The organism is Deefgea rivuli DSM 18356 (assembly GCF_000620145.1).
Classification (GTDB): Bacteria; Pseudomonadota; Gammaproteobacteria; order Burkholderiales; family Chitinibacteraceae; genus Deefgea; species Deefgea rivuli.
This window is the reverse complement of sequence record NZ_KK211081.1, coordinates 115,343-171,574: the sequence shown is the minus strand read 5'-3', so window position 1 is coordinate 171,574 and position 56,232 is coordinate 115,343. Positions and strand designations below refer to the sequence as shown.

Genomic DNA, 56,232 nt, shown 5'->3' with positions numbered 1-56,232 from the left:
CATTATTTTGGTCGGTTTGTTGGTAAAACTCACATCAAAAGGGCCCGCACTATATTGGTCTGATCGGGTTGGAATTCGAAATTGCATTTTCAAAATGCCTAAGTTTCGTTCAATGCGAACTGATACGCCTGCCGTCGCAACGCATTTACTGGCAGATCCTAAATCTTGTTTAACGCCAGTGGGTGATTTTTTGCGTAAATCGAGTTTGGATGAGTTGCCGCAGCTTTGGTGTATTTTGAAAGGTGACATGAGCTTTGTTGGGCCACGTCCAGCTTTATTTAATCAGAATGATTTAATTGCATTGCGTACTGAACAGGGCGTTGAGCAGTTGTTGCCTGGATTAACGGGTTGGGCGCAAATTAATGGCCGTGATGAGTTGCCGATTCCGGTGAAAGTTGGTTTTGATGTTGAATATTTGCAAAAACGTTCTTTTTTATTTGATTTAAAAATTATGTTTTTGACTTTTTTGAAAGTTATTCGCCGTGATGGGATTACACATTAAATTGCATGGGTGGTAATTTTTAATCTAGCTTAGGTTAAAATAGTATTTGCTATAGAGAGATAGGTTAAATTATGTTAGATAAAGCAATTGCTTTGCCACGTACGACAAAAAGCTTGCTCATTTTGGCTTTGGATTTTATTTTGTTGCCGCTGGCTTTATGGGCTGCAATTGCTTTGCGTTTAGATGATTGGAGCTATCCTGTTCACTTTTCCTGGTGGGTTTTTTTATTGCCATCATTTATTGCAACGCCCATTTTTATCCGTTTTGGCTTGTATCGTGCAGTGATTCGCTATATCGAAGACAAGGCTGTTTTAACGATTGCAACTGCAGTGAGTTTAGCGCTTTTGGGATTTATTGCTGCGATTCAGTTGTTTCAAATTAGCGGGATTCCTCGCGGTTCTTTAGTTATTTTTTGGTTACTGGCAATGGCGATTATTATCGCTAGCCGTTTTGGTGCGCGCTCTATTTTGCGTAAATTAGCACCGCTTTCAAAAATCAGGAAAACCGTATTGATTTATGGTGCTGGCAGTGCAGGGCGGCAATTGGCGGTGGCACTTCGCACGGGGCAAGAATACGAACCTGTTGGCTATGTAGATGATTCTGCTCAGCAGCAAGGTTTACAGATTGGTGGATTGAAAGTTATTAGTAACAGCCAAATGTTGCAATGGATTGAATTAAAAAAAGTAGATCAAGTTCTTTTGGCCATTCCTTCTGCGCCACGCTCGCGGCAAATTGATATTGTGAATCAGCTAGAACCTTTGGCGGTTGAAGTACGGATTTTGCCGGGAATGGCGGAATTAGTGAGTGGTGAAGTACGTTTGGCCGATGCACGTGAAGTGGGGGTGGACGAGTTATTGGGCCGCGAGCCTGTGCCGCCAAATCAAGAACTATTGGCGCGAAATATTAAGGGCAAGTCAGTGATGGTGACGGGCGCTGGCGGTTCGATTGGCTCTGAGTTATGTCGGCAAATTGTTAAAAATCAACCTACGCATTTAGTCTTGTATGAATTATCCGAATTTGCGCTTTATTCAATTGAGCAAGAATTAAGCCAATTTATTCGTGAACATGCGCTGAGTATTGAGCTGCATCCTGTATTGGGCTCGGTGCAAAATGGTTTGCGCTTATCGGCAATTATGCAGCGCTATGGCGTGCAAACGGTGTATCACGCGGCTGCTTATAAGCATGTTCCTTTGGTTGAATACAATATTACCGAAGGGATTTTAAATAATGCCTTTGGTACTCGCGCCGCTGCTGCTGCTGCGATTGATGCGGGCGTTGAATTTTTTGTATTAATTTCAACCGATAAGGCCGTACGTCCGACCAATATTATGGGTGCAAGCAAGCGCATGGCGGAGTTGGCCTTGCAGGCGTATGCGCTTGACCCAAGTGTAAAAACACGTTTTAGCATGGTTAGGTTCGGTAATGTTTTGGGGTCAAGTGGTTCAGTCGTACCTTTGTTCCGTAAGCAAATTGCTGAGGGTGGCCCAGTTAAAGTGACTCACCCAGAAATCAATCGTTTTTTCATGACAATTCCAGAAGCGTCGCAATTGGTGATTCAGGCTGGTGCGATGGGCGGTAATGGCGAAGTATTCGTGCTGGATATGGGTCAACCAGTACGGATTGTTGATCTCGCGCGCCGAATGATCCATCTCAGTGGCTACACCTTACGCGATGACACCAATCCGAATGGTGATATTGCGATTGTGTATTCGGGTTTACGCCCGGGTGAGAAGCTGTATGAAGAGCTGCTGATTGGCGACAATGTCAGTGGCACTGAACATCCGCGCATTATGAAGGCCAATGAGCAGTGCTTAACGTTGGATGAGTTGGAGCAAATGATTGCCGACTTGAGCATTGCCTGTGTCAACAATGATTCAAAATATGTAATCGAAGTTTTGCAGCGCTGTGTGGCTGGATTTAAACCAGATCACGATGTGCGTGATCACTTACATGATTTTTCATAGGTATATTGCTCTAGCCATTATTAAATAATGGCTAGATGGTAATACTCTATACCAGTACCACATCAAACTGTTCCTGCGTATACGCCGTTTCTACCTGTAGATAAATCGGTTTTTTGATGAAATCGGCCAGCTGCGCCAAGTTGGCAGATTCTTCGTCGAGGAACATATCGATGACCGATTGGGCGGCTAAGATTCGATATTCTTTGGCATTAAATTGCCGCGCTTCCCGCAAAATTTCTCGTAGAATTTCATAGCAAATTGTTTGTGCCGTTTTGATTTCACCGCGTCCTTGGCAGGTTGGGCAAGGCTCGCACAGCACATGGGCGAGTGATTCGCGCGTACGTTTGCGCGTGATTTCGACCAAACCGAGGCTGGTGAAATTTGATACTGTGATTTTGGTGCGATCTTTTTCTAGTGCTTTCTTAAGTTCGTTCAATACAGCTGTTTTGTGTTCTTCATTATCCATATCGATAAAATCGACGATGATAATGCCGCCCAAATTGCGCAGGCGCAGTTGTCGTGCGATGACTTGCGTCGCTTCGAGATTGGTTTTGAAAATCGTATCGTCAAAAGAGCGCGTACCGACAAAGCCGCCAGTGTTCACATCGACGGTCGTCATCGCTTCGGTTTGGTCGATGATGAGATAGCCACCAAATTTCAGATTCACGCGGCGACTCATGGCACGTTCGATTTCTGCTTCAACACCGTGCAATTCAAACAGCGGACGCTCACCCGAATACAGCTGAATTCTTGGTAATACGTCCGATACAAATCGCCCCGCAAATTCAGTCATCTTGGCAAAGTTTTCGCGGCTATCGACCCAAACGCTGTCGGTTTCGGTGGTGACCATGTCGCGTAGTGCGCGTAACTGCAGTGATAAATCTTGAAAGAGTAACGATTTGGCGGGTAGGGTGATGGAGCTTTTTTTGATATCTGCCCAGATCAAACTGAGGTATTCAATATCGGCACGCAATTCATCATCTGATGCATGATCGGCACTGGTGCGGACGATATAGCCGAGGTGTGTTTCTGGCAGTAAAGCTTCCATGCGTTGGCGTAGACGATCACGCTCACTATCGTCGCCGATACGCTGCGAAATGCCGATGTGATTGTCTTGCGGTAAGAACACCAAAAAACGACCTGCGATACTGATTTGCGTTGAAAGTCGTGCGCCTTTGGTGCCGATGGGGTCTTTAATGACTTGCACCATTACCGCTTGGCCTTCGTGCAGCAGGCGTTCAATGCGCTGGACTTCGCTTGGGTTTTGGCGTTGTTCAATCACATCGGCAATATGCAAAAAGGCGGCGCGCTCAAGACCAATCTCGATAAAAGCGCTTTGCATTCCTGGTAAAACTCGCTTCACCATGCCCAAGTAAATATTCCCGACCAAACCACGGTGGGCGGCGCGTTCGATATGAATGTCATGCACAACCCCCTCATCAATGGTGGCAACACGGGTTTCTTGCGGGGTGATATTGACGAGGATTTGTTCTTTCATAGCCACTTTGCAGGTCGAGTTGGGGGTGGAGTAAGTAGCAGTCCAAAAACTTTCCAGCAAGGCACCGAGCCGTAGACATTACAAATCGTACGGCAAGGCGAGGTAACGATGCTGGAGAATTTTTGGCTTAGCATTGAGTGCTCAGCGAGAGTGCCATTGCGGTCAGTTCATTCCAAACGTCGCCCGTACCAATGCCTTTAATCAGGCCATCAATCCGCGCTGCACTGGCAAGTGCTTGCGTAATTTGACGGCGGTTTAAGCGGCTGGCGGCAGGTTCAATCAGGCGTTGCTTATTGCCCCACAGGCGTAAATCTTTGATGAGCTGAGCGCTGGCGATATTGCGAGAGCGGCCTTGCGCAAAGCGAAATAGATTCCGTGTTTCTTCAGTCAGTGCCCAAAGCACCAGCACCGCTGATTCGCCTTCCGCCTTGAGGCCTGCCAGCATATGGCAGAGCCGTTCGGCATCGCCGATCAGTAGCGCTTCGCCCAATTGAAACACATCGTAGCGAGCGACATTGGCGACGGCTGCTTCGAGGTCATTTAAGCTGAGTTTGCCTGCAGGGTGTAGCAGTGCTAGTTTTTGAATTTCTTGTAATGCCGCGAGTAAATTACCTTCAACTCGATCGACCAACCATTCCATCGCATCAGGGCTTAAGCTTTGCTGCTGTGTAGCAAGGCGTTTGCTAATCCATTGCGGCAGGGCACTGCGTTCGATGGTTTTCGCTTCAATCACTTCACCCGCTTTGGCGAGTGCGGTCATCCATTTGCTATTGAGCGCTGCTTTATCCAGCTTGGGCAAGGTAATAATCGAGAGTGTATCGCTAGGGAGCTTACCAGCAAAAGCTTCTAGCGCTTTACCCCCTTCGGTTCCCGGCTTGCCATTCGGAATACGTAATTCCAAAATGCGCAGCTCAGCGAATAAGGACAGAGACTGCCCTTGCGAGGTGAGCTGACTCCACTGAAAATGCGCTGCATTCTCGACCGTTAAAACTTCGCGCTCAGAATAGCCTTGCTGGCGCGCGGTATCGCGTAGCGTTTGTACCGCTTCAAGGCTAAGTAAAGTTTCATCGCCATGAATAATGTAGAGTGGTGCGAGTTTACGTTGCACGCTCGCAGCCAGATCTTCAGTACGCATATTAAGGTGCAGTTGCCGGAACTGATGCTGCACGTTGCCGTGCAGCTGCGTTTACGCGGCGAATGATTTGCTGTGAAGAGTCGCGCTGCATTTCGCTAATCAGTTTGCCTTCTTCATTTTCATTGGCGAGCAACACGTTTTCATCCCATTGTAAGGTGCGGCTTAAAGAAATAGTTGAGTCTTCCAGTAGGGTTTCACCATGCGCGGTGGCATTAAAATGAACGCGGTAGAAGACGCGATATTGCACCACTTGGCCAGCGCTATTCACGCTGAGAATTTGTTTGTCCGAGCCTTCGCGGATGATATTAATTTGCGCTTCGCCTGCTTTGTCGACTAGCTGCACACCTGGCTGTAATACCAGCGCTTTACGTAATTCTTGTGCTGCAGCGCCACCGCCGGTAACTTGGACTGTTTTGAATATCAGTTGTGAGTTAGCCCCTTGCCCGCGCAAGTGAAAGCCGCACGCCATCAGGCTAAGGCAGAGCCCAAGAAGGAATAAGGTTTTCAAACGTAATGGCATGGCGGTTCCAATCAAATTAAAAAAGATGCCAAGGGTATTGCCTTGGCATCATTGCTACATATTGCTTAGACGACAATACTCACCAATTTTCCTGGAACAACGATAATCTTCTTCGGTGTGCCTTCAACATGCTTTTTGACGCTTTCATCGGCGAGTGCCGCCGCTTCGATGCTTTCTTTGCTCGCGTCTTTGGCAACATAGATCTCACCACGTACTTTGCCGTTCACTTGCACCATCAGCTTGATTTCGTCTTGCGTCAATGCATCCGTCGCTGGTTCTGGCCAGGCAGCGTGCGCCACTTCACCGGCGTAGCCTAGTTGCAGCCACAAGGTGTGCGCGATATGCGGCGCGGCAGGGTAAATGGCGCGCAGTAAAATCCCAAAGCATTCACGCATCACGGCTGCGTTGCTACCGTTATAGGCATCGAGTGCATTGAGCATTTTCATCACGCCGGACACGATGGTGTTGTATTGCAGACGTTCGTAGTCGTTATTGATTTGCTTGAGCGTGCTGTGGATTTCAAAACGCAGTGCTTTGTCTTCTTTGTTCAACTCAATGCCATTTAGGGTATCGCTAGCTGACTTAATTGCATCCGCGTGTTTAACGCTATACCCCCATAGACGGCGTAGGTAACGATACGCACCTTCAACGCCAGAGTCGCTCCATGCTGCGCTTTGCTCGGGTGGGCCAGCAAACATCGTGAACAAACGCGCCGTATCGGCACCGAATTTCTCGATAATGTCTTTCGGTTCAACGACGTTATTTTTTGACTTCGACATTTTTTCGATGCCGCCCATCACAACGGGCAGGCCATCTTCTTTGTAAATCGCTGAAATCGGACGGCCTTTTTCGTCGTGCTGTACTTCAACTTCATTGGGGTAGAACCAGCGTCGTTTTGCTTGAGCACTTTCGCCAGCTGCGGGATCACGGTAATAGCAATCACGCAGTAACATGCCTTGCGTAAATAAGTTTTTGAATGGCTCGTCGAAATTGATTAAACCTTCATCGCGCATCGCCTTGGTCCAGAAGCGGGCGTACAGCAAATGCAGTACCGCGTGCTCAATGCCGCCGATGTACTGATCCATGCCAGAATTCATCCAGTATTTCGTGCCGTCTGCGACCATTGCTTCCGTGTTTTTCGGGTCGCAATAGCGCATGAAATACCAGCTTGAATCGACGAAGGTATCCATCGTGTCGGTTTCGCGTTGCGCAGCAGCGCCACATTTCGGGCAGTCAACATTGAGGAAATCGGCGCGATTTTTCAGCGGATTGCCCGAACCATCGGGAATGCAGTCCGTTGGCAATACAACAGGCAGTTGATCGTAAGGTACTGGCACATCGCCGCAGCATGGGCAATGGATGATAGGAATCGGCGTGCCCCAATAGCGTTGGCGGCTAATACCCCAGTCGCGCAAACGCCAGGTGGTTTTTTTCTCGCCAGCCTCGATAGCGGCCAAATCAGCGGCTACTGCATCAACGGCGGCTTTGAAGCTCAGACCGTCGTATTTGCCGGAGTTGATCGTCACGCCGCGTGATTTGTCGCCGTAGGCTTCAAGCCATGCGTCTGTGCTGAACGTGACGCCTTCAATGGCGATGACTTGTTTGATGGGGAGATTGTATTTTTGTGCGAAGCCAAAGTCGCGCTCGTCGTGCGCTGGCACGGCCATCACTGCGCCGTCGCCGTAGCCCATCAGCACGTAATTGCCAATCCAGACTTCAACTTGTTCGCCAGTGAGCGGGTGAGTGACGAACAGACCCGTGGCTTTGCCGAGTTTTTCTTGGCTAGCGATTTCGGCCTCGGAAACGCCGCCTTGTTTGCATTCTTCAATAAAGGGTAGTAATTCAGGATTTAATTGAGCTGCACGTGTTGCAAGTGGATGCTCAGCAGCCACTGCACAGAATGTCACGCCCATAATCGTGTCGGCGCGCGTAGTGAAAACATACAGTTTGCCGTCTTGCACTAGGCCGCCGCCATCTTTGATGTCGTGCGTGATGTTGTGTGAGAAGGCAAAACGCACGCCTTCTGATTTACCAATCCAATTGCGCTGCATTGCGCGCACCATATCAGGCCAACCGGTCAGCTGCTCGATGTCGCCGAGGAGTTCTTCGGCGTATTGTGTGATGCCAAAGTAGTAGCCAGGAATTTCGCGCTTTTCAACCAAAGCGCCCGAGCGCCAGCCGCGCCCGTCAACGACTTGTTCATTCGCCAACACAGTTTGATCAACTGGATCCCAGTTCACAACTTGGGTTTTTTTGTAGGCAACGCCTTTTTCTAGCATTTTCAAGAAGAACCATTGGTTCCACTTATAGTATTCAGGATCGCAGGTGGCGATTTCGCGCGACCAGTCAAATGACAAACCCAGCGGTTTCATTTGCGATTTCATATCGGCGATATTGGCGTAAGTCCATTCGGCTGGCGATTTGTTGTAGGCAATCGCTGCATTTTCGGCTGGCAAACCAAATGCATCCCAACCCATAGGCATTAGCACATTAAAACCCTTCATCCGCAGATGGCGCGCCAACATGTCATTGATCGTGTAATTACGCACGTGGCCCATATGCAATTTGCCCGATGGATAAGGCAGCATTGAGCAGGCGTAATACTTCGGACGGCTCTCATCTTCAGTCACTTCAAACGCGCGCGCGTCTTCCCAGTGCTGTTGGGCGGCGGCTTCGACTTCAATCGGTGAGTATTGTTCTTGCATGGTTGGCGGCAGGGTCAAAATATCGAAACGTCGATTATACCTGAGCTACCGCTGAGCGGCAGAATGCACAGCATTTGTCTTTTTTTGACGATGAATTGGCATCGGTAGAATTTATTGCCTATGTTTTCATGACAGCAGTTCAAATGAGATTTTTACAAGGGATGAAAATATGAAGCAACAGCGTGGTTTTACCTTGGTCGAGCTAGCGATTGTGCTAGTGATTATTGGTTTGATTTTAGGGATGGCGTTTAAGGGTAAGGACTTGATTGACGGCGCTAAAGTAAAAAATATGCAGGCGCAATACAATAAGATTGTGGCTGGATTTAATATTTATTACGAGAAATATGGTGCATATCCTGGGGATGGTTGTATAGCTGCTGTAGTCGCGCTTGGGGGCGGTACGACTTGCCCAGCTGGTAATCGCGACGGGATACTAGGAAATGCGTTTGAAACGCAATCAGCAATTAACCTTTTGTTAAATACTAATATCCTCACGAACGCTGATATCCAAAGTGTATTTGGACAACCGTGGGCAATTACACCATCTGCTGACGTGACGTTAGTTGCTACAGGAACTAATTTTATGTCATTAACTAATGCGGCAGGAGTGCCGCAGGCGGCTGCTGATGTTCGCTTTGTTTGTGCTTTGGACCGTTTGATGGACGACGGAGTGAACACTACGGGAATTGTGCGTAGTACTGGCTTGGTTTATACCGCAGCGACAGATTGTTGGGCACAAACTGGGCAGGTGACTGTGGGGGTTCGCGTTTTACCTTAACTTGTAGCGCAAATGAATGCCCCTTGACCGGGGCATTTATTATTGAGGAAAAAATATAATGCGACAGCGCGGCTTTACTTTGGTTGAATTGGCGATTGTGTTGGTCATCATCGGTCTAATCTTGGGGATGGCTTTTAAAGGTAAAGATTTGATCGATGGTGCCAAGGTGAAGAATTTGGCCGCACAGCACAACAAAGTCATCGCAGGGATTAATATTTTTTACGAAAAATATGGCAGTTATCCCGGCGATGGTTGCGCAGCTGGCCAGCCTCTTGCTGGCACGGCAATTTGTCCTGGCGCAAGAAACGGTTTGATTGAAAATGGTAACGAGGCCACTGCATTTTGGGTTGCCTTGATTGATCGAACCAATATTCTAACGAGTGCAGAGCGGCGTAGTATGTTTGGGCAGGACTGGAATATTTGGAATAGCACTGGCGCGGGAAATCCAAGTTTTGTTGGCGCAGGTCGCCCAGTTGCTGGGAGCTGGCTTGATTTGCCGGGTGGTGCACAAGCAGATCCACGTCTGGTTTGTGCGTTGGATCGGCAAATAGATGACGGCGCTTCTGGATCTGGGGTGATACGGGATGCCGATAGTATAACAATCTATACACCAGCAACTGATTGCTGGTCATTGACGGGGCAAGTGAATGTGGTGATGCGTGTTTTGCCGTAAATATTGAATCCAATACTGTTAATTTTAAAGCCGACTTCGTGTCGGCTTTATTTTGTGTGCCTGATATTGCGCAATGTGCTTTGATTTTGCTAAACGGTTTTTTTGTGGGTATATTGATCTAGTAATTATTAAATAATGGCTATGTCAATATACCCATCATGCTTTGAGTGCTTCACGCAGCAAAGACAGCGTCACAGGGCGCTGTTTGCTTAAAGAGAGTGCGTTGATGCTGGCAATTTGTTGATACAGATTGGGCAGGTCGCGCTCGGCGTGGCGCATTAGGTATTCGACGAGTTCTTCGTTGAGTTCGAACCCTAGGCGGCGAGCGTAACGTTGTAGCGCAGCCGCTTTGTCAGAATCCGACAAAGTTTTCAATTGATAGATCAATCCCCAGCCCAAGCGCGTTGTTAAATCGTCGCGCAGTGGCAATAGCATCGGCGGCAAGTGACCGCTGACCAAAATCCGCCCACTACCTTCGCGCAATGTATTGTAATGATCGAACAGCACAATTTGCTGCTCGGCATCGAGGCTGGCGACATTGTCGACAATCAGCGCGGCGTCAGAGGCAAGCTCTTGCGGCAGCATATCGTTTAAAGCATTAATCAGAATGACCTGACCTTGCGCAGCCAAGCGTTCTTGCGCTGCGGCCAGTAGATAGCTTTTGCCTGCGCCTGCTTCGCCCCATAAATACAGCGCCCGCACCGATGTATCGCCGCTGGCCCACAGGCTGAGCTGAAACAGCAATTCGGCATTTTCACCGCGCACAAAATCATCAAAGCTTTTGGGTTGTGGTAGCAGTAGATCCAGTACCAGCTGGTTCATTCAGGTCGGCCTTGTGTCAAACAATAAGTGCTTAGGCAAAAGTTTTCTTGCATTGTTGTCTCGCCTTGTCGTACTTCGTGTACTGCCTGCGGCATCGACGCCTTGCCATAAAACGTGTGCACTCGTACTTAGATTTCTAATTACAAAGATAAACTTCCCCCGCATTCTGGCTTTGGCTCAGCGTACGATGTGTACGGTTTGCGGCTGTGTGCCAAGCGGGAAAACTTTTGTACATAACTGACTACGGAATAAATCGCAATCTTGGTGACGATTGGGGCAGGCGAAGTGCCATTTTTGCTATAAAATGCGGGCATTCGCTGTATGACTACCTATTCTAACGCACTCAGAGTGGGTTTTGACAGTGGCAAGCGCCCGCGAGGGTCGCGCTTGCTGCGGTTTGAAACTGCATTCTGCGCGCTGTTCACCTAAGTACGAGGCCTTATCCCATGTCAAAACAAAGTCTGAGTTACCGCGATGCCGGTGTTGATATCGACGCTGGTGACCAGCTCGTTGAAAACATTAAACCGTTTGCTAAACGCACGATGCGACCTGAAGTTCTTGGCGGCATTGGCGGCTTTGGCGCGCTGGTTGAAATCAGCAAAAAATTTAAAGAGCCAGTTTTGGTATCGGGCACTGATGGTGTCGGCACTAAATTGAAACTCGCTTTTGAATTGAATCGCCACGACACAGTCGGTATCGATTTGGTCGGCATGAGCGTCAACGATATTTTGGTACAAGGCGCTGAGCCACTATTTTTCCTAGATTATTTCGCTTGCGGCAAATTGGATGTGGATAGTGCGACTGAAGTGATTAAAGGCATTGCCGCAGGTTGCGAGCAAGCGGGTTGCGCCTTAACGGGCGGCGAAACCGCTGAAATGCCGGGCATGTATCCCGTTGGCGAGTACGATTTGGCGGGTTTTGCCGTTGGCGTTGTTGAAAAAAGCAAAATCATCGACGGCACGACAATTGCCGCTGGCGACGTGGTTTTGGGCTTGGCTTCTAACGGCGCGCACTCAAATGGTTACTCGCTGATTCGTAAGATTTTGCATCTGGCTGATGCCGATTACGCGGCTGAATTTGATGGCGGCAAGAGCTTGGGCGACGTGGTAATGGCACCAACGCGCATTTATGTAAAACCGCTTTTGAAACTGATGGCTGAAATGACCGTCAAAGGCATGGCGCACATTACTGGCGGCGGTATCACAGAAAACGTGCCACGCGTATTACCAGACAATGTGGTTGCACAAATCGATGCCAGCAGCTGGACGATGCCAAAATTGTTCCAATGGTTGCAAGAGCAAGGCAATGTTGCACCGCAAGAAATGTACAAAACCTTTAACTGTGGCGTGGGTATGGTCGTGATTATGTCGGCTACTGACGCTGCTGCTGCAACGGCCTTGCTCGAAGCGGAAGGTGAAACGGTGTATCAACTCGGTACAGTTCGCGCGCGCGTAGGCGATGAGCACCAAACTCAAGTTGCGTAAAGTGCGAAGCATCCGCTGATAGCGAGTCGCGCGGTACTCGGAATCCTCATGTACAACCGTACACTCCGGTTCCTGTGTTCCGTGCTTCCCGCTCTGATCGGCGCTTGGCACTTTCGCGTCGCGAGAGGGTTCGAGGCGAGGCCTGTACGGTCTCGCTTTTTTTATTGTAGGTTTAGGATGATCAAGGTTTTGAGTAGGTATATGAATGCAAGCATTACTATAAAATGCCTGCATTCATATACGTCACTCTTTTGTTTTTAAAATGAAAAATATTGTAATTTTGATTTCGGGTCGTGGCAGCAATATGCAGGCGATTGTGAACGCGTTTTTGAATGAGAAAGCCGCTGGCGCACAGATTGCGGCGGTGATTTCTAATCGCCCTGATGCAGCGGGTTTAACGTGGGCGGCTGAGCGCGAGATTGCCACGGCGGTGCTCGATCACAAGCAATTTGCGGGTCGTGAAGCGTTTGATGCGGCTTTGGCAGAGTTGATCGATGGCTTTGCGCCGGATTTAGTCGTGCTGGCGGGTTTTATGCGGATTTTGACTGCTGAGTTTGTGAATCATTATGTGAATCGCTTAATCAATGTGCATCCATCGCTGTTGCCGGCTTTTATCGGCGTGAATACGCATCAGCGCGCGATTGATGAAGGCGTGAAGTTGGCGGGTTGCACGGTGCATTTTGTCACGGCGGAACTCGATAGCGGCCCGATTATTGCGCAAGCCGCCGTGCCGGTGATGTTGGACGATACGGCGGACAGTTTGGCGCAGCGGATTTTGGCGCAAGAGCATCAGCTGTATCCGAAAGTGGTGCAATGGTTTGTGGCTGGGCAATTAGCCGTGGTCGGCAAGCAAGTGCGCGTTACTGCGCCAGCTTGTGCAGATGGATTTTTACAAGCGCCGAGTGAACTTGGCTCATCACAAGCACCGAGTGTAAATGTCTTATTATCAGCACCGAGTGCTTAAGTGAAATACTTGCGTTGGTTTATTTGGTTTGCGTTGATTGCATCGATTTTGGTGCATTTGATCGCGTTGCTGGCTGAGCCGATTTATGCGTGGCTGACGCAGCCGGAGTTTGCACAAACCGAATTAAAAAAAACTGACCGCAAATTAGCCGAACAAAGTTTGGATGAAGAAGAGACGCCCGCAGAGCTAGTAAATGTAAAACCGGCTGAAAAACAGGTGGTTTTTTTACAAGCAGTGCAGCCGAAAGTAGTTCGACCTAAAGCTGTACCAAAGAAATTGGCGCTAAAACCCAATACTGAAGCGAGTGCGGTGAAGTCTGTGCAAGAGCGCGTAGCACCTGAGGAAAATGCGCAACTGCAAATCGCGGCAACGCCAGAACCAAGTCGCAGCGTGACCGCTGAAATGGAAGCAGCGGCCGCTTTGAGTCGCATCAGTACCAGTTCTAGTGCGGCGCAGGCTGTGGCAGTTCAAGCGTCGAGTGCATCAGCGGTTAAAGCACGGATTGCGACGCAAATCGATACGGAGGCGAGCAAGCGCTTTCCAAAAGTCGTTGAAATCGGCTATTACTACGCGGTATTTGATGCGCGGATTACGTGGAAAATTGAAAATAATCAGTATGAAATGCAGCTGAAAGCCAGTCCGGCGGGCAAGAAGGTTGATTTTGTCAGTGAAGGTGAGATTAATGCGCGTAATGGTGTGAAGCCTTTGCGTTTCGCCGATCTAAGCCCTGGTGTCGATAAGCCGCCGAAAAATGAAGTGGTGTTTAATTGGGATAGTGACACGGCCATAGTGGGGCCACCCAATGATAAAAAAACGGAAAGCATCGAGCCGGGCGATCAAGATTTATTGTCGGCCGCGTTGCATTTGGCGCTGATGGGCAGCAAGCATCCGACTTATGCCATGTCTTTGTTTAGCGGGAAAAAACGTTATCCCGATGTGGTTTTTGAGCTAAAAGGTGAAGCCACATTGACCTTGGGGCAAGAAAAAGTCGATGCCGTATTAATGCGCGCTAAATGGGGAGATCGACAGGTTGATTTCTGGTTGGCGCCACAATGGAATAATCTACCCATTAAAATGAGCGTGAACTTAGGTAAAGACGGTAGTTATGAAATTACCGCTAAGTCGGTGACATTGGATGGGCGCAAAGTGCTTGAATGGGTTGCTCCACGTGATCAACAACACCGTAGGCCTTAAATGAAATATAAATTGGGAATCGTGTTGTGCCTTATTTCGGGTCTGCTGTTTGCAGCGCCTAAGCAGCCGAAGACGCCCATCGCAGCCTATCCGAAAAAAGTTGAAATTTCATATTATTTGAGCATTTTTACTGCCAAGCTGACGTGGGATTTGGCGCCAGAACATTACTCACTGCGCTTAGCAACACAGCCCTTGGGTAAAAAAATGCTTTGGTTAAGCGAAGGACGGATTGAAAAGCAGATCGTTGTGCCTGAGCGATTTGCTGAGTATCGCAATGGTGTGGAAACGCCAAGAAATGTCGCCCAGTTTGATTGGGCAACGGGGCTGGCGAATGTCGGCGCGCCAGATTCGGCGCAGACTGAGCCGATTGCTTTAGGCGATCAAGATTTATTATCGGCTGCTTTGCAGTTTGCATTGCAGCCAGTACAGGGCAAGAAACTATCGCTATTTAATGGGCGTAAGCGTTATCCCGATGTTGAGTTTGTTTGGCAAGCGCCAAGAAAACTCAAACTGGGAGAACAAGAAATTGATGCAGTGGTCGTGACTGCTTCGTGGGATGATAGGCAAGTTGAATATTGGCTTGCTCCGCGCTGGTATTACGTCCCTGTGCGTATGATTTTTACTTTGGGTAAAGACGGTGTGTTTGATGTATCTGCCAATGAAATCAGTATTGATGGTAAAACCGTTTTAAATCGCCCAAATCCGAATATTGAAACAAGAACTGCAACAAAAACAAGAGAGTAAACATGACCCCTATTCAACTTTCCGCTACTTTGGATGTGCTCAATTCCGCGCTGAGTTTTACTGCACCAGCCGATGCCGTGGTGTCGCGCCATTTTCGCGAGAACAAAAACTTAGGTCCAAAAGATCGCGCTGTCGTGGCTGAAACTGTATTTGGCGTGTTGCGCCATTTGCCACAACTCGATTGGTTGGCGGGCGGCGAAGTGGGTAGTAAATTGCCAAGCACGCGTGATTTGTTGTTGGCGTTTTTTACGCGGATTAAACATTTAAACCTGCGTGAATTGCCAGCCGTGTTTGGTGATAATGATAAAGAACGTGCCGCGGGTATGAAGGGTATGGCGCTGCGTGATGCACCACTTAACGTTCGTGCGGCATTACCCCAGTGGGCGGTAGATGCTTTGCTGGCGGATGGCAAAACTGAAGAAGAAATTCTTGAGTTGGGTCAATCGATGTTGCAAGCCGCACCATTGGATATTCGTGTGAACGGCATTAAAGCCAAGCGTGAAGCAGTGGCAGCTGAATTGAAAGCGGCTGGTGATATTAATACGACGCTGACGCCATTTTCACCGTGGGGTCTACGCGTCGAAGGCAAGCCTGCGATCAATAAATACAAAGCCTTTTTGGAAGGCCGCGTTGAAGTGCAAGACGAAGGTAGCCAATTGCTCGGCCTGTTGTGCGGCGCACGTCGTGGCCAAATGGTCGCCGACTTTTGTGCGGGTGCTGGCGGCAAAACATTATTGCTCGGCGCAATGATGCAAAACTCAGGTCGTTTGTATGCGTTTGATATTTCGGAAAAACGTCTGAGCAATTTGAAACCGCGTCTGGCGCGTTCAGGCCTGTCGAATGTGCATCCGCAATTGATTTCAAGCGAATCAGATCAAAAAATCAAGCGCTTAGCGGGCAAAATGGATGTTGTTTTGGTCGATGCACCATGCTCAGGTATGGGCACATTGCGCCGTAATCCAGATCTGAAAGCACGTCAAACACCGCAAAGCGTGTTGGAATTGAATGCGAAGCAAATCGCGATTTTGAATTCGGCATCGCGGATGGTGAAGCAAGGCGGTCGTTTAGTTTATGCAACGTGTAGTTTCTTGAGCAGTGAAAATGAAGCGATTGTGGATGCGTTTTTAGCAACACACCCTGAGTTTAAATTGCTCGATGCGCGTGAAATCTTGAAAAAAGAGCGTGTTGAAATTGAGTTGACAGGTGAATACCTGCAATTGACGCCACATAAACATCAAACTGATGCTTTCTTTGCTGCCGTGCTGGAGCGTTCGGTGCCTGCTGCTGCCGCTGTGGATGAATCCATCGCCGCAGAATAAGTTACTAGCCGTAGAAATGAAAAGACCCGCTGATGTAGCGGGTCTTTTTTATTGGGTCGTTTTACTTCACAACGCGTAATGTCGGTTTGCCTGTTGGGCGTGGCGGTGGATCTTTCGGTTCCTCGCCATCCGCTTGAGATTCTGGTGAGCTTTCTGGTGCGCCATCGGCATCAGCAAATGTATCTTCATACTCAAAGCCCATGCCTTCGCCATTTTCACGCGAGAAAATTGAAATCACCGCGCCAACTGGAATGACAATGTCGCGCGATACGCCATTAAAGCGAGCGGAAAACGTAATGAAATCATTGGCTAAGCTCAGATTACGACAAGCGCTGTAACTGATATTCAGCACAATTTCATTGTTTTTCACATATTCCATCGGCACTTGCATTTTACCGCGTACAGCAACGACCAAATAAGGCGTAAATCCTTGGTCTGAACACCATTCATGAATGGCGCGTAATAAATAAGGCTTGGTCGATACGGTTTGCATAGAATTCTCCGCGAGGTGTTAGGTGCGAGGGATAAAGTGTGTTGATTGATGCTTTACCCTCGCGCCTCACTTAATTACTTACGCATTGCTTTTTCATTGGCAGTCAGTGAGTCAATGAAGGCTTCACGGCTGAAAAGACGTTCGGCATATTTCATAACTGGCGCAAGACCTTTAGTGACTTCGATGCCGTAGTGTTCAAAGCGCCATAGCAAAGGTGCAATCGCTACATCCAGCATAGAAAACTCTTCACCTAAAATGAATTTTTGTTTGGTAAATAGCGGTGCAATTTGCGTTAGATTGTCGCGAATCGTAATACGCGCGATTTCAAGCGCTTTTTTCGTTGAGCTACTGTCTTCCAGTGTTTTCACGTGGATGAACAATTCACGTTCTAAATTGAACAGCATCAAGCGAGCACGAGCGCGCATCACTGGATCGGCTGGCATCAATTGTGGGTGCGGGAAGCGCTCATCAATGTATTCATTGATGATGTTTGATTCATACAATTGCAATTCGCGTTCAACGAGAACTGGAACTTCATTGTAAGGATTCATGATGGCAAGGTCTTCTGGCTTGCTGTGAATATCCACGTCGAGGATCTCGAAATCCATTCCTTTTTCAAATAGCACAATACGGCAGCGATGGCTAAATGGGCACGACGTGCCAGAATATAATTTCATCATGATGGATATACCTATCGACTTTTTAGAATGAATGGGATTTTACTATTTTTGCAGTGCAATATCTAGCGATAGTCTGATAAGTGTTTGTAGTTAAAAGGAAAAGCGGAAATAAAAAAGGGCGGAGAACCGCCCTTTTTTTGATAGTTGCTGATTAATGAATATCTTTCCAATATTCTTTTTTCAGCAAGTAGGTGAGTGGTACCAAAATGAAGAGTAGGAACAAGACCACGGCATAGCCGATTTGCTCACGTTTCACTTGAGCTGGCTCAGACATATACGTCATGTAATTCACCAAGTCGCCAACGCGTTGATCGAACTCTTTGTTGTCAAAGCCGCCAGCCTCAGTGCCACGCGTCAACAGACCGGGTTTTACCAATTTCAGCGTATGCACTTCATGCTCGCCTTCTTTTTTAGTTTCAAGGATTTGCTCGCCTTGTAACTGCCAAAGTACGTGCGGCATACCGACTTTATCGAACACCAGATTATTCCAGCCAGTCGGGCGGGTGTCATCACGGTAGAACGTACGCAGATAGGTATACATCCAATCGGCACCGCGTGAGCGGGCAATCAAAGACAAGTCCGGCGGTGTAGCACCAAACCAAGCTTTCGCTTCTTTGGCATCCATCGCAACTTTCATTGGGTTGCCCACTTTATCGGTGGTAAACATCAAATTGTCTTTGATTTGCGCTTCGGTTAAACCAATGTCTTGCAAGCGGTTATAACGCATTGCCACCGCACCGTGGCACGATAGACAGTAGTTAACAAAAGTTTGCGCACCGCGTTGTAGGCTTTCGGCGTTACGCAAATCGATTGGCGCTTTGTCTAAATGGATGTTGCCACCAGCTGCATAGCTGCCGACCGCTACGCTGGCTAACAGCGCAAATAACAATGAATTAATCAAATTTTTCATATATTTCTCCCCATTACTTCATCGTTACGCGGTCAGGAACCGGTTTCGTTTTATCGATTTTGGTATACCAAGGCATCAATAAGAAGAATAGGAAGTAAATAATGGACAACACTCGTGATAAGAATGTACCAATATCGGTCGGGGCTTGAGTTCCTAAATAGCCAAGGCCAAAAAAGGAAATAACAAATAAGGTCAGCGCTGTTTTGTAAATTGGCCCACGATAGCGGACTGATTTTACTGGCGAGCGGTCAAGCCAAGGCAATGCACCGATAATTAAGGTTGCTGCACCCATTGCCAATACGCCCCATACTTGCATACCAAAGAAGGATGGTACTGCACGCAAAATGGCGTAGAACGGTGTGAAGTACCAAACTGGCGCAATATGCGCTGGTGTTTTTAGTGCGTCAGCAGGATCAAAGTTCGGATGCTCTAGGAAGTAGCCGCCCATCTCAGGCAAGAAGAACATGATCGATGTAAACACCACCAAGAACACTGAAACACCAAAGATGTCTTTTACGGTGTAGTAAGGGTGGAATGGAATGCCATCGAGTGGAATACCAGTTTTCGGATCTTTCAGCTTTTTGATCTCAATCCCGTCTGGATTGTTTGAGCCGACTTCATGCAATGCCACTAAGTGAGCCACAACCAGTGCCAAGAGCACTAGTGGTACAGCGATCACATGCAAAGCAAAGAAGCGGTTCAAGGTCGCATCAGAAACGACGAAGTCACCACGGATCAGCTCTGATAGATCAGGACCAATCACAGGAATCGATGCAAACAAGTTCACAATAACTTGTGCACCCCAGAATGACATTTGACCCCAAGGCAGTAAGTAGCCCAAGAAAGCTTCAGCCATCAGGCACAAGAAAATCATCGTGCCGAAAATCCAGATTAATTCACGTGGTTTTTGGTATGAACCATAAATCAGGCCACGGAACATATGCAGGTAGACAACGACGAAGAACATCGATGCGCCCGTTGAGTGCATATAACGAATCACCCAGCCGCCAGCCACATCCCGCATGATGTATTCAACGGATGCAAAAGCGACAGAGATGTTTGTGCCCGGAATTAAGTTGCCATCCGGTTTGTAATTCATCGTTAGGAAAATGCCGGTCACAATTTGAATGACCAAGACCATCATGGCTAACGAGCCAAAGAAGTACCAAAAGTTAAAGTTCTTTGGGGCGTAGTATTCAGAAACGTGGGCTTTCCAAGTTGAGGTGAGTGGAAAACGCTCATCAACCCAGCCGAGGACTTTTTCAGGAACTTGTTCTAGTTTGCTCATGTTCGCTCCCTTTATTTATCTTCACCAACCAACAACAAACTGTCGGATAGGTATTTGTGTTCTGGGATAATCAAGTTGGTCGGTGCAGGAACGCCTGCAAACACACGACCCGCTAAATCGAACTTAGAACCATGACATGGGCAGTAGAAACCACCGACCCATTCTGGACCTAAATCAGCAGGTGCCAGATCTGGACGGAAGGTTGGCGAACAGCCCAAATGCGTACAGACGCCCACTGCAATCCAAATCTCCGGTTTAATAGAGCGAGTTGGATTTTTAGCATATTCAGGTTGATGATCGACGCTTGAGGTCGGATCAGCCAGTTTGGGGTCATTTTTGGCCAACAGCGCCAACATTTCTGGCGTACGCTTAACCACCCAAACTGGTTTACCACGCCATTCGATCGTAATTTTTTGGCCTGGTTCTAGCTTACTAATATCCACTTCAACTGAAGCACCGGCGGCTTTCGCACGCTCGGACGGGAAAAAGCTGGCGATAAACGGCGTCGCGATCCCTGCCACTGCAGCGCCACCGGCTGCACTGGTGGCGATTAACAAAAATCGCCGTTTACTATTGTCTACTTGTTGGTCACTCATAACCCAATCCCTGATTGACTGAACGTAATATTCTTCGAAGTATGAAATTCTACCTGAAAGAGCGTCGGAACTTAAAGCTGCTTCATTCGTCTGAAGCCGCAATTTGGAAAAAAGTCAGCGTTTTGTCGAAATTTTCGCGTAGCCAGCGAGTTCTTCGACTAGTTTGTCGCTGACTGCTGAGGTGATTTCCTGCACTTTTTCGTTTTTTCTGCCTGGATGGGTGATTTGGAATACACGCGCAGTTACGCGCCAGCCTTGCTCAGTTTGATTCAAAACATACTGCATCCGTGCTTCAGTGGGCACCGTGGTATTGGCTATCGGCATCATGAATTCGAGGCGTAAATTGCCTTTGCTGCGAATTTGCATGCCTTTGCTGGTGCGGTAAGTAATGATGTCTTCAGTAATGACTTTACTACTGCGCGATTTAATAATGATGCTAGGCGCGGCTTGATTCTCAGTGCTGGTAGCGGATGGCGTTGCGCTAGGCTTATTCGCCGGTGCAGTTGGCGCGCTGCCGCAAGCGCTGAGTGTGCAAGCAATCACGGCAGCAAGGGCTGTGATTGCATTGCGGATAAAGCCGGTTGGTAGATCTTTATTCATACTGGATTATCCAAGTCAAGATGCGTGTGTTGTAAATTAAATTCATTGGCAAGATGCTGTCCTAGCGCTGCAATGCCGTAGCGCTCGGTGGCGTGATGGCCAGCCGCGATAAAACTCACGCCGCTTTCATTGGCCAGGTGAGTCACAAATTCAGAGGCTTCGCCGGTGATAAAGCAATCGACGTCCAAGTTCGCTACTTCATGAAAATAGCTTTGCGCGCCGCCTGTACACCATGCCACATTGCGAATCATTTGCTCTGCTGCTCCAATCGCTAAGGGCTTACGATTGAGTGCAATACCAATGTGTCGCGAAAAAGTATCAAATGACATGGGTACGGGTAATTCACCCAGCCAAACCAAATCTTGTTCACCACAACGTCCACTGGCCATCAGTCCTAGTTTTTTGCCTAGCTGTGCATTGTTGCCCAACTCTTCATGCGCGTCTAAGGGGAGGTGGTAGCCAAATAGATTTAAATCAGCAGCAAGTAGGGCGGCAATACGCTGCTTTTTGGTGCGCACAATGCAAGAATTCTCGTTCTTCCAGAAAAAACCATGGTGAACTAGCAGCGCATCGGCTTTGAGTTCGATGGCCGCTTCAATGAGCGCTAAAGAAGCAGTTACACCGGTGACAATGTGTTGAATCTCGCTGCGCCCTTCGACTTGCAAGCCGTTTGGTGCATAATCCTTAAATCGCGCAGTAGATAAAAGCTGGGCGAGGTAAATTTCTAATTCTTGACGTTGTATTGGCATAAGAGATCTGCAAATGATGAAAAAACTTTGGCTGATTTTCGCACAAACTGCCACGATCGGTTTAGCCATCTGGTTTTTAGTGACGGTATTGAAACCGGAATGGCGTCCTACTGCGCCACCCACCGTGGTAACGGTCGCAAAAGAAGTGCCTGTCGCATCAGCAGTTAGCGCGGAATCTTCTTACCGTGATGCTGCAAAGCGTGCCAAACCCGCAGTGGTGAATATTTTTACCTCACAGGTCGTTAAGCAAAACCGGCCGATGCCTTTGAATGACCCACAATTTCGGCGGTTTTTTGGTGATCGTGGTGGCGACATGGAAGGCGCAGCCAAAACCTCTAGTTTGGGCTCTGGTGTTTTGATTTCAGCCGAAGGCTACATCATCACTAATAATCATGTCGTTGAATCGGCAGATGAAATTCAAGTTGCACTGGCCGATGGTCGTCGTGCAATGGCACGCTTAGTGGGCAGTGATCCAGAAACTGATTTGGCCGTTATTAAAATTGAATTGGAGAATTTACCTGCGATTCAATTTGCTGATTTAGAAAAAATTGCGATTGGTGATGTGGTCTTGGCGATTGGCAATCCTTTTGGCGTGGGTCAAACGGTGACAATGGGGATTATTTCCGCTTTAGGTCGTAGCGAATTGGGTATCAATACGTTTGAAAACTTTATTCAGACGGATGCTGCAATTAATCCGGGTAACTCGGGTGGCGCTTTGGTCGACGCGCGAGGAAATCTACTGGGAATTAATACCGCCATTTACTCGAAAACCGGTGGTTCCTTGGGGATTGGTTTTGCGATTCCAGCGACGACGGTGAAGCAAGTGATGGAAGCCATTATTAAAGATGGTGGCGTCACACGGGGCTGGCTGGGCATTGAAGTGCAGGACATCACGCCTGATCTGGCTGCGTCTTATCGCTTGGCATCGACTAAAGGTGCTTTGATTGCCGGTGTGGTACGTAATGGCCCAGCGGCTAAAGCAGGCATCCGACCTGGTGATATTTTATTGCAGATTGATGGCAAAGAAGTGACCGATTCAGCGCACATGCTGGATTTGATCGCCGCTTTGCCTCCTGAGCGCGCTGCTGCAATGATGGTGATGAGGCAGGGAGAGGTAGTACAAATTGAAGCCATGGTTGGGAAGCGACCGAAGTTTGAAAGGCGATAAAAAAAGGAGCTTCGGCTCCTTTTTTTATTGGTATTGCTACGCAGGCATTTATTATTAATGGCTACATGGTAATACCCTCTATTTTCCTTGGAGGATTGAAATCTCGGCCGCGGCCAGATTTTCTTGCTCACCCAGCAAAACCAGCACATCGCCAACCGCGAGCTGGAAATCAGCGCCGGGTTGTTGTGGTGGCATATTGCGGCGGCGGATGCTGCGAATCTCAACTTGTAGTTTGTCTAAATGAAGCTCGCCTATCGTGTAGCCAATCGCATGGGCGTTTTGCGTCAACTGTAGTGTGTGCAGGCGTGGATGTGGGCGATCATTATCATCGGGGTCTTCATTGAGGCCGCGATAAAATCCGCGAATCAATTGATAGCGCGCCTCGCGGACTTCACGAATCCGGCGGATCACTTTATTGAGCGGCACTCCGAGCAGCATCATCGTGTGTGAGGCTAGCATCAAACTGCCTTCCATAATTTCAGCAACGACTTCGGCGGCACCCGCGTTTTTCAGTAAATCAATATCGCTTTCATCGTAGGTGCGGATAATCACAGGAATTTCTGGGCGAATTTGATGCGCCATTTCCAAGATTTTCATCGCAGAATGCGTGTCGGCGTAGGTCACAATAATGGCGCGCGCGCGCATTAAGCCAGCGGCAATTAAAACTTCGCGTTTCGCTGCATCGCCAAACACGACTGATTCACCGGCGCTGGCGGCCTCGCGGACTTTTTCTGGATCCAGATCGAGCGCAAAAAAGTGTATATCTTCTTGGTTTAAAATCCGCGCCAAAGATTGTCCGCTGCGACCAAAACCGCACAAAATCACATGGCCATTGGCGGCCATGCTGCGTACGGCAATATGGTGCAAATTAGCAGCCAAGCTCATCCATTCTGAGCTGGCTAAACGCAGTACTAATTTGTCGGAGTGCTGGATTAAAAATGGCGTAATCAGCATCGATAAAATCACACCCGCCGTCGTTGCTTGCAGAATATGGCTGGGAACTAGGCCGCCTTGCGCAATTAAGGCCAGTAAAACAAAGGCAAATTCACCGCCCTGGCCGAGCGCAAAACCGGTGCGTAAAGATGTGCCTGGCGTGCTGCCAAATAACTTTGCAAGCCCTGCAATAATGGCAATTTTAAGCGGCCCCAATAGGATTAAACTCGCCAGCACAATACCCCATTGAGAAACCAAAATACTGAAGTTTAAATTCATCCCAACAGTGACAAAAAACAGTCCTAGTAGCAAATCGCGAAAGGGGCGGATATCGTCTTCAACTTGGTAGCGATATTCGGTTTCTGCAATCAACATCCCTGCTAAAAAAGCGCCCAAGGCCATTGATAAACCGGCTTGCTCAGTCAGCCATGCGGTGCCGAGTGTGACTAATAAAATATTAATCATAAACAGCTCGCTGGCGTGCTGTTTGGCGACCAAATTAAACCAAGGCCGCATGATTTTTTGCCCGAATGAAAGCAGCACGGCAAGTACAAATACAATTTTGACTGCGGCTAAAAATAGAGAAAATAGCAGTTGATCGACTTGTAAATTAATCCACGGAATCGTCACGCTGCCATCAGGCAAACTCAGCGCAGGGATAATAATGAGGAAGGGCACCACGGCTAAATCTTGGAACAGCAAAATCCCAATCGCGTTTTGCCCATGCGGTGCATTCAGTTCGCCGCGATCGGATAGCAATTTGGACACCATTGCGGTGGACGACATCGCTGCCGCGCCACCGAGCACCAAGCCTGCTTTCCAATCTAGCCCTGCAAACATCACTGCCACGCCAATAAACACCAGGACTGCGCCGACTTGTGCCGCACCTAGGCCAAATACAATGCGCTTCATCGCATTGAGTTTGGCGAGATTAAATTCCAGCCCCAGTGTAAACATCAAAAACACAATGCCGTATTCGGCTAGATGGCTGGCTTCGTCGCTCGATTGAATAAATCCTAAGGCGTAGGGGCCAATCAACATGCCGACTAATAAATAGCCGAGCATCGCGGGCAATTTCAGCTTTCGGCATAGCACCACCGTGATAACGGCAGCCGCGAGGAGAATGACAAAGGAATGTAAATTAATCGGCATGGTGTGCAATAGGGTTCGTGTCATTTGATTATAGCTGAGCCAGCGCAAAGGCTGACATCTTGATGATGCACGCAGCGCTGTCATCTACTCGCAAGGTCTTTTATACTCGGGTTTGTTTTTGCGCGGGAACAATGCCCTTATGAAAGCGATTGAAGCGGTAATTAAATCGGAATGGTCGGCGAGCGATGTGGCACGCCGAGTGCTGGACATTGAGGCCGCCGCGATTTTGGCGGTATCGCAGCGTTTGGACGCGCAGTTTGGTCATGCTTGCCAGTTGATATTGGCGTGTCGTGGTCGCGTCGTGATTATGGGCATGGGCAAGTCTGGGCATGTGGCGCGTAAAATTGCCGCGACCATGGCCAGCACCGGAACACCTGCTTTTTTCGTGCATCCAGGCGAAGCAGCGCATGGCGATTTGGGGATGATTACGTCGGCTGATCTGGTGTTAGCGCTGTCTAATTCCGGTGAAAGCGATGAAATCGTTGCCTTGTTGCCGAGTTTGAAGCGTTTAGGTGTGCCAATTGTTGCAATGACTGGCAATGCCAAATCGACGTTGGGGCAAGAATCCAGCGTGCATTTGGATGTAGCCGTCGCAGAAGAAGCCTGTCCTTTGAATTTAGCGCCGACAGCCAGCACTACGGTGGCTTTGGCGCTGGGGGATGCGTTGGCGGTGGCTTTGCTAGAAGCACGTGGTTTTCAGGCGGAAGATTTTGCGCTTTCGCATCCCGGTGGCACTTTGGGACGGCGCTTGTTGGTGCATGTGCGTGATTTGATGCATCAGGGCGAACGCTTGCCCGTGGTGCTAGAAGACGTGCCGCTGCGTGATGCTTTATTAGAGATTAGCCGCAAGGGCTTAGGAATGACCGCAGTGGTGAATGCGGCGGGGGATTTGGTCGGTGTCTATACCGATGGCGACTTGCGACGCACTTTGGATCGGGATCTTGATCTGCGCACGACCTTGGTGAGTGCCGTGATGACGCCAAATCCTGCTACTATTGAGGCCTCGCGCCTCGCCGCCGAAGCCGTTCAGGTGATGGAGTCGCGCCGAATTAATGGTTTGCTGGTGCAAGATCAAGGTCGATTGGTTGGCGCTTTGAATATGCACGATCTATTACGGGCTAGAGTGGTTTGACGGGGTATTGCTCGCTATTCATTAATAAATATAGCCTGTATTAATATACCTACATATTGTACAAAACAAGGAAGCTCAATGCTTGAGCAAGCAAAGAAAGTTCGTTTGATGATTTTTGATGTTGACGGCGTCATGACTGATGGCCGTTTGTACTTTAATGATGCCGGCGAAGAGTTAAAAGCGTTTAATTCTTTGGACGGCCATGGCTTAAAAATGCTGCAACAAAGCGGCGTAAAATTAGCAATTATTACCGGCCGCAGCTCGAACTTGGTGCTGCATCGTGCCAAAAACTTGGGCATTGAATACGTTTATCAAGGTGCGCACGATAAGTTGGCATCGTTTGAAGAGCTGCTGCGTGAAGTGGGCGTAACCGCCGATGATTGTGGTTATATGGGCGACGATGTGATCGATTTACCTGTGATGCGCCGTGTGGCGTTTGCGGCTGCGGTGCCTGATTCGCCGGCGCTGGTGCGGCAATATGCGCATTATGTTAGCGGTAGCCAAGGCGGCGCGGGCGCGGTGCGCGAAGTGTGTGAGCTGATTATGCAATCGCAAAATACGCTTGATGCCGCTTTAGCGCCTTACTTGCGCTAGGGGATAGGTTTGCGAAGTTTAACCACTTGGGTTTTGCCCTTGCTGCTTCTGTTGATGGTGGGAAGTTTGATTTGGGTGCTCAGCCGCGTTGCGACTAATTTGGTAGCTCCGAATCGGATTGACCTGAACGCCCCCGATTTAATTGCGCATGAGGCGGTGTTAGTTCGTTTTGATGAAGCAGGCTTAAAACGTTCAAGGATGGTGGCTAGCCAAGTGACGCACGTACCAGCGCAAGATACGATGTTGTTTGAAGTGCCTGTTTTGACGCAAACTCAAATCGGCAGGCCGACTATCGTGGTGCTTGGCACACGCGCTCGCTCGGTGCATAAAGCCTCAGAAACTTGGTTTTATGACGCCACGCAATTGCGCCGTGCGCCGTACGCTGGTAATCCAGAATTAATTATTGATGGTCGTGATATCTGGGTTGATGGCAATGCCGAAATCGCCCGATCTAGCCAGTTTGTGACTGCCAAAATGGGCTTGAGCCACGCTGAAGCGGTCGGCTTTGAAGCCAATAATAAATTAGAAACTTTAGAACTTAAATCAAAAGTGAGGATGACTTATGTCCCGACTGCTCGTCCTGCCGCTGCTCGCGCTGCTCGTTAACACCGCGTCTTTCGCCGAAACGGCGGATCGCGAAAAGCCGATGAATATCGTTGCTGATAATTGTGTTGCCGATCAAAAAACTCAACAATCAACGTGTACTGGTAATGTCGTTGTGACTCAAGGCACGATGGTGATGCGTGCCGATAAAGTCGTTATGCGGCAAGATGCCGAAGGCAAGCAATTTGCCAAAGGCGATGGCCGCCCAGTTCGCTTTAAGCAAAAACTCGATAGCGGTGAAATGCTTGATGCTGAGTCACTACACTTTGACTATGACGAAGCAAAAGGCGAAATGGTCTTGATTGATAAAGCGTGGGTGAAAAAAGGCCAGGACATCGTCATGGGTGACACCATCACATATAACTTGAATACTGAGTATTATCAGGCACAAAGTAAGCCTGGCAGCCGCGTTAACATTACGATTAATCCGAAAAAGAAAGACGCCGCCAAATGAGTGTTTTAAAAGCTCAGCATTTACAAAAAGCCTATAAAAAGCGCACGGTTGTACGCGATGTTTCCATTGAAGTTGCGAGTGGTGAAGTGGTGGGATTGCTAGGCCCCAATGGTGCGGGTAAAACCACTAGCTTTTATATGATCGTTGGTTTGGTGCGGATGGATTCAGGCACGATTGAACTCGATGGTGTGGATGTGAGCCAGCAGCCGATTCACAAGCGTGCGCGTCTTGGCTTGGGTTATTTGCCACAAGAGGCGTCAATTTTCCGCAAAATGACGGTGGCGGAAAACATTCAAGCGGTACTTGAGCTGCATTACAAAACTAAAGCTGAGATTGACGCGCGCTTGGATGAGTTACTGCACGATTTACATATTGCCCATTTGCGTGAAAGTGGCGCAATGAGCCTTTCGGGTGGTGAGCGGCGTCGAGTTGAAATTGCCCGCGCTTTGGCTTCTAATCCACAGTTTATTTTATTGGACGAGCCATTTGCTGGCGTTGACCCGATTGCAGTGATTGATATTCAGCGGATTATCGGCTTTTTAAAAGGCCGTGGCATTGGTGTGCTGATTACCGATCATAATGTACGTGAAACATTAGGCATTTGTGATCGCGCCTATATCATTTCTGAAGGCGCAGTGATCGCCGCTGGTAAACCAACAGATATCGTCAATAATGAAGATGTTCGCCAGGTGTATTTGGGTGAGCATTTTAAAATGTAAGTAGTAAAGCAAAAGTGTTCTTGCATCGTTGTCTCGCCTTGTCGTACTAAAGTACTGTCTGCGGCGTCGACGCCTTGCCATAAAATTTTTGCAGGTGTACTTATTAATTAATTTCCCCGCGTCTTCGTTTTAATTCTGCGCTACAGGCCGTTTTCTTCATGAAGCAAACCTTGCAGCTGCGCATGTCGCAGCAGCTTAATCTGACCCCGCAACTTCAGCAATCGATCAAGCTGTTGCAACTTTCTACGCTTGATTTTCAGCAAGAAATCGAACAGTTCCTTACCGAAAATCCAATGCTTGAGCGTGAAGATGGCGTGATTGATGCGGGTGAGGAGGCGGCTCAACTTGAAACCAGCGATATTGTTGAAGATGGCGATAGTTTGCGCTGGGATGACGTGCGATCAGGTCAATCGTTTGATGCCGATGATGAAAATGATCCCGCACTGCGCGTGCCAAAGATGTACTCCTTACGGGATTATTTGTTAGAGCAAAGTGGTTGGTTGGCTTTGCCAGATCGCGATAGAGCCTTGATTTCATTGTTGATTGATGCCTTGGATGATGATGGTTTGTTAAGCCAAAGTTTGGCTGAAATTTATGCGCAACTGCCGGAAGATTTAATTGCCGAGCTGGAACTAGAGCCTGAAGAATTACAAATTGCTTTGCAGCATTTGCAGCAGCTTGAGCCTTTAGGGGTGGGAGCGCGAGATTTAGCCGAGTCGCTTAGTTTGCAATTACGCGTTTTACCAGATAATCCGGTGCGTAATATTGCCATGCGTTTAGTGAATGAAGGTCTCGATTTATTGGCGCAGCGGGATTACACTCGTCTTAAGCGTCAATTGCAATGCGATGAAATCACATTGCGAGATGCACAAGCTTTAGTACGAGGTTTGACGCCAAGACCTGGCGCGAACTGGTCTGCCGAAACAACACGCTATGTAGTGCCGGATGTGATTGTGACTAAAGTGCGTGGGCAATGGCAGGTGCGCTTGAATTCTGCGGCGCAGCCTAAACTTAGAGTGAATGAGCTGTACGCGAAGTTATTGCAGGGCGATTCTGGCGCTGCGCTGAGCGGTAAATTACAAGAAGCGCGCTGGCTCATTAAAAGTGTCGAACAGCGTGGCAGTACTATTTTGCGGGTCGCTGAAGCGATTGTGGTGCGGCAAAAAGCATTTTTTGAGTATGGCGAAGTGGCGATGCGGCCTTTGGTGTTGCGCGATATTGCAGATGAATTAGAGCTGCATGAATCAACGATTTCACGCGTGACAACACAAAAATATATGCTGACGCCACGCGGTGTGTTTGAATATAAGTACTTCTTTGGTAGTCATGTTGAAAGTGAAAGCGGTGGTGAAAATTCAGCAACATCGATTAAAGCTTTGATCAAACAACTGGTGCAGCAAGAAAATCAGCACAAACCTTTATCGGATAGTGCTATAACTGAAGAACTCGCACGGCAAGGTGTGGTGGTTGCGCGGCGCACCGTTGCTAAGTACAGGGAGGCACTCATGATTCCTCCCGTTAATCAGCGCAAGTGTTTATGAAAACACAGCAACAGAAGTCGATTTACAAAAGTTTTCCAGCAAGGCGCGACGCCGAAGACAGTACAAATCGTACGGCGAGGTGGAGCAACACAGCTGGGGGATTTTTGCTTTAGTACCTTTATACCAAAGCATAAGAACCGAAGGAGTAGTATATGAATCTCAACATTAGTGGTCATCATCTCGAAGTTACCCCAGCGATTCGTGAATATGTTTCAAGTAAAATTGAACGTACAACCCGTCATTTTGACAATGTCATTGATGTCGCAGTGATTTTGTCGGTCGATAAGCTGGAACACAAGGCCGAAGCCACGATTCATGTCGTTGGCAAAGATCTTCATGTTGAGTCGGTTGAGGCGGATATGTACGCCGCCATCGATAGCTTGGTTGATAAACTTGATCGCCAGATCATCAAATATAAAGAAAAGCAGTCTGGTCATCGTAATGAAGCGATCAAGCACCAAGCGGTGATCGAAGAATAATCCGTTGCGCAAGTAACACAACGGGAACGCCGCGAGTCGTTCCCGTTTTTGTTTATCGGAGCGCGGGTTACAATGGCGACTCCTTTAAGGACATAAGTTTGAACATGAGCCTGATTAGCAAAATTCTCCCCACCGCCAATGTATTCCTTGATTTGGACGTGGGCAGTAAAAAACGCGTTTTTGAACATGTTGGTATTTTGTTCGAAAATAGCCACGGTATTGCCCGTAGCGTTATTTTTGATAGCTTGTTTGCGCGTGAGAAATTGGGCTCGACGGGCTTAGGCCAAGGCGTGGCGATTCCGCATGGTCGGATTAAAGGCCTGAAAGAAGCCGTCGGCGCCTTTGTTCGGCTCAAAGAACCCATTCAATTTGATGCGCCCGATAGCAAGCCCGTATCCTTGATTTTTGTATTGCTCGTACCCGCGAATGCGACCGACCTGCATTTGCAAATTTTATCGGAATTGGCGCAACTGTTTTCGGATAAGCAATTGCGTGAAGAATTGCTGACTTTGCCTGATGCACCAGCTGTCTGGCAGCGAATCTCGACGTGGGAACCCTACGCTTCAGATTTCTAATGCGCCCTAAGCCCTCAGCTTTTGCCTGAGGGCTTCTTATTTGAGCGCGGCTCATTGGCGCTGCTCAGCCTAATTGTAATAAAATCAAAACCTCATTTGATCTACGCGAGACAGCATGCCCCAAATCACCGCTCGACAATTGTTCATCGATAATGCTGAAAAACTGCGCCTTACTTGGGTCGCAGGGCAGTCGGGTGCGAATAATTTGCTGTCCAATGACGCGTCGGAACAAAAGCCTTCACTGTCTTTGGTTGGGCATTTGAATTTTGTTCATCCAAATCGAATCCAAGTTTTGGGCATCGCTGAAGTCGCTTATTTAAATAGCTTATCGACTGAAGTACAGCATTCCAGTTTGAATCAGCTATTTGCCAATGATATGTCGGCGATGATTGTCGCTAATGGCCAGATCGTACCCGATTCGCTGCGTGAAGCGGCAGAGCGGCATCATGTGCCCTTATTGACGAGCCCAGAGCAATCTCCGTATTTAATGGAGGTATTACGCTACTACCTAAGTAAGGCATTGGCTGTGTCGACACACCTACATGGGGTATTTTTGGATGTGCTCGAAGTCGGCGTGTTACTAACTGGCGAATCGTCGATGGGTAAGTCTGAATTGGCGCTAGAACTCATTTCGCGCGGCCATGGCTTGGTTGCTGATGATGTGGTGGAAGTCTATCGTACTAATCCCGAAACACTAGAAGGGCGCTGCCCGCCGATGTTGCGCGACTTTTTGGAAGTGCGCGGCATTGGCGTACTCAATATCCGCACCATTTTTGGTGAAACCGCAGTTCGCCCGAAGAAAACGCTCAAATTGATTGTGCATTTGGCTAAAGCAGGCGGTGAAACCGTCGCACCGGTAGATCGTTTGCAAATGCAGGCGGCGACGCAAGCGATTTTGGATGTGCCAGTGCGCAAATTGGTGATTCCAGTGGCTGCGGGGCGCAATTTGGCGGTTTTGGTTGAGTCAGCAGTGCGAAATTATATTTTGCAATTGCGCGGGATTGACTCCACGCGTGAATTTATTGAGCGCCACCAAAAATTCATGGAGATGGGTGAGTGATGCAAGGTAATCAGCAATTGGTTTTGTTATCGGGTTTATCGGGCGCAGGAAAAAGCGTTGCATTGAACGCGCTCGAAGATCTGGGTTTTTATTGCCTCGATAATCTGCCCGCACCTTTATTGCCACAAGCCGTATCGATGTTGGATCGCGATGGTTATCCTAAAGTCGCCATCGGGATTGATGCGCGTAGCGCGCATAATCTAGCGACCTTTCCCGATCATCTTGCCGCTTTGATGGATTTGGGTTTGGACGTGCGGATGCTGTTTTTGGAGGCGAATAACGAAGTTCTAGTGAAACGTTATTCGGAAAGCCGCCGCAGCCATCCTCTATCCAAAGGTGAGTTGACGGTCACCGAGTCGGTGGCACTCGAGCGTGAAATGCTCGAAAGCATCCGCGAAATGTCGCACACGATGGATACTTCGGGCTTATCTGCGGCGCAATTGCGTACTTGGGTGCGGGATTTTATTGCCTCAGATCGCGCTAAACTCACGCTGATTTTCCAATCTTTTGGCTTTAAGCATGGCTTGCCGCTCGATGCGGATTTCGTATTTGATGCGCGCTGCTTGCCCAATCCTTTTTATGATCCAGTCTTGCGCCCACTCACCGGCATGGATCAACCCGTCGCTGATTTCTTGATGCGCCAACCGACGGTTGGCAGTTACTTTACGCACATTCTGGGCTTTTTAGAGCGCTGGTTGCCTGAGTTTGAGCGCGATCAGCGTAGCTATGTGACCGTGGCGATTGGTTGCACGGGTGGTCAGCATCGCTCGGTGTATTTGGCCGAAGAATTACGCCGCCACTTTGCACGTAATCGCCAAGTGCTGGTGCGGCATCGCGAACAGCATCACCATCATCGTGGCTAAATCGTCGTGGCGCGAGTGGTTGCATTTTATGCTGCCTGGCGATGCACTATTATTTTTGTCTTTATTGCTGTTATGGGGTCTGGTGACGTCCTTGTGCTGGTCACAAGAGCAGGCGACGCGAGTTAAAATTTTTCAGGATGGACAATTATTTGCCGAACTGGATTTAGCTGCGGCGCGCACCTTGGCGATTGCTGGCCCGCTGGGCAATACCGTGGTCGAAATTGCCGCAGGCCGCGCACGCATTGCCAGCGATCCTAGCCCACGCCAGTATTGCGTTCGCGCTGGTTGGTTGACGCAAGCGGGGCAAAGCGCCATTTGCCTGCCCAATCGCACCAGCATTCAACTCAGCGGCAATCGCCCGCCCGCGTATGACAGCCTCAACTACTAAAATCACGCTGAAAGTCACTACCGAGGATGAACTCGTCGCACGACTTGCCGCCTGCGCAATTGTATTGGCGGTGATTGAAGCAGGTATTCCGTCGCCGATCCCCGGTTTTAAACCCGGCCTTGCCAATATTGTGACCTTGATCGCGCTACAACGTATCGGCTGGGGCGCGGCAGTGTGGGTGTCTTTGCTGCGGATACTGGGGGCAGGTTTAGTGCTCGGTGGCTTTTTTTCGCCGGGCTTTATTATGAGTTTGGGTGGCGGCGTTGTCAGTTTGCTGGTGCTGGGCGTAGCGCAATATCTGCCTCGGCGTTGGTTTGGCCTCGTGTCTTGGTCTATGCTCGCTGCTGTGGGGCATTTGGTCGGCCAACTGATCATCGCCCGGCTCTGGCTCATTCCGCACAATGGCATTGTCGTGTTAATTCCGCTGCTATCAGCGATGTCGATTGGCTTTGGCCTGATCAATGGCCTGATCGCGGCGCATTTGATTAGCGACGCAAAAGAAAAGCGGGATCACGAAAAGCACGAAAGTTAAGTTCAACACATTGCACCCTATATGTTTTTTTAAGGATTTTTACATGTCTGACCCATGGCGTACGCAAGGTGAATATCAACAAGATAGATATAGAATGAAGCTCATGGTTATTGCTTCGATTGTGTCTTCATTGTCAGCAGTAGTTAGTGCAAGCGTCGCTATTGCATTGTATCTAACGAAATAAGACACGGATTTAACCTAAGTCCATGAGTAATTTGAATATGAAAATCATCACCCTTGCTTTTACCGGCGCTTCAGGTTTTCCCTACGGTTTGCGCACTTTGGAATGCTTGCTGGCGGCGGGCTGCCGCGTGCGTTTGGTGTATACGCAAGTGGCACAAATTGTCGCCAAACAAGAGTTAGATTTAACGTGGCCGAGCCGCGCAGCGGATTTGGCTGAGTTGCTGCGTGCGCAATATGGCGTTGATGCGGAGCAATTGCAGGTGTTTGGGCAGCAAGAATGGTTTGCGCCGATGGCGTCGGGGTCAAATCCAGGCGATGGCATGGTGGTCGTGCCATGCACGATGGGTGCGCTGTCGGCGATTGCTAATGGTGCATCGGATAATCTGCTGGAACGTGCTGCCGATGTGATGATTAAAGAGCGCAAAACCTTGATTTTGGTACCGCGCGAAACACCGTTTTCGGCGATTCATTTGGAGCATATGCTGAAACTCTCGCGTCTGGGCGTAGTGATTCTGCCACCGAATCCGGGTTTTTATCATCACCCAAAAACAATCGAAGATTTGGTCGATTTTGTTGTTGCACGAATTTTAGATCAACTCAATGTACCGCATCAGTTAATGCAGCGTTGGGGCGAGTGAAGGCATACGCCGAATTAAAATCTAAAAAACCATTTGTCCACGAAAAGCACGAAAAGCACGAAAAGCACGAAAAGCACGAAAAGCACGAAAAGCACGAAAAAACACGAAAAAACACGAAAAAAATCTAAAACCACTGATGTTTTTTGTCTTTGTTCGTGCTTTTCGTGTCTTTCGTGGACCCCGCTTTTGACCTTGAGTTTAAATGCGGTATTTGAGTTGCTCGTAGGTATATTAAGCTAGGCATTGTTAAGTAAGGTTTAGTTAGATATACCCTGAGTAAGTGCTCGCTTGCTGATGCGTCGAAAAAACACATACAGCGCAATCGCCGCAAACGTCAGTGCAATCACCAGTGCCAACCAATAACCCGCTGGGCCGTGCGGGCTGAATGGGCCGACGCCGAAGGTGAGTGCGTAACCCAGTGGAATGCCGATCACCCAAAACGCGGTCAGGTGAATCGCCAGCGGCATTCGCGTTGATTTGTAGCCGCGCAATACGCCCGCCACGACGATTTGTGTGGCATCGGAAAATTGAAAAATCCCCGCCAGTAATAAGAGCTGTGCCGATAGCACGATCACGGCTGGATCGGTGGTGTACCACGCGGCAATCGTGTGGCGGAACAGCATAATCATGCAGCCGGAAACAACGGCGAGAATAAAACCCAGATAAATCCCCGTTTGGCCGATAAAGCGCGCCAGCTTGTAATCACCCGCGCCGATGGCTTGGCCAACGCGTACGGTGAGCGCGGTGCTAATTGCCAGCGGAATCATAAAGGTCAGCGAGGCAAAATTAAGTGCGATTTGATGCGAAGCAACGGTGGTTGTGCCGAGTTTGGCAATAATCAGCGCGATCAAACTAAACGCACTGGCTTCGACCAAAAACATAATGCCAATGGGTATTGCTAGCTTAGCCAATTGCTTTTGGGTCTGCAGCTTAATACCCTCAATAAATTGAAAGGGGTGTGTCTCGCGATAAATCGGCGAAACTAAAATCCAGCCCACCCACATCAAAGCGCTCAGCCACATGCACAACGCAGTCGCCCATGCGCAGCCGACTGCGCCCAGTTCAGGAAAGCCCCAAACGCCGTAAATCAGCACGTAATTGGCGGGGATATTCAGTAGCAGCGCGATGATGGAAATCACCATCATTGGTTTGGTTTGATTCAAGCTCGAGCTATAGCCGTATAAAACGCGGCCGATCGCCACCGCAGGAAACGCCCACGCAATCACCGCGAGAAACTGGCTGGCTTTGTCAGCCACATCGGGCGCGAGGCCGATATGAGCAAAAACTGGGCGCAGCGCGTAGGCAATCGCCACCATCACGCCCGAAATGAAGAGCCCTTGATACAAGGCTTGTTGTGTGAGTGATGGGATCTCATGCAAGGCGTTGGCTCCGACTTTTTGCGACGCCATCGGGCTAATCGCAATTAACAGGCCAAACATCGTCACGATCATCACGCTCCAGATCGACGTGCCAACGGCCACTGCCGCCAAATCACCGGCGGATAAATGTCCAGCCATCACCGCATCGACAAAGCCAGTTCCCGTTTGCGCGAGCTGGCCGACCATAATCGGCCACGCTAAAATCCAAGTCGCTTTTGCATCGCTTAAACGGGGCATGAATATCCTTTGGGAATGGGGCGCGCAGGCTCAAAAGTCGCCAGTAATTCGGGAAAACGTCGCTGAAATAGTAGCGCTTCTTCGCAATGCAAGCCGAAAATCAGCAAGCTGCCATCGCTCATATTCTGCGTTGGCCAGCTGAAGCTGTTGGCGGCGGCAAAAGCGCGTAGTAAAGATTGTGGGCCAGTATAAGGCGCTGCACGAAGCTGTAAAACGCTTTGCTCGCGATACCTGCTTAAATTAATACGCTGATTTTTAGTCACGGCAGGCGATTTGAGCGTCAATTTTTTGGACGGTTTAACGTCGATTTCTAAACAATCGTACATGGCAAGCTCCTTAGAAACTCGCCGGTGATTGATTTTTGAGAGATTCAATCACCGACGCTTTAGCGGAATTTCGATTGCGCCCCGCAAGTTGTCGATTAATTGGCGCGGTAAAAACACAAAAACCCACGTGCAGTGGGTTCGCACGCTTTAGCAGATTTTATAAAGCGCCCTGCAAGCTGGGTTTCAAATCGGCGCTGGAGTCATTCTGCGCTGGGCAGCGCAAAGTCGTCAAGTACGGGCTTGCCCTTACTTTTCCTTGCTATCAATCAGCAGTGTCACTGGTCCATCGTTGATTAAAGACACCTGCATATCCGCGCCAAATTGGCCGGTTGGCACGGGTTTAGCGAGTTTCAGGCTGAGTTGCTGAACAAATTCATCGAATAGAGGCTGGCTAATCGGGCCGGGTGCCGCATCGCCCCAGCTAGGACGATTGCCTTTTTTGACTTGAGCGAATAGTGTAAATTGGCTGACGGCTAGTGCATCGCCGCCGACATCCAGTAGTGATAAATTCATCACGCCAGCCGCATCGGTAAATAGCCTGAGATTCGCGATTTTATTCACTAGCCATTGAATATCCGCCGGGCTGTCGTCGTGACCCACTCCGACCAAAAGCAATAAACCCGCACCGATTTCACCGACAGTTTGTTCGGCAACGTCCACTTTGGCTTGACGGACTTTTTGAATTAAAACGCGCAAATCAATTGCCTTTTTCTGAATGAGGTTAGGGTTAAAATTTAAAAATGCCCAAAAAAGTACCGCTGTCGCTTCGGCATGAGAAGTGGGCTACGCCGATTTTAATCGAGAGCTGGGATGCGTTTTGCTCTGTACGACTTATTCAACGGCAATCGTTTCATTATAAAGGCTGGTGTGGGTTTTGGCTTTGTCGGCCATCTCAGCGAAGTGAGCGCTGGCCTCTGGGGTTGCTGGCGCTCGGATCTGGCTTAGCATATAGCGAAATTTGAGTTCTTCTTCAGGCGCGTGTTTTCGCAGCTTATTTAAGTCACGAATGATGGATTGCATGAGCGGCGGGATGGGCGCCAAATCATTTTGTCGATTTTGAAATTCATAAGCTTGCCCATTCGCTAGGCACATTTGAATTCTAAAAGTCAGGTCTGCACAGCTGCGTGGACTGAGTTTTTTACTTTTTTTAGGAAGCTGCGTTGGCAAGATGATGGTAGTTCGGTGAGCGGCTGTGGCTACTTCTCGATAAATTAATCTTCTACTGATCGTGAGTAATTTGCTGAGCACAATAAGTAAATCCTGATGTGTTGATATTGAGATCATAATTCTTTACCATTTAATGACCAATTACTTTCCTTTTGTGTGTTGTTTAATTTCATCTATAGTAATTTTATGGCGTAGAGCGGGGGTTTTGAGTTTTGATCACTTTGAAGCCTTCGCTAGGCTAGTCAGGCATACGGATTTTCACTAATATCTAAGCTTGGAATTTAATTAAGATTGTCGCGAAGCAGTCGTGTAAAAGTTTTATGGCAAAGCTGTAGCCACCGCAGACAGTACATACAAGTACGGCGAGGCAATACAGCGATGCAAACAAGCTTTTGCTTTACCATTTAAAGGAAGTAATCATGAAACGGGTTGGTTTAGTCGGTTGGCGCGGTATGGTGGGTTCGGTTTTGATGCAACGGATGCAAGAAGAAAAGGATTTCGATGTGATCGATCCTGTGTTCTTCACAACGTCGCAAGCAGGCCAAGCTGCACCGAATTTCGGTAAAGATGCTGGGACATTGCAAGACGCTAACGACATCGCCCAATTGGCCGCAATGGACGTGATTATTTCCTGCCAAGGTGGCGACTACACCACAGAAGTGTTCCCGAAACTGCGCGCAGCAGGTTGGGAAGGCTACTGGATTGACGCGGCTTCAACGCTGCGTATGGAAGACAACGCGGTGATCGTGCTGGATCCAGTCAACGACGACGTGATCCAAGGTGCTTTGGCCAAAGGCGTGAAAAACTACATCGGCGGCAATTGCACTAACTCGATCATGTTGATGGGGATGGGCGGTTTGTTTAAAGCGGGCTTGGTCGATTGGGTTTCGTCGATGACGTACCAAGCAGCTTCAGGTGGCGGCGCGAATCATATGCGTGAATTGCTTAAAGGCATGGGCGTGGTTTACAACGCCGTGGCTGATGAATTGGCAACGCCAGCTTCTGCTATTTTGGAAATCGATAAAAAAGTCGCGCACACTATTTCAAACGACGTACCGACTGAATTCTTTGGCGCGCCATTGGCGGGTGGTTTGATCCCGTGGATCGACAAGCAGCTTGATAATGGCCAAACCAAAGAAGAGTGGAAAGGCCAAGCCGAAGTCAACAAAATCCTTGGTACAGATGCAGTTATTCCAGTCGATGGTTTGTGTGTGCGTATCGGCGCGATGCGTTGCCACAGCTTGGCATTGACGATCAAACTCAATAAAGACCTGCCACTCGCTGAAATCGAATCCTTAATCAAATCAGGTAATGATTGGGTGAAATGGGTGCCGAACGATCGCGAAGTGACAGTAAAAGAGCTGATTCCAGCACAAATTACTGGCAAGCTCGATATCGGTGTCGGCCGCGTGCGTAAATTGAATATGGGCCCGGAATACATCAGTGCGTTTGTGATTGGCGACCAATTGCTGTGGGGGGCTGCAGAGCCACTCCGCCGGATGTTGCGGATTTTGTTGGCTAAATAAGCTAGCTTGCTGTCTAAAACGGGGTCAATGTACCCCGTTTTTTATTGCCCTGTTTTATTTTCTCAATCTTGGCAGGTGTGCAATTGTTAAAAAAATTACTCTATTTGATCCGTCCCAGTTTTCGCCCGCAAGATACGCAATCACTGGCTGCACGGACTGAATTGATGCCGGTGCCACGCAGTGAAACAGCAGAGCGAAAAACCTCGCCTTTGGCGCAGTCGGTGATTTATCGGATTAAGAAAGACGCTTTATTGATCGTGGCCGAAATGAATCGCGGTACGATTTCTGATGATTGCAGCCATATGGCGCGGCAATTGGCCTTCGTGCAAAAGGAATTGATTCAGGCGGCATATCACGATGAAACCATCGCCAAAGTGGATAAACTCGCGCTGGCTAAATATCATGCATTGAATATTCGCCAAGGCATCGGCGAGCGACGTGAACAGCCTTTGCGCGGTGTGAAGTAATTGATTCAATTGGCTGGCGATGGCGAGCTGCGGCTCGCGCTGATTAATTGGGAATGATTTCTAAATCGCTGATTGGATGCTCCATCGTGAGCTCATTTTCACTGGGTCGGCGAGCAAACCAGCGTACTTTCACGACCGCTTCCTTGGTGCCGAGCGGCACAAAGACTTCAATCACGCGCCCCTTTCGCCCATCGAGCAGGCGCCCCGTTGCGGGCGGATAAATTTGCATTCGATCACGGCGAATTTTGACGGTTTGTTTTTCGGCAATCATGTCGCGCTCCGTAATACTGGCTGTATCTTTCATTATCGACACAAATAGCTGAAGCTCAATATAGATATAAAAATAGCGCCGAGGTTTAAATCGGCGCTATTGGGTATATCTACTTAGCCATTTATTTCCAAGGGCTAGATGGCAATACTACATCCCTGTATACATAGGCCCGCCGCCACCTTCAGGCGTGGCCCAATGGATATTTTGCGTTGGGTCTTTGATATCACAGGTTTTACAGTGCAGGCAGTTTTGCGCATTGATTTGCAGCGTTGGCGTGCCCGTTTGATCGAGGATTTCATACACGCCAGCGGGGCAGTAGTGGCTTTCTGGGCTGCCGAAAACGCCTAAATTCACTGATAAATGTTCCGCCACATTGGATAGCTGCAAATGGCTCGGTTGATCGTGCTCGTGCGATACATTCGCCAGCATCAGTGAATCGAGCTTATTAAACGTCAGCACGCCATCTGGTTTTGGATATTTGATCGGTTTGACTTGGCTGAGTGGTTTCAGCGTTGCGTGATCTGGGGTTTTGGAATGTAGTGTCCACGGGGTATTGATCCCCAGCTTAGATAGCCAAAGCTCTGCACCCGCATACATCGTACCGCCTAAAGTGCCGAGTTTCGACATTACGGGCTTGATATTGCGCACTTGCGTCAACTCTTGCCAAACGCTCGATGCTTGCAGCAGTGAGACAAACTCAACAAGCTCGTCGCGCTCGCGCCCAGCGGCAACGGCATCCACCACCGCTTGCGCGGCGTAAATGCCCGAGAGCATCGCATTGTGCGTGCCTTTAATGCGTGGGAAATTGAGTAAGCCCGCCGAACAGCCAAGCAGTACGCCGCCAGGGAAAGTCATTTTGGGTAAAGATTGCAAACCGCCTTCAGAAATTGCGCGGGCGCCGTAGCCGATTCGTGTTGCGCCAGCAAAAGTGCCGCGAATTTTTGGATGGGTTTTAAAGCGCTGCAATTCTTCAAACGGCGATAGCGTTGGGTTTTGGTAATTCAAATGCACCACATAACCGACGGCGACTTGATGGTCGGGCAAGTGATAAATAAACGCGCCACCGCTGGTGCTGTTATCCAGCGGCCAACCTTGTGCGTGCTGCACCAAACCGAGCTGGTGATTTTCGGGTTTGACTTGCCAGACTTCTTTAACGCCTAGACCATAATGCTGTGGGTCGGCATCTTTGCGTAAATCGAATTTCTTTTCTAAATCGCCCGCCAAAGAGCCGCGCGCGCCTTCGCAAAACAGCGTGTATTTGGCGTAAATCGCCATCCCGAGTGCGTAGTCGCTTTTGTGTTGGCCGAGTTTATTAATGCCCATATCGCCAACGGCCACGCCACTGACTGCGCCTGTCTCGTCATACAAAACTTCCGCCGCAGCAAAGCCCGGATAAATTTCTACGCCGAGATTTTCGGCCTCTGTGGCCAGCCAAGCACAGACTTCGCCGAGCTTGACGATAAAACAGCCGTCGTTATGCAATTGCGGCGGCAATAAAAACTGCGGAATTTTGAATCCGCCGTCTTCATCCAGCACAAAAAAATCATCGCCCGTGACGGCAGTCGCCAAATGCGGCGCGCGTTGTTGCCAATCTGGAATCAGTTGATTGAGCGCAATAGGGTCGATTACCGCACCAGATAAAGTGTGCGCGCCAACTTGCGCGCCTTTTTCCAAGATACAGACCGAGAGTTCAGCATTTTTTTGCTTGAGCGCAATCGCGGCAGCAAGGCCAGCTGGCCCTGCGCCGATAATTAAAACGTCATATTCCATTGCGTCGCGCTCTTGCATTTGCTGGCCTCTTTGAAGTCAATCTGCAAAAGTTTTTGCAGCGTCTTTTCCCGAGATAGCACTTTTATATCGTGTTTTTCGCGGTGATGCTTTGCAATAAAACTTTTGCATAGATTCTATATCTATGAAATCGAATATGTTTATAAGAACAATATGTTTTACATATATTCTACCGACAAATATAATCTTGTGCAAAAGCTCGATTTGATCTATAACATGCGCGCTGTTTTTAAGGGCGCATACGCAGGAACGATAATGAAAATTTTAGTGCACATCAAACGGGTCGTTGATTACCAAATCCGCCCACGTCCAACACAGGACGGCAAAGACGTTGAATTGACCAACGTAAAAATGAGCATCAATCCATTTGATGAAAATGCCGTGGAAGGCGCAGTGCGCTTGAAAGAAGCGGGCATTGCGACTGAAATCGTCGTCGTTGCGGTGGGTACTGCGGCGAATCAAGATGTGCTGCGTCATGCCTTGGCGATGGGCGCAGATCGCGCGATCTTGGTCGAAACGCCAGCCATCGTTCAGCCCTTAGAAGCGGCAAAATACCTCAAAGCGGTTACTGAGCGCGAAGCGCCACAACTGGTGTTGACTGGCAAGCAAGCGATTGACGACGACGCAGCAGAAACGGCGCAAATGTTGTCGGCACTCTTGGGCTGGCCACAAGCGACGTTTGCATCGCAAATCGACATCGCTGACGGTAAAGCCGTAGTGGTACGTGAAATCGACGGCGGCCAAGAAACGCTGTCTTTGCCATTGCCTGCCGTCGTGTCGGTGGATTTACGCCTGAACGAGCCGCGCTTTATTAAATTGCCCGCCTTGATGATGGCCAAGAAAAAGCCAATCGAAACGCTGCCAGCGGCTGATTTTGCGATCTCTGCGCCAGCGTTGGAATTACTGGCTATTGCTGAGCCGCCTGCGCGTAAACCGGGCAAGATTTTGAATTCGGTGGCTGAACTCGTTGCCGCTTTACGGACTGAGAAGGTGTTGCCATGAGCGTTTTAGTTATTGCTGAATTAGACAGCCACGGCATCAAAGCCGCCACGCGCTCTGCCGTAAGCGCTGCGGCGCAATTCGGTGAAGAAGTTCATCTTTTGTTGGCTGGTAGTGATGTGGCAGGTATTGCCACACAAGCATCATCAATCAAGGGCGTGAGCAAGATACTCCTTGCTGATGCGGCTGAATACACACACGGCGTGGCTGAAAATCTAACGCCTTTATTAGTAACGTTGGCTCCGAGCTACTCAGCGATTGTCGCTGCGGCAACGAGTTTTGGTAAAAACCTATTGCCTCGCGCAGCGGCTTTGCTTGATGTCGCGATGGTGTCGGAAGTGATTCAAATCATCGATGCGACAACGTTTGTTCGCCCGATGTACGCCGGTAATTTGAACGCTACGGTTAAAGCGCCAGCAGGTTTGCGCGTATTGACGATTCGTCCAACGGTATTTGAAGCCGCAGCCAGTGAAGGTGGTGCAGCCAGCGTTGAAACTATTGCCACGACAGGCGATGCTGGCAAGGCCGTATGGGTAAGCCGCGACTTGGTGCAATTGGATCGCCCAGAATTGGCAACGGCTAATGTGGTGATTAGTGGTGGTCGCTCGCTCGGCAGCGCCGAAGCGTTCAAAGCCACATTAACGCCATTGGCCGATGTGTTGGGCGCGGCGATTGGCGCGACGCGCGCCGCAGTGGATGCCGGTATGGCCCCGAATGACAGCCAAGTCGGCCAAACTGGCACGGTGGTTGCGCCTGATTTGTATATTGCGTTCGGTGTTTCTGGCGCGGCGCAGCACGTAGGCGGGATTAAAGACAGTAAGGTGATTGTCGCGGTGAATCATGACGCCGACGCTCCGATTTTCCAAGTGGCTGACTACGGTCTGGTCGCAGATTTATTTACAGTGGTGCCTGAGCTCACTGCTGCTTTGAAAGGTTAAGACATGTCTAAGTTTGCCCATGAAACGGTATTGAGCGTTCGTCATTGGAATGATTCGCTGTTTAGTTTTACGACGACGCGCGATGAGTCGCTGCGTTTTGAAAACGGCCAGTTCGTCATGATCGGTTTGGAAGTGGACGGCAAGCCGCTGATGCGCGCTTACTCGATTGCTAGTGCCAATTACGAAGAAGAACTCGAATTTTTCAGTATTAAAGTACCTAATGGCCCATTGACATCGCGTCTGCAACATTTGAAAGAAGGCGATAAATTACTGGTGAGCCGTAAGCCAACCGGTACTTTGGTGTTGTCGGATTTGAAGCCCGGTAAAAACCTGTATTACCTCAGCACCGGTACCGGTCTGGCGCCATTTATGAGTCTGATCAAAGACCCTGAGGCTTACGAGCGTTTTGACAAGATCATTTTGGTGCACGGCGTACGCACCGTGAGCGAATTGGCTTACTCGCATTACATCGAAAATGAATTGCCACACAATGAGTTTTTCGGCGAAGAAGTCGCCAAAAAATTGATTTACTACCCTACGGTGACGCGCGAGCCATTCCGTAATCAAGGCCGTCTGACTGATTTGTTTGCTTCAGGCAAATTGACCAACGATATCGGTTTGCCACCGCTGAATCCAGAAACCGACCGCGCGATGCTGTGCGGTAGCCCAGCGATGCTAGAAGACACGTGCAAATTGCTTGATTCACTCGGTTTTAAAGTATCGAAACGCATTGGCGAACCAGGCGATTACGTGATTGAACGCGCTTTCGTTGAGAAATAACTAGTAAAGCAAAACATTTCTTGCATCGTTGTATTGCCTTGCCGTACTTCTTGTACTGTCTGCGGCTTCTACGCCTTGCCATAAAGATTTTGCATGCGTTTTTATGTGTTGTTGCGGTGCATTTCCACCGCAACCTTTGCATTGCTATCGCGGGCTGATTAGACTGTTGTTATAAAGTCACTCACGTATTTGGAGTTAGTCAATGCAAGTGAATGTTCGATTCGAAACCCCTCGTGCCTTACTGAATTTGAATGGCAATTTTACGTTTGAATTTCATCGAGAATTTAAACAAGCAACGACTTCTGCGCTAGAGCATGCAGGCCTGACTGAAATTGAGATCGATTTTGCTGCGGTTGATTATATGGATTCAGCGGCTTTAGGGATGTTGTTGCTATTTAATGAGCGTGCAGCGGGTAAAAAAATCACTTTGGTCAATTGTAAAGGCACTGTGAAATCGGTATTAGATATTGCCAATTTTGGCAAAATATTCGAAATCCGCTAAACGGAATACGAAAAAAACCGGCAATGAGCCGGTTTTTTTTATGCCTGTTCATCTGGCTTAGGTTTCTTCCATTCCGAGATCTTGAATTTTTCTAGTTAGGGTATTGCGTCCCCAGCCTAATAATTCAGAGGCTTCTATGCGTTTACCCCCTGTGTGCACCAAGGCTTGTTCAATCACGGTACGCTCGAACTCAGGCATGATGCTATCCAAAATTCGGTTTTCACCACGATTGAGTCGTGAAATCAATTCAGCTGCCAGCGATGCGCGCCAATCGCCAATTTGTCCTGAGCGAGTTGCTGCTATTTGCGATAGTTCGGGCGGTAAATCGCCGTCATCGACCAATTGCCCAGGCGCCATCACAGTGATCCAATGACAGATATTTTCCAGCTGCCGCACATTGCCAGGAAAATGGAACTGCGCTAATTGGCTCATTGCGGAATCGCTGAGGCGCTTGGCTTCAATGCCTAGGTCTTGCGCTGATTTAAGCAAAAAATGCTTGGCCAGTAGTGGAATATCTTGGCTGCGTTCACGCAGCGCAGGCAGGCGCAAGCGAATCACATTCAGGCGGTGAAATAAGTCTTCACGAAATTGGTGCTCTTTGACGCGATCTTCCAGATCTTGATGCGTGGCGGCAATGACGCGCACATTGGCTTTTATCGGTTGATGTCCGCCAACGCGATAGAAAAATCCATCGGATAACACGCGCAGCAAACGCGTTTGTAAATCAAACGGCATATCGCCGATTTCATCTAGAAATAAAGTCCCGCCTTCGGCTTGCTCGAAACGGCCAATGCGTTTGCCATCCGCGCCAGTAAATGCGCCGCGCTCGTGACCAAATAGCTCTGATTCGAGTAATTCTTTAGGAATCGCCGCGCTATTGATCGCAATAAAGGGCTTGCTGCTGCGTGGGCTATGCCGATGCAGCGCACGCGCGACCAGCTCTTTACCACTACCTGATTCACCCGTAATCATCACGGTGGCCGCCGAGTGCGACAATCTGCCAATCGCACGAAATACGTCTTGCATCGCTGGTGCTTGGCCGAGCATTTCTGGCACATCGTGCTGAGTTTCTTTGGAAGGCGCTTGTTGCTCGCTTTCAACCATTGCGCGGCGTATCAGTGCAATCGCTTGATCGACATCGAAAGGCTTAGGTAGATATTCAAACGCGCCGCCTTGGAACGCCGAAACGGCGCTATCTAAATCTGAATGCGCAGTCATGATGATGACGGGAATTTCCGGCCAATCGCGCTTGATGAGATCTAAAAAAACTAGCCCTGATTCACCTGGCATGCGGATGTCGCACACGACGGCTTGGGGGCGTTCAGTTTGCAATTTACTCAGCGCTTCGGTCGCCGAAGGGAAGGTGGCGTGCGCGATTTGTTCGCGTGCGAGTGCTTTTTCAAACACCCAACGAATTGAGCGGTCGTCGTCGATAACCCAAACTGGCTTCATGGCTGTGTTCCTGAGTCTTGCCACGCATTGAGTGGCAGAAAAATACTAAAAATCGTTTGACCGGGGCGACTATCAAATTCAATCACGCCATGATGTTGCGCCACATAAGTGTGCGCCAAATGCAGGCCAATGCCGGTCCCGCCATCGCGGCCTGAAACCAGAGGATAAAAAATAGTTTCTTTTAAGTGCTCGGGAATACCAGGTCCGTTATCACAAATATCAATGCGCAGCGCCAATGGATGGCGACGGCGATTGAGCGTCACTTGGCGCGCGATACGCGTCCTCAGCACCACTTCACCGATATTGGACATCGCTTGAATCGCATTACGAACGATATTGAGCACTGATTGAATCAATTGTTCTTTATCCGCAATCAGCAGCGGCATACTGGTGTCGTAGTCGCGCTTCACCGACAGCCCATTTGGCGTTTCAGCCAGCACCAGACTGCGCACACGCTCTAAAACTTCGTGAATATTGAGTTCTTTGATTTGCGGTAGGCGATGCGGCGTAAGCAGGCGATCGAGTAAGCTTTGCAAGCGCGAAACTTCATCGACGATGACGTCGGTGTATTCTTTGAGATGTGGCTCGGGTAATTCATGCGCGAGTAACTGTGCTGCACCACGAATCCCGCCAAGCGGGTTTTTAATTTCGTGCGCTAAATTCCGGATCAGCTCGCGATTAGCTTGTTGCTGCGCTTGTAAGCGTTCTTCATTGACGATACGGCGTTGTTGGTCGATACGGCGTACTTCAAGCAGCAATTCGGCAGCCGGTGATTCTATCGGCGTCACATCCAAAGTTACATACATTTCGCCATCCACGCCAAACACAATCAGCTCGTGCTCAGTAATAGAAATGCGCTTTTCGAGTGCCGTGTGTGCGGCGAAGACCAGCGGTGAGTTCAAACCAAAGCAGTTTTCTAATGTTTGGTGATCGGTGTCACGTAAATTAAATAGGCTATTGGCGGCGGGATTAGCAAAGACGATAAAGCCGTCGCAATCGACCGCTAAAACGGCGGCGTCCAGATAGTCGAGGCCAGCAAAGGCAGGGTGGCTCATGATGCTGCTCCATTAGGCGTTATTACACGCTTTCCTCGGCGAAAAATGCGAAGGTTCAGTTTGAGGCTTTACCTAGCAAAATTCAGGCCAGCTTAAAATCGGAATATAGGAGCAGAATAAGCCATTTTTGCACTAAAATGGTGCGTTTTTATAGTTGCAGTGGTTTTAACGCACTCGGGATAATTCGGATTGCAATGCTGCGACATTTTTCTCATGCATCACGCTGGTTTCGCGCAAGCGACCAATTCGCTCCAGATAGAGTTTTGGATTGGCTTGTTCGGCTGCCGTTTTATTGCTTTCTGCGTCTTGTAAATTCTTTTGCGCTTTGGCAAGGAGGCTACGTTCGCTATTGAGTTCTTCTTCCAAAATCAATTTACGATTGCTATCGCGGCTTTTTTGCGTTGCAGAATCGACTTTAGGGAAATTAACGGGCGAGGGCGCAGCAACACGTGGCGCTTTGACGCTAGGGCTGTCATTGCTGCGGCGGGCATTGGTCGACGGTTGCGATTCCGACATAATGCGCACTGCACCTTTGATTGGCGAGTTGGTAAAGGTCACATTGCCGTTTTCATCGGTGTATTTATAGATGTCGGCCATGGCGGCGCTGCTCATCAAGAGCGCGCTGATAAAAATTTTTGCATACATAGTTGAAAGGTATCACAGCCCTGACTTTGTGCCTAATCGCTTAGTCGAATGTTTCGATTTAACTTACTGCTTATGGCGCATCTGAATGGCCCAGTGTTTTATCTGGCGCGACACAATCGCGGATTCTCTGTTTGAGCACTTTGGCTTCAGGAAACCCATTGTCGATTTTTCTATCCCACACTAAAACATCATCGCAATGAATCAGAAAAACCCCACCTGTACCTGGTTGTAGCGCCACTTCGCCGAGTTCAAACGCAAAAGTAGTGAGTAGTTCTTGCGCGAGCCAAGCGCTACGCAGCAGCCAGTTGCATTGCGTGCAGTATAAAATCGTAACGCGTGGTTTTGTGCTCATTTTGAATAAAGCCTAAGTATTTATAGTTTTTAAATCAGAAGCCCAGTTGTGGGCTTCTTTTCACTTTAGTTACCACTTTTACGTACTGATTTGAGCAATTCATCCAGCACGGGCATACCTGCAGGCGCGTTGCTGTGATTGATAATGCCAACAACCGCCCAAGTTTTGCCTTGCGCATCACGTACATAGCCTGCAACAGCGCGTACATCTTTGAGAGTACCCGTTTTGATATGGCCTTGGCCGATGCTGGCTTCATCTTTTAGGCGCTTTTTCATCGTGCCATCGATACCGACAATCGGTAGCGATGAGATAAATTCAGCAGCTAAAGGTGCGTTCCATGCATCTTGCAATAACTCGGCTAAATGCCGAGTGCTGATTTGCTCTTTGCGCGACAAACCTGCACCATTTTCGAGCACTAGCTCCGTGAAATTTTTCCCTTTGCTTTGCAACCAGCATTGAATAACGGCTGCCGAGCGACTAGCTGTTGTTGCACCATCGGCGGCTGTGCCTTGGGCTGCGCCCAGTGTGAGGAACAACTGCCGGGCCATCATATTGTTGCTGTATTTATTAATATCGCGAATCGTGCTGGCCACATCTTGTGATTTACTGCTGGCGAGCAAAACGCTATTGGCGGGTGTAATGCCGTGTTGCATTTGACCGCTGATTTTTCCGCCGGCTTCGCGCCAGAGATTTTTGAATAATAGATAGGTATAAGTCGGCGCATCAAATGCAGAGATGTATTTGTCGCCGATACACCCTACAGGTACTTCGCCAACCAGTTGAATCATCAATTGTGGTGTGGCTTGGCCGATGCGAAATTGCGCGCGTTTTTGCCAGGTTTCGCAGGGTGCGGCTTCGCCAAAGCCCAGTTGATTGCTCAGGCGAACTTCGGGCCAATCAGGCTCGACGGAGGCGCGCACGCGTTCACCATCGGCACGAACTCGCACTCGCAAGGATTTGAAGTTAGTCAGAAGCGCATCGGGTTTGACCATAAATGGCCGATCACTGGCTTCGCCATCGTCGTCAAAAGCTTGTTCATTTGGATCCAACACAAAGACGCTGCGATCTAATACCAGATTGCCACGAATTTCATCCACGCCTGCCGCTTTCAAATCACGCACCAAGAGCCACATTCGCTCTAAGGTCAGCTTTGGGTCGCCCGAACCTTTTAGGTAGAGATCGCCTTCCAGTATGCCATTTTTGGGTAGCGCATTCGCGCGCAGCTCGGTTTGCCATTGCCATGCTGGGCCGAGGATTTCAAGGCCAGCATAGGTGGTGACGAGTTTCATTGTGGAGGCGGGGTTCATTGCTACATCAGCGCGATAAAACTGCGGCCGACCCGCCGCATCGAGCGGAATCATAGAGACAGATAAAGCCTCCGCTGGGATTTTGGCCGTTTTGAGTGCATTGCTGACGCTGGCGGGCAAGCTTTCAGCAGCGAAGCTAGCGAGAGGTAAGCTGGCTGCTAAGGCAAGGGTAATGAGGCGTCGAATTAGGTATTGCATAGTGGATCCTGATTGGGATTTGAAACGGCAGATTGCTGATCTTGGCATGCCGTGACCGATTGTCTGACTTGCCATGCTGCAAGGTCACTTCGATACTGTTGCAATTCTTCGGTGTAGAGATCGAGAATGCATGGATAACAGCCGCTGCTGCAACAGGCTTCGAGCGGCGGTTCAATCGGCGCTTCGGGCTTAGGATCGAGATTATTGCTAGATAGTTCCGCTGAATGGTTTGTCATTTTACTTTCAATTTAAAAAAGGGCATAAGTTAGATAAGCAAAAGTTTTGGCCTAAGGCCACCCAGTCTTGCATCGTTGTCTCGCCTTGTCGTACTAAAGTACTGCCTTGGGCTTGCCCGCTTTGCCATAAAACTTTTGCACGAGCACTTAATGTCGCCATTTGCTATGCGCGTAGCACTTTTAAAAAGGTGCTCTGTTAGATTAAAACCAGACTCTGTTAGAATGCTGCCATGAGCTACCAAGTACTAGCCCGTAAGTGGCGACCGAAAACTTTTGCCCAATTGGTCGGGCAGGAACACGTGATTAAAGCGCTGGCAAATGCGTTTGCCTCTGAGCGCTTGCATCATGCGTATTTGCTCACCGGTACGCGCGGCGTGGGTAAAACTACCATCGCCCGCATCATGGCCAAGGCACTCAATTGCGAAACCGGCATTACGTCCGAGCCTTGCGGCGTGTGTTCTGCGTGTACGCAAATTGATGCGGGGCGCTTTGTCGACCTACTTGAGATCGATGCGGCATCTAATACCGGTATCGACAATATTCGCGAAGTCTTGGACAACGCGCAGTATGCACCGACCGCAGGCCGTTTTAAAGTCTACATTATCGACGAAGTGCACATGCTCTCCAAGTCGGCTTTCAATGCGATGCTAAAAACGCTGGAAGAGCCGCCGAGCCACGTCAAATTTATCCTAGCTACCACTGATCCGCAAAAAGTGCCGATCACGGTCTTAAGCCGTTGTTTGCAATTTTCATTGCGCCAAATGACGCCGCAACAAGTCACCGGCCATTTGCATACGGTGCTACAGGCTGAACAAATCCAATACGAAGCACTTGCGCTGAATCTAATCGGCCACGCCGCCAGCGGCTCAATGCGCGATGGGCTGTCACTGCTCGATCAAGCGATTGCCTATGGCGCTGGCAAAGTGGCAGAAGCCGATGTGCGGGCGATGCTTGGCGCGGTCGATCAAAGTTATTTGTTTGAGCTTCTCACGGCGCTGCTGCACAAAGACGGTGCAGCACTGCTGAAAACGGCCGATACGATTGCTGAACGCGGTCTGTCGTATGAGGCGGCATTGCATGAGCTTGCGTCGCTATTGCAGCAAATTGCCCTCGTGCAGGCTGTACCCGGCGCATTGGCGGACGATTTACCGCTGCGTGAGCAAATTATCAGCATTGCACAAGCGCTCACGCCGGAAGACGCGCAGCTGTATTACCAAATTGCTTTGCATGGCCGTCGTGATTTACCGCTAGCTCCCGATGAGTATGCCGGTTTTACGATGACGATTTTGCGCATGCTGGCGTTTGCGCCTAGCGATGCAGGCCATATCGTTATGCCGGTGAATTCTTCTGCGATTGCTGCACCTGTTGCAGCGCAACAGACCGCCGCTACGTCGCCAGTGCATGCTCCACAAGTTCAAGCTGTGGTAACGCCAACTTCTACACCATTTCAAGCGGCTGAACCTAGCGCAAAATACGATGACACACCGCCTTGGCGGCAAGATGATGTGCCTGCACAAACTACCCCTGCGGCGCAACAAACTGCCCTAGTTCAAGCTTCTGTCGCGCAGCCGTCCGTGGTCGAGCCGCCAAGTTCACAAGCACCGCTAGTAGCGGCTGTTTTTAACGGCGATTGGCGCGCTTTAGTAGTGCATTTGAAGTTGGGTCAAGCAGGTATGTTGGCGCAGCACTCTGAATTATTGAACTACAGCGATATACACTTCAATATTAAAGTTGAAGAAGAACATCGTAGCGTAGCCACACGCGATTATCAGGAAAAGCTGCGCTTGGCGCTCAGCGAGTATTTTGGCCGCGAAATTGCGTTGAATGTGCAAATTGGCGAAGTGCTAACTGAAACGCCGGCGGATATTCATTATCGTGAAAAACAAGAACGGCAAGATAATGCGGTTGCAGCGATTAATCGTGATCCCTTTGTGCAAACGATGGTGAAAGAATTCGGCGCTAGTATTGCACTTGATTCAATCAAACCCATTTAAAAATCTCGTCCACGAAAAACACGAAAGCCACGAAAGGAAAACCAGTTCACTTGAATCATCGGCGCATAAACACAAGCTTACTTGTCTGTGTTGTTTCGTCTTTTTGAATTTTTCGTGCTTTTCGTGTCTTTCGTGGACACCTTCTCTTTTATTTAAAAAGGAACTCATATGTTTGGTGGTAAAGGCGGTATGGCTGGTTTGATGAAACAAGCCCAGCAAATGCAAGAAAATATGGCTAAAGCGCAAGAAGAATTGGCGACTGTGGAAGTAGAAGGCCAATCGGGTGCGGGCATGGTTAAAATCACGCTGACCTGCAGTAATGTCGTACGCCGCGTGGCGATTGATGACAGCCTGTTTGCAGACGACAAAGATATGCTTGAAGATTTGATTGCTGCGGCATTTAACGATGCATTGCGTAAAGCAGAAGCGACTAGCCAAGCCAAAATGGGTGGCTTTACCGCTGGTATGCAATTGCCGCCTGGTTTTAAAATGCCGTTCTGATTTTCCGGCCCTGGGCGATCTGTCTGGGGCGAAAATAAGGGTATTGCCCTGTAGGCATTACTCAATAAAGCCTACAGAGCAATACCCTATGCCTATTCCTGCATCACTCAATCAACTCATTGACGCTTTACGAATTCTGCCCGGTGTTGGCCCTAAATCAGCCGCGCGAATGGCGTTTCATTTGGTGCAGCGCGATCAGCGTGGTGCTGCCGACTTGGCCAGCGCGCTTGAAAACGCGCTTGGCACACTCAAACACTGCCGTCATTGCAATACCTTCACTGAAGCCGATACCTGCGAAATTTGCTTGGATGATAGGCGTAATCACACGCAATTATGCGTCGTTGAAATGCCAACCGATTTGATGTCGATTGAGCAAACGCGTAGCTATGAAGGGCTGTATTTTGTGCTGATGGGGCGGCTTAGCCCATTGGATGGCATTGGCCCAAATGATATTGCGCTAAAACAATTGCTGGAACGCGCTAGCGATGGCACGGTAGTGGAAGTCGTGCTGGCGACCAATTTCACCACTGAGGGTGAAGCGACTGCGCATTATCTGGCTGAAATGTTACGTGCTCGTGGTTTGCAAGTGAGCCGAATCGCCCGAGGCCTGCCAGTGGGCGGCGAGCTAGAGCATGTTGATCCGGGTACGTTGGCGCAGGCTTTAATTGAACGGCGTATTGTTTAGCAGGCGCTGATTGCGCTGCGCATGCCTTGTGATTTGGACGCTTTCATTAAGATGGTTTCGATTGGCTAAGATAATTGCTGCTCATAAATTGCGCGCTTTGCACGCAGTTGCGTCCTGCGGATTTGGCCGCATACATCGCTTGGTCTGCACGGGATAAAACCTCATCCAGCGTGCTATCGCTGGGCATTAAGGAGGTAATACCGATGCTCACGGTGGTGTGAAATGGCGCTTTTCCTTTTGGGGTGTGTTGCGATTGGGCAATTGAGAGGCGGATTTTTTCTGCGACAACCAGTGCTTGGTGATGATCGGTTTCTGGCAATAAAATCACGAATTCTTCACCACCCCAGCGCGCCGCGCTATCGGGGCCACGGATGTTTTGCTGGCAGATTTTTGCGATCTCTTTCAGGATCATATCGCCCGTGAGATGGCCGTACTGATCGTTCACTTTTTTGAAATGATCAACATCAATCATCATCACACTGAGTTCTTTCTGGTAGCGCCTCGCTTGTAAGATCGCTTGGCTGGCTTTGAGCTGCCATTCGCGGCGGTTGGGTAGCTGGGTGAGTTCATCGGTGGTGGCGAGTGTAGTGAGTTCAGCGTTGAGCGCCGCTAATGATTCCGTACGGGATTGAACTTCAATTTCCAGTAGCTCTTTATGATGCGTAATTTGCATTTGCGTTTGCGCTAAATACTGTAAAGCCAGCGCGATTGAAAAAGTAAAAACCTGAATTTGTAGTAATGAAATCACCAAATTTTGTGGCGCCCAAAAACCATAACCCTTAGCCGTGAGGCCAATGCAGAGCTGCGTGACGACTAGCAGCGCAAAATTAGTGGCCGCCATTTTAAAGCGCACCGTAATAAAGAGCATTAGGGGCAGTAGCAGCACGAGCATCCGATCCAATAGGAAATAATTGATCAGAATGGGCGGCAGTGTGGCGGTGAGATACCAAAAAACGCGGCGCAATTCTTTAAGTAGGGTGCCCGCTTTAAGGTAGGGGTAGAGTGGGCTCAGTAGCAATAAGCCCGAAGTATCGGCCAGTAATAAAATAGTGCTGCGTAGCAGTATTGAAGACGTATCTGATGGAATAAGTCCGCTGCAAATCATTAGAATAATAAACAGTGGCATCGTGAGCATGGAAGGCACGAGGCAGACCTCAAGCCAAACTTTGGGTAGTAGTATGGGGCGAGTCCAGAGTTGTGTGCCGTGGGCTTGATCAAGTTGCGTATAAGCACGGGCGGCGATAAAGGATTGCAGCGTATCAATTAAAGCAAAAATAAGCCCGATCACTGCAATGCGGCCGATTTGATGCTGCCAATCGCCATGAAATACATGGGGGGTGTTAACAATAAAACTGCCGACGAATACCAGTGCGATACCGATTTTTTTGAGCTGTAATACGGCAAATAAGCCAATCCCTGCGGCCAGCCAGACAATCGCCATATTGCCGGGATTTATCGTACCTAATTGAATCGATAATTCACCCGCGAGCAGATACAGCAATAAAAAAATGCCGATCCTTATGTGTAGTGAATTACAATTTTTACGCATGATTCTTACTTTGTTGTAAATAATACTCAAGTATAGCGTTGTTTGTGGTGAATTAAACTGAAATTAATGGCTTATTGCCGATTAACTGTTTGATTTAATTAGGAACTGCGGATTTGGCTTGCTTGGTGCGGAAATTAAAAAACCCATACCAGCAAGCCGGTATGGGTTTATCACGCTATTTTTAAGCCTGTGAATCACAGGCGAAAAGATTACAGCGAGTAGTACATGTCAAATTCAACTGGATGCACGTTCATGCGTGAACGATTTACATCGTTCATTTTGAGTTCGATGTAAGCATCGATCCACTCGTTAGTGAATACGCCGCCACGAGTCAAGAACTCGCGGTCTGCATCGAGTGCTTCCAAAGCTTGATCCAAAGATGAGCAAACGGTAGGAATCAATTTGTCTTCTTCAGGTGGCAAGTCGTACAAGTTCTTGTCCGCTGGATCGCCTGGGTGAATCTTGTTTTGGATGCCATCCAAACCGGCCATCATCAACGCTGCGAAGCAGAGGTATGGATTAGCCAAAGGATCTGGGAAGCGCGCTTCAATACGACGACCTTTTTCGCTGGCTACGTGCGGAATACGGATCGATGCAGAACGGTTTTTCGCTGAGTAAGCCAATTTAACCGGCGCTTCGTAATGTGGCACCAAACGTTTGTACGAGTTCGTACCTGGATTGGTGATTGCGTTCAATGCTTTCGCGTGCTTGATGATACCGCCGATGTAGAACAAGGCTGTTTCAGACAAACCTGCGTATTCATTACCTGCAAACAAGTTTTTGCCATCTTTCCAGATTGACTGATGCACGTGCATACCTGAACCATTGTCGCCAACGACTGGTTTTGGCATGAAAGTTGCAGTTTTGCCGTATTGATGTGCCACGTTATGCACAACGTATTTCAGGATTTGAGTCCAGTCAGCGCGTTGCGTCAAAGTCGAGAATTTAGTACCGATTTCATTTTGACCGGCATTTGAAACTTCGTGATGGAACACTTCAACAGGCACGCCCATTTCTTCAAGGATCAGCACCATAGAAGCGCGGATGTCTTGATGGCTGTCCACTGGAGGCACTGGGAAGTAGCCGCCTTTAACGCGTGGACGGTGACCGAGGTTGCCGCCTTGTACTTCATCCGCAGTCGCCCAAGCGCCTTCGTCTGAGCCGATTTTCACGAATGAACCTGACATATCCGTGTTCCAACGGATGCTGTCAAAGATAAAGAATTCTGGCTCTGGACCGAAGTAAG

59 protein-coding genes (2 of these 59 only partly in view) are annotated in these 56,232 nt (G+C 49.0%); 32 read left to right on the top strand and 27 right to left on the bottom strand.

Annotated elements, in window-relative coordinates:
- Both Q320_RS0110740 and Q320_RS0110735 read left to right on the top strand, forming a co-directional pair.
- On the top strand, positions 1–502 hold the 3' portion of the coding sequence (locus Q320_RS0110740) for a sugar transferase (protein ID WP_245591002.1). The gene continues 62 nt to the left of window position 1, outside the view; the window shows 502 of its 564 coding nt (coding positions 63–564); its start codon lies off the left edge, out of view; its stop codon occupies positions 500–502.
- Positions 503–570: 68 nt separating this feature from the next.
- The gene (locus Q320_RS0110735) at positions 571–2,466 is read left to right on the top strand and encodes a polysaccharide biosynthesis protein (RefSeq protein ID WP_373277224.1); all 1,896 of its coding nucleotides are present in this window, start codon (positions 571–573) and stop codon (positions 2,464–2,466) included.
- A gap of 46 nt (positions 2,467–2,512) precedes the next feature.
- Here Q320_RS0110735 and rng read toward each other — a convergent pair whose 3' ends face one another.
- From rng to leuS, 4 genes are all read right to left on the bottom strand, one after another.
- Complete coding sequence (rng, locus tag Q320_RS0110730) at positions 2,513–3,964, bottom strand: ribonuclease G (protein WP_027469003.1); 1,452 nt, start codon at positions 3,962–3,964, stop codon at positions 2,513–2,515.
- Positions 3,965–4,091: 127 nt separating this feature from the next.
- Complete coding sequence (holA, locus tag Q320_RS0110725; RefSeq protein ID WP_027469002.1) at positions 4,092–5,099, bottom strand: DNA polymerase III subunit delta; 1,008 nt, start codon at positions 5,097–5,099, stop codon at positions 4,092–4,094.
- A 1-nt stretch (position 5,100) separates the two neighbouring features.
- Entirely contained in the window at positions 5,101–5,619 is a 519-nt protein-coding gene (locus Q320_RS0110720; protein ID WP_027469001.1) for an LPS-assembly lipoprotein LptE, read from the bottom strand.
- Between the two features lie 65 nt (positions 5,620–5,684).
- Positions 5,685–8,324 (bottom strand): leucine--tRNA ligase, encoded by a 2,640-nt coding sequence (gene leuS, locus Q320_RS0110715; RefSeq protein ID WP_027469000.1) that lies wholly within the window; start codon positions 8,322–8,324, stop codon positions 5,685–5,687.
- A 169-nt stretch (positions 8,325–8,493) separates the two neighbouring features.
- On the opposite strand from leuS, the gene Q320_RS20830 reads away from it, so the two are divergent.
- On the top strand, positions 8,494–9,102 hold the full coding sequence (locus Q320_RS20830) for a type II secretion system protein (RefSeq protein ID WP_051534662.1): 609 nt from the start codon (positions 8,494–8,496) through the stop codon (positions 9,100–9,102).
- A gap of 58 nt (positions 9,103–9,160) precedes the next feature.
- Positions 9,161–9,775, top strand: a complete 615-nt coding sequence (locus Q320_RS20825) for a type II secretion system protein (protein WP_051534661.1) — start codon at positions 9,161–9,163, stop codon at positions 9,773–9,775.
- Between the two features lie 156 nt (positions 9,776–9,931).
- On the opposite strand, the gene hda is transcribed toward Q320_RS20825, so the two are convergent.
- On the bottom strand, positions 9,932–10,597 hold the full coding sequence (gene hda / locus Q320_RS0110700) for a DnaA regulatory inactivator Hda (protein ID WP_027468999.1): 666 nt from the start codon (positions 10,595–10,597) through the stop codon (positions 9,932–9,934).
- Between the two features lie 446 nt (positions 10,598–11,043).
- Here hda and purM point away from each other — a divergent pair, with 446 nt between their 5' ends.
- From purM to Q320_RS0110675, 5 genes are all read left to right on the top strand, one after another.
- The gene (purM, locus tag Q320_RS0110695) at positions 11,044–12,081 is read left to right on the top strand and encodes a phosphoribosylformylglycinamidine cyclo-ligase (RefSeq protein WP_027468998.1); all 1,038 of its coding nucleotides are present in this window, start codon (positions 11,044–11,046) and stop codon (positions 12,079–12,081) included.
- A gap of 262 nt (positions 12,082–12,343) precedes the next feature.
- Positions 12,344–13,045, top strand: coding sequence for a phosphoribosylglycinamide formyltransferase (purN, locus tag Q320_RS19485; protein WP_084282582.1), 702 nt, complete (start codon positions 12,344–12,346; stop codon positions 13,043–13,045).
- Complete coding sequence (locus Q320_RS0110685; protein WP_027468997.1) at positions 13,046–14,239, top strand: DUF3108 domain-containing protein; 1,194 nt, start codon at positions 13,046–13,048, stop codon at positions 14,237–14,239.
- A complete protein-coding gene (locus Q320_RS0110680) occupies positions 14,240–14,983 on the top strand; it encodes a DUF3108 domain-containing protein (protein WP_027468996.1) in 744 nt (247 codons plus the stop codon).
- Between the two features lie 2 nt (positions 14,984–14,985).
- Positions 14,986–16,302 carry an RsmB/NOP family class I SAM-dependent RNA methyltransferase gene (locus tag Q320_RS0110675; RefSeq protein WP_027468995.1) on the top strand — a complete coding sequence of 439 codons (1,317 nt, stop codon included), beginning with the start codon at positions 14,986–14,988 and terminating at the stop codon, positions 16,300–16,302.
- A gap of 61 nt (positions 16,303–16,363) precedes the next feature.
- Here Q320_RS0110675 and Q320_RS0110670 read toward each other — a convergent pair whose 3' ends face one another.
- The 7 genes from Q320_RS0110670 to Q320_RS0110640 form a co-directional block, all read right to left on the bottom strand.
- Positions 16,364–16,795 carry a ClpXP protease specificity-enhancing factor gene (locus Q320_RS0110670; RefSeq protein ID WP_027468994.1) on the bottom strand — a complete coding sequence of 144 codons (432 nt, stop codon included), beginning with the start codon at positions 16,793–16,795 and terminating at the stop codon, positions 16,364–16,366.
- A 74-nt stretch (positions 16,796–16,869) separates the two neighbouring features.
- Entirely contained in the window at positions 16,870–17,475 is a 606-nt protein-coding gene (locus tag Q320_RS0110665) for a glutathione S-transferase N-terminal domain-containing protein (RefSeq protein ID WP_027468993.1), read from the bottom strand.
- A gap of 151 nt (positions 17,476–17,626) precedes the next feature.
- On the bottom strand, positions 17,627–18,385 hold the full coding sequence (locus tag Q320_RS0110660; RefSeq protein WP_027468992.1) for a cytochrome c1: 759 nt from the start codon (positions 18,383–18,385) through the stop codon (positions 17,627–17,629).
- 13 nt (positions 18,386–18,398) lie between these two features.
- Positions 18,399–19,673 (bottom strand): cytochrome b, encoded by a 1,275-nt coding sequence (locus tag Q320_RS19480; protein ID WP_084282580.1) that lies wholly within the window; start codon positions 19,671–19,673, stop codon positions 18,399–18,401.
- Positions 19,674–19,684: 11 nt separating this feature from the next.
- Complete coding sequence (petA, locus tag Q320_RS0110650) at positions 19,685–20,269, bottom strand: ubiquinol-cytochrome c reductase iron-sulfur subunit (protein WP_027468991.1); 585 nt, start codon at positions 20,267–20,269, stop codon at positions 19,685–19,687.
- 114 nt (positions 20,270–20,383) lie between these two features.
- The gene (locus Q320_RS0110645) at positions 20,384–20,869 is read right to left on the bottom strand and encodes a hypothetical protein (protein WP_027468990.1); all 486 of its coding nucleotides are present in this window, start codon (positions 20,867–20,869) and stop codon (positions 20,384–20,386) included.
- Positions 20,866–21,618, bottom strand: coding sequence for a Nif3-like dinuclear metal center hexameric protein (locus Q320_RS0110640; RefSeq protein ID WP_281174242.1), 753 nt, complete (start codon positions 21,616–21,618; stop codon positions 20,866–20,868). The genes Q320_RS0110645 and Q320_RS0110640 overlap by 4 nt, the downstream gene beginning before the upstream one ends.
- Positions 21,619–21,631: 13 nt before the next feature.
- Here Q320_RS0110640 and Q320_RS0110635 point away from each other — a divergent pair, with 13 nt between their 5' ends.
- Positions 21,632–22,786 carry a Do family serine endopeptidase gene (locus Q320_RS0110635; RefSeq protein WP_035853460.1) on the top strand — a complete coding sequence of 385 codons (1,155 nt, stop codon included), beginning with the start codon at positions 21,632–21,634 and terminating at the stop codon, positions 22,784–22,786.
- A 78-nt stretch (positions 22,787–22,864) separates the two neighbouring features.
- Here the strand turns inward: Q320_RS0110635 and Q320_RS0110630 are convergent, their stop codons facing one another.
- Positions 22,865–24,895 (bottom strand): monovalent cation:proton antiporter family protein, encoded by a 2,031-nt coding sequence (locus tag Q320_RS0110630; protein ID WP_245591001.1) that lies wholly within the window; start codon positions 24,893–24,895, stop codon positions 22,865–22,867.
- 115 nt (positions 24,896–25,010) lie between these two features.
- On the opposite strand from Q320_RS0110630, the gene Q320_RS0110625 reads away from it, so the two are divergent.
- From Q320_RS0110625 to Q320_RS0110565, 13 genes are all read left to right on the top strand, one after another.
- Positions 25,011–26,003 (top strand): KpsF/GutQ family sugar-phosphate isomerase, encoded by a 993-nt coding sequence (locus tag Q320_RS0110625; protein WP_051534660.1) that lies wholly within the window; start codon positions 25,011–25,013, stop codon positions 26,001–26,003.
- Positions 26,004–26,081: 78 nt separating this feature from the next.
- Positions 26,082–26,597, top strand: coding sequence for a 3-deoxy-manno-octulosonate-8-phosphatase KdsC (gene kdsC / locus Q320_RS0110620; protein ID WP_027468985.1), 516 nt, complete (start codon positions 26,082–26,084; stop codon positions 26,595–26,597).
- A 9-nt stretch (positions 26,598–26,606) separates the two neighbouring features.
- Complete coding sequence (lptC, locus tag Q320_RS0110615) at positions 26,607–27,203, top strand: LPS export ABC transporter periplasmic protein LptC (protein WP_027468984.1); 597 nt, start codon at positions 26,607–26,609, stop codon at positions 27,201–27,203.
- Positions 27,160–27,654 carry a lipopolysaccharide transport periplasmic protein LptA gene (lptA, locus tag Q320_RS0110610; RefSeq protein ID WP_027468983.1) on the top strand — a complete coding sequence of 165 codons (495 nt, stop codon included), beginning with the start codon at positions 27,160–27,162 and terminating at the stop codon, positions 27,652–27,654. The genes lptC and lptA overlap by 44 nt, the downstream gene beginning before the upstream one ends.
- Positions 27,651–28,373, top strand: a complete 723-nt coding sequence (lptB, locus tag Q320_RS0110605) for an LPS export ABC transporter ATP-binding protein (RefSeq protein WP_027468982.1) — start codon at positions 27,651–27,653, stop codon at positions 28,371–28,373. Before lptA ends, lptB begins: the two co-directional genes overlap by 4 nt.
- A gap of 158 nt (positions 28,374–28,531) precedes the next feature.
- Positions 28,532–29,914: an RNA polymerase factor sigma-54 gene (locus Q320_RS0110600; protein ID WP_027468981.1), complete on the top strand. Its 1,383-nt coding sequence runs from the start codon at positions 28,532–28,534 to the stop codon at positions 29,912–29,914.
- 152 nt (positions 29,915–30,066) lie between these two features.
- Positions 30,067–30,393, top strand: a complete 327-nt coding sequence (hpf, locus tag Q320_RS0110595) for a ribosome hibernation-promoting factor, HPF/YfiA family (RefSeq protein ID WP_027468980.1) — start codon at positions 30,067–30,069, stop codon at positions 30,391–30,393.
- A gap of 104 nt (positions 30,394–30,497) precedes the next feature.
- On the top strand, positions 30,498–30,968 hold the full coding sequence (gene ptsN, locus Q320_RS0110590) for a PTS IIA-like nitrogen regulatory protein PtsN (RefSeq protein ID WP_027468979.1): 471 nt from the start codon (positions 30,498–30,500) through the stop codon (positions 30,966–30,968).
- Positions 30,969–31,083: 115 nt separating this feature from the next.
- Positions 31,084–32,028, top strand: a complete 945-nt coding sequence (gene hprK / locus Q320_RS0110585) for an HPr(Ser) kinase/phosphatase (RefSeq protein ID WP_027468978.1) — start codon at positions 31,084–31,086, stop codon at positions 32,026–32,028.
- A complete protein-coding gene (gene rapZ / locus Q320_RS0110580; RefSeq protein ID WP_035853458.1) occupies positions 32,028–32,891 on the top strand; it encodes an RNase adapter RapZ in 864 nt (287 codons plus the stop codon). The genes hprK and rapZ overlap by 1 nt, the downstream gene beginning before the upstream one ends.
- Positions 32,884–33,279 (top strand): NusG domain II-containing protein, encoded by a 396-nt coding sequence (locus tag Q320_RS0110575; RefSeq protein WP_245591000.1) that lies wholly within the window; start codon positions 32,884–32,886, stop codon positions 33,277–33,279. The genes rapZ and Q320_RS0110575 overlap by 8 nt, the downstream gene beginning before the upstream one ends.
- On the top strand, positions 33,260–33,811 hold the full coding sequence (locus Q320_RS19475; RefSeq protein WP_035853456.1) for a Gx transporter family protein: 552 nt from the start codon (positions 33,260–33,262) through the stop codon (positions 33,809–33,811). The genes Q320_RS0110575 and Q320_RS19475 overlap by 20 nt, the downstream gene beginning before the upstream one ends.
- Before the next feature lie 206 nt (positions 33,812–34,017).
- Positions 34,018–34,632, top strand: a complete 615-nt coding sequence (locus tag Q320_RS0110565) for a flavin prenyltransferase UbiX (RefSeq protein ID WP_027468975.1) — start codon at positions 34,018–34,020, stop codon at positions 34,630–34,632.
- Positions 34,633–34,889: 257 nt separating this feature from the next.
- On the opposite strand, the gene Q320_RS0110555 is transcribed toward Q320_RS0110565, so the two are convergent.
- From Q320_RS0110555 to Q320_RS21590, 4 genes are all read right to left on the bottom strand, one after another.
- Positions 34,890–36,248 carry an MATE family efflux transporter gene (locus tag Q320_RS0110555; protein ID WP_027468974.1) on the bottom strand — a complete coding sequence of 453 codons (1,359 nt, stop codon included), beginning with the start codon at positions 36,246–36,248 and terminating at the stop codon, positions 34,890–34,892.
- The gene (locus Q320_RS0110550; protein WP_027468973.1) at positions 36,236–36,574 is read right to left on the bottom strand and encodes a hypothetical protein; all 339 of its coding nucleotides are present in this window, start codon (positions 36,572–36,574) and stop codon (positions 36,236–36,238) included. Before Q320_RS0110550 ends, Q320_RS0110555 begins: the two co-directional genes overlap by 13 nt.
- A gap of 246 nt (positions 36,575–36,820) precedes the next feature.
- Positions 36,821–37,270: a D-aminoacyl-tRNA deacylase gene (gene dtd, locus Q320_RS0110545; protein ID WP_027468972.1), complete on the bottom strand. Its 450-nt coding sequence runs from the start codon at positions 37,268–37,270 to the stop codon at positions 36,821–36,823.
- Positions 37,271–37,405: 135 nt separating this feature from the next.
- A complete protein-coding gene (locus tag Q320_RS21590) occupies positions 37,406–37,858 on the bottom strand; it encodes a hypothetical protein (RefSeq protein ID WP_156939045.1) in 453 nt (150 codons plus the stop codon).
- A 302-nt stretch (positions 37,859–38,160) separates the two neighbouring features.
- On the opposite strand from Q320_RS21590, the gene asd reads away from it, so the two are divergent.
- Complete coding sequence (gene asd, locus Q320_RS0110535) at positions 38,161–39,267, top strand: aspartate-semialdehyde dehydrogenase (protein ID WP_027468970.1); 1,107 nt, start codon at positions 38,161–38,163, stop codon at positions 39,265–39,267.
- A gap of 83 nt (positions 39,268–39,350) precedes the next feature.
- A complete protein-coding gene (locus Q320_RS0110530; RefSeq protein ID WP_156939044.1) occupies positions 39,351–39,734 on the top strand; it encodes a hypothetical protein in 384 nt (127 codons plus the stop codon).
- A 43-nt stretch (positions 39,735–39,777) separates the two neighbouring features.
- On the opposite strand, the gene Q320_RS0110525 is transcribed toward Q320_RS0110530, so the two are convergent.
- Together Q320_RS0110525 and Q320_RS0110520 are read right to left on the bottom strand one after the other, a co-directional pair.
- The gene (locus Q320_RS0110525; RefSeq protein WP_027468968.1) at positions 39,778–40,038 is read right to left on the bottom strand and encodes a hypothetical protein; all 261 of its coding nucleotides are present in this window, start codon (positions 40,036–40,038) and stop codon (positions 39,778–39,780) included.
- A gap of 114 nt (positions 40,039–40,152) precedes the next feature.
- Positions 40,153–41,793: an electron transfer flavoprotein-ubiquinone oxidoreductase gene (locus Q320_RS0110520; RefSeq protein WP_027468967.1), complete on the bottom strand. Its 1,641-nt coding sequence runs from the start codon at positions 41,791–41,793 to the stop codon at positions 40,153–40,155.
- Positions 41,794–42,048: 255 nt separating this feature from the next.
- Between Q320_RS0110520 and Q320_RS0110515 the strand changes: the two genes are divergently transcribed.
- The 4 genes from Q320_RS0110515 (at position 42,049) to Q320_RS0110500 (ending at position 45,012) form a co-directional block, all read left to right on the top strand.
- Positions 42,049–42,795, top strand: coding sequence for an electron transfer flavoprotein subunit beta/FixA family protein (locus Q320_RS0110515; protein WP_027468966.1), 747 nt, complete (start codon positions 42,049–42,051; stop codon positions 42,793–42,795).
- Complete coding sequence (locus Q320_RS0110510) at positions 42,792–43,730, top strand: FAD-binding protein (protein ID WP_027468965.1); 939 nt, start codon at positions 42,792–42,794, stop codon at positions 43,728–43,730. The genes Q320_RS0110515 and Q320_RS0110510 overlap by 4 nt, the downstream gene beginning before the upstream one ends.
- 3 nt (positions 43,731–43,733) lie before the next feature.
- Complete coding sequence (locus tag Q320_RS0110505; protein ID WP_027468964.1) at positions 43,734–44,510, top strand: ferredoxin--NADP reductase; 777 nt, start codon at positions 43,734–43,736, stop codon at positions 44,508–44,510.
- A gap of 202 nt (positions 44,511–44,712) precedes the next feature.
- Positions 44,713–45,012, top strand: coding sequence for an STAS domain-containing protein (locus Q320_RS0110500; RefSeq protein WP_027468963.1), 300 nt, complete (start codon positions 44,713–44,715; stop codon positions 45,010–45,012).
- A 57-nt stretch (positions 45,013–45,069) separates the two neighbouring features.
- On the opposite strand, the gene ntrC is transcribed toward Q320_RS0110500, so the two are convergent.
- The 6 genes from ntrC to Q320_RS19470 all read right to left on the bottom strand — a co-directional run bounded on the left by ntrC (position 45,070) and on the right by Q320_RS19470 (position 50,257).
- Positions 45,070–46,464, bottom strand: coding sequence for a nitrogen regulation protein NR(I) (gene ntrC, locus Q320_RS0110495; protein ID WP_027468962.1), 1,395 nt, complete (start codon positions 46,462–46,464; stop codon positions 45,070–45,072).
- Positions 46,461–47,519 carry a nitrogen regulation protein NR(II) gene (glnL, locus tag Q320_RS0110490; RefSeq protein WP_027468961.1) on the bottom strand — a complete coding sequence of 353 codons (1,059 nt, stop codon included), beginning with the start codon at positions 47,517–47,519 and terminating at the stop codon, positions 46,461–46,463. The genes ntrC and glnL overlap by 4 nt, the downstream gene beginning before the upstream one ends.
- 165 nt (positions 47,520–47,684) lie before the next feature.
- Positions 47,685–48,131, bottom strand: coding sequence for a DUF4124 domain-containing protein (locus Q320_RS0110485; protein ID WP_169734451.1), 447 nt, complete (start codon positions 48,129–48,131; stop codon positions 47,685–47,687).
- Between the two features lie 103 nt (positions 48,132–48,234).
- Positions 48,235–48,516 carry an Rdx family protein gene (locus Q320_RS0110480; protein ID WP_027468959.1) on the bottom strand — a complete coding sequence of 94 codons (282 nt, stop codon included), beginning with the start codon at positions 48,514–48,516 and terminating at the stop codon, positions 48,235–48,237.
- A gap of 65 nt (positions 48,517–48,581) precedes the next feature.
- The gene (gene dacB, locus Q320_RS0110475) at positions 48,582–50,021 is read right to left on the bottom strand and encodes a D-alanyl-D-alanine carboxypeptidase/D-alanyl-D-alanine endopeptidase (RefSeq protein ID WP_027468958.1); all 1,440 of its coding nucleotides are present in this window, start codon (positions 50,019–50,021) and stop codon (positions 48,582–48,584) included.
- On the bottom strand, positions 50,009–50,257 hold the full coding sequence (locus Q320_RS19470) for an oxidoreductase-like domain-containing protein (RefSeq protein ID WP_051534659.1): 249 nt from the start codon (positions 50,255–50,257) through the stop codon (positions 50,009–50,011). The genes dacB and Q320_RS19470 overlap by 13 nt, the downstream gene beginning before the upstream one ends.
- A gap of 230 nt (positions 50,258–50,487) precedes the next feature.
- Here Q320_RS19470 and dnaX point away from each other — a divergent pair, with 230 nt between their 5' ends.
- The 3 genes from dnaX to recR all read left to right on the top strand — a co-directional run bounded on the left by dnaX (position 50,488) and on the right by recR (position 53,437).
- Positions 50,488–52,251, top strand: a complete 1,764-nt coding sequence (gene dnaX / locus Q320_RS0110465; protein WP_027468957.1) for a DNA polymerase III subunit gamma/tau — start codon at positions 50,488–50,490, stop codon at positions 52,249–52,251.
- A gap of 168 nt (positions 52,252–52,419) precedes the next feature.
- Complete coding sequence (locus Q320_RS0110460) at positions 52,420–52,752, top strand: YbaB/EbfC family nucleoid-associated protein (protein WP_027468956.1); 333 nt, start codon at positions 52,420–52,422, stop codon at positions 52,750–52,752.
- Positions 52,753–52,840: 88 nt separating this feature from the next.
- Complete coding sequence (recR, locus tag Q320_RS0110455) at positions 52,841–53,437, top strand: recombination mediator RecR (protein WP_027468955.1); 597 nt, start codon at positions 52,841–52,843, stop codon at positions 53,435–53,437.
- 46 nt (positions 53,438–53,483) lie between these two features.
- Here the strand turns inward: recR and Q320_RS20820 are convergent, their stop codons facing one another.
- Positions 53,484–54,986 (bottom strand): GGDEF domain-containing protein, encoded by a 1,503-nt coding sequence (locus Q320_RS20820; RefSeq protein ID WP_051534658.1) that lies wholly within the window; start codon positions 54,984–54,986, stop codon positions 53,484–53,486.
- Positions 54,987–55,195: 209 nt separating this feature from the next.
- A protein-coding gene (gene glnA, locus Q320_RS0110445; protein WP_027468954.1) for a type I glutamate--ammonia ligase crosses the window boundary here: on the bottom strand, positions 55,196–56,232 show its 3' portion. It continues 373 nt past the right edge of the window; 1,037 of the gene's 1,410 nt are visible here — the last part of the coding sequence; its start codon lies beyond the right edge, outside the window — the gene reads right to left on this strand; it ends in the stop codon at positions 55,196–55,198.

What these genes read in the sequence shown, in the direction of transcription:
- rng (WP_027469003.1), bottom strand. Translation starts at nt 3,964, where the DNA reads ATGAAAGAACAAATCCTCGTCAATATCACCCCGCAAGAAACCCGTGTT.
- holA (WP_027469002.1), bottom strand. Translation starts at nt 5,099, where the DNA reads ATGCGTACTGAAGATCTGGCTGCGAGCGTGCAACGTAAACTCGCACCA.
- Q320_RS0110720 (WP_027469001.1), bottom strand. Translation starts at nt 5,619, where the DNA reads ATGCCATTACGTTTGAAAACCTTATTCCTTCTTGGGCTCTGCCTTAGC.
- leuS (WP_027469000.1), bottom strand. Translation starts at nt 8,324, where the DNA reads ATGCAAGAACAATACTCACCGATTGAAGTCGAAGCCGCCGCCCAACAG.
- Q320_RS20830 (WP_051534662.1), top strand. Translation starts at nt 8,494, where the DNA reads ATGAAGCAACAGCGTGGTTTTACCTTGGTCGAGCTAGCGATTGTGCTA.
- Q320_RS20825 (WP_051534661.1), top strand. Translation starts at nt 9,161, where the DNA reads ATGCGACAGCGCGGCTTTACTTTGGTTGAATTGGCGATTGTGTTGGTC.
- hda (WP_027468999.1), bottom strand. Translation starts at nt 10,597, where the DNA reads ATGAACCAGCTGGTACTGGATCTACTGCTACCACAACCCAAAAGCTTT.
- purM (WP_027468998.1), top strand. Translation starts at nt 11,044, where the DNA reads ATGTCAAAACAAAGTCTGAGTTACCGCGATGCCGGTGTTGATATCGAC.
- purN (WP_084282582.1), top strand. Translation starts at nt 12,344, where the DNA reads ATGAAAAATATTGTAATTTTGATTTCGGGTCGTGGCAGCAATATGCAG.
- Q320_RS0110680 (WP_027468996.1), top strand. Translation starts at nt 14,240, where the DNA reads ATGAAATATAAATTGGGAATCGTGTTGTGCCTTATTTCGGGTCTGCTG.
- Q320_RS0110675 (WP_027468995.1), top strand. Translation starts at nt 14,986, where the DNA reads ATGACCCCTATTCAACTTTCCGCTACTTTGGATGTGCTCAATTCCGCG.
- Q320_RS0110670 (WP_027468994.1), bottom strand. Translation starts at nt 16,795, where the DNA reads ATGCAAACCGTATCGACCAAGCCTTATTTATTACGCGCCATTCATGAA.
- Q320_RS0110665 (WP_027468993.1), bottom strand. Translation starts at nt 17,475, where the DNA reads ATGATGAAATTATATTCTGGCACGTCGTGCCCATTTAGCCATCGCTGC.
- Q320_RS0110660 (WP_027468992.1), bottom strand. Translation starts at nt 18,385, where the DNA reads ATGAAAAATTTGATTAATTCATTGTTATTTGCGCTGTTAGCCAGCGTA.
- Q320_RS19480 (WP_084282580.1), bottom strand. Translation starts at nt 19,673, where the DNA reads ATGAGCAAACTAGAACAAGTTCCTGAAAAAGTCCTCGGCTGGGTTGAT.
- petA (WP_027468991.1), bottom strand. Translation starts at nt 20,269, where the DNA reads ATGAGTGACCAACAAGTAGACAATAGTAAACGGCGATTTTTGTTAATC.
- Q320_RS0110645 (WP_027468990.1), bottom strand. Translation starts at nt 20,869, where the DNA reads ATGAATAAAGATCTACCAACCGGCTTTATCCGCAATGCAATCACAGCC.
- Q320_RS0110640 (WP_281174242.1), bottom strand. Translation starts at nt 21,618, where the DNA reads ATGCCAATACAACGTCAAGAATTAGAAATTTACCTCGCCCAGCTTTTA.
- Q320_RS0110635 (WP_035853460.1), top strand. Translation starts at nt 21,632, where the DNA reads ATGATGAAAAAACTTTGGCTGATTTTCGCACAAACTGCCACGATCGGT.
- Q320_RS0110630 (WP_245591001.1), bottom strand. Translation starts at nt 24,895, where the DNA reads ATGACACGAACCCTATTGCACACCATGCCGATTAATTTACATTCCTTT.
- Q320_RS0110625 (WP_051534660.1), top strand. Translation starts at nt 25,011, where the DNA reads ATGAAAGCGATTGAAGCGGTAATTAAATCGGAATGGTCGGCGAGCGAT.
- kdsC (WP_027468985.1), top strand. Translation starts at nt 26,082, where the DNA reads ATGCTTGAGCAAGCAAAGAAAGTTCGTTTGATGATTTTTGATGTTGAC.
- lptA (WP_027468983.1), top strand. Translation starts at nt 27,160, where the DNA reads ATGTCCCGACTGCTCGTCCTGCCGCTGCTCGCGCTGCTCGTTAACACC.
- lptB (WP_027468982.1), top strand. Translation starts at nt 27,651, where the DNA reads ATGAGTGTTTTAAAAGCTCAGCATTTACAAAAAGCCTATAAAAAGCGC.
- Q320_RS0110600 (WP_027468981.1), top strand. Translation starts at nt 28,532, where the DNA reads ATGAAGCAAACCTTGCAGCTGCGCATGTCGCAGCAGCTTAATCTGACC.
- hpf (WP_027468980.1), top strand. Translation starts at nt 30,067, where the DNA reads ATGAATCTCAACATTAGTGGTCATCATCTCGAAGTTACCCCAGCGATT.
- ptsN (WP_027468979.1), top strand. Translation starts at nt 30,498, where the DNA reads ATGAGCCTGATTAGCAAAATTCTCCCCACCGCCAATGTATTCCTTGAT.
- hprK (WP_027468978.1), top strand. Translation starts at nt 31,084, where the DNA reads ATGCCCCAAATCACCGCTCGACAATTGTTCATCGATAATGCTGAAAAA.
- rapZ (WP_035853458.1), top strand. Translation starts at nt 32,028, where the DNA reads ATGCAAGGTAATCAGCAATTGGTTTTGTTATCGGGTTTATCGGGCGCA.
- Q320_RS19475 (WP_035853456.1), top strand. Translation starts at nt 33,260, where the DNA reads ATGACAGCCTCAACTACTAAAATCACGCTGAAAGTCACTACCGAGGAT.
- Q320_RS0110565 (WP_027468975.1), top strand. Translation starts at nt 34,018, where the DNA reads ATGAGTAATTTGAATATGAAAATCATCACCCTTGCTTTTACCGGCGCT.
- Q320_RS0110555 (WP_027468974.1), bottom strand. Translation starts at nt 36,248, where the DNA reads ATGCCCCGTTTAAGCGATGCAAAAGCGACTTGGATTTTAGCGTGGCCG.
- Q320_RS0110550 (WP_027468973.1), bottom strand. Translation starts at nt 36,574, where the DNA reads ATGTACGATTGTTTAGAAATCGACGTTAAACCGTCCAAAAAATTGACG.
- Q320_RS21590 (WP_156939045.1), bottom strand. Translation starts at nt 37,858, where the DNA reads ATGATCTCAATATCAACACATCAGGATTTACTTATTGTGCTCAGCAAA.
- asd (WP_027468970.1), top strand. Translation starts at nt 38,161, where the DNA reads ATGAAACGGGTTGGTTTAGTCGGTTGGCGCGGTATGGTGGGTTCGGTT.
- Q320_RS0110525 (WP_027468968.1), bottom strand. Translation starts at nt 40,038, where the DNA reads ATGAAAGATACAGCCAGTATTACGGAGCGCGACATGATTGCCGAAAAA.
- Q320_RS0110520 (WP_027468967.1), bottom strand. Translation starts at nt 41,793, where the DNA reads ATGCAAGAGCGCGACGCAATGGAATATGACGTTTTAATTATCGGCGCA.
- Q320_RS0110515 (WP_027468966.1), top strand. Translation starts at nt 42,049, where the DNA reads ATGAAAATTTTAGTGCACATCAAACGGGTCGTTGATTACCAAATCCGC.
- Q320_RS0110510 (WP_027468965.1), top strand. Translation starts at nt 42,792, where the DNA reads ATGAGCGTTTTAGTTATTGCTGAATTAGACAGCCACGGCATCAAAGCC.
- Q320_RS0110505 (WP_027468964.1), top strand. Translation starts at nt 43,734, where the DNA reads ATGTCTAAGTTTGCCCATGAAACGGTATTGAGCGTTCGTCATTGGAAT.
- Q320_RS0110500 (WP_027468963.1), top strand. Translation starts at nt 44,713, where the DNA reads ATGCAAGTGAATGTTCGATTCGAAACCCCTCGTGCCTTACTGAATTTG.
- ntrC (WP_027468962.1), bottom strand. Translation starts at nt 46,464, where the DNA reads ATGAAGCCAGTTTGGGTTATCGACGACGACCGCTCAATTCGTTGGGTG.
- glnL (WP_027468961.1), bottom strand. Translation starts at nt 47,519, where the DNA reads ATGAGCCACCCTGCCTTTGCTGGCCTCGACTATCTGGACGCCGCCGTT.
- Q320_RS0110485 (WP_169734451.1), bottom strand. Translation starts at nt 48,131, where the DNA reads ATGAGCAGCGCCGCCATGGCCGACATCTATAAATACACCGATGAAAAC.
- Q320_RS0110480 (WP_027468959.1), bottom strand. Translation starts at nt 48,516, where the DNA reads ATGAGCACAAAACCACGCGTTACGATTTTATACTGCACGCAATGCAAC.
- dacB (WP_027468958.1), bottom strand. Translation starts at nt 50,021, where the DNA reads ATGCAATACCTAATTCGACGCCTCATTACCCTTGCCTTAGCAGCCAGC.
- Q320_RS19470 (WP_051534659.1), bottom strand. Translation starts at nt 50,257, where the DNA reads ATGACAAACCATTCAGCGGAACTATCTAGCAATAATCTCGATCCTAAG.
- dnaX (WP_027468957.1), top strand. Translation starts at nt 50,488, where the DNA reads ATGAGCTACCAAGTACTAGCCCGTAAGTGGCGACCGAAAACTTTTGCC.
- Q320_RS0110460 (WP_027468956.1), top strand. Translation starts at nt 52,420, where the DNA reads ATGTTTGGTGGTAAAGGCGGTATGGCTGGTTTGATGAAACAAGCCCAG.
- recR (WP_027468955.1), top strand. Translation starts at nt 52,841, where the DNA reads ATGCCTATTCCTGCATCACTCAATCAACTCATTGACGCTTTACGAATT.
- Q320_RS20820 (WP_051534658.1), bottom strand. Translation starts at nt 54,986, where the DNA reads ATGCGTAAAAATTGTAATTCACTACACATAAGGATCGGCATTTTTTTA.